Source organism: Candidatus Microthrix parvicella Bio17-1 (genome assembly GCF_000299415.1).
GTDB lineage: Bacteria > Actinomycetota > Acidimicrobiia > Acidimicrobiales > Microtrichaceae > Microthrix > Microthrix parvicella.
This window is the reverse complement of sequence record NZ_AMPG01000002.1, coordinates 514,442-572,112: the sequence shown is the minus strand read 5'-3', so window position 1 is coordinate 572,112 and position 57,671 is coordinate 514,442. Positions and strand designations below refer to the sequence as shown.

Below are 57,671 nucleotides of genomic sequence, written 5' to 3'. Positions count from 1 at the left end.
GTAGCCCACCTTGCCCGGCTGGTAGGCGTGGAACACCACCTTGGGGGTGCCGTCGGCTTCCCGGAATGCTTCGAGCCCGCCGGGCCCCACCACCCGATCGTTGGTCTTCAGGATGGGTTTGGCGTTGGCCCGTGCGCATGGTTGGGCAGGCCCGTTTGGGCAGCCGGCGATGCCGACGGCGTACTGGTCGCTACTCCATCCGGCACCGGAGTAGAACATCCACAGCCGCCCCTCCTGATCGCGGTACATCGATGGTCCCTCGATCACCCCGTGATCCCAGCCACCCGGGTCGCCGGTCAGCAACAGGGTGGGGAAACCGGCAAACCCGGTGCCCTGCGGGTTGAGCTGTTGGCTCCACAGCGCGCCGGAGCGACCCACCGGGGTGCCCTCGGACTTGTACAGCAGGTACGGCGTTCCGTCGAGGTCGACGAACGGGCTGGGGTCGATGCTGCCACCCTGGTCCTCCTGACAAACGAGCGGCCCGGTGGAGCTGTCGACGAAGGGCCCCTTGGGGGTCTTGGCCACCGCCACCGAGACGCACTGCATGTTCTGGCCCTTTTTGCGGGCCGAGTAGTAGAGGACGTAGTTGCCGTTCAGCTTGACCACCGCAGGAGCCCAGGTGGCACTGGGTTCCACCCAGTTCGGAAGCTTGGGAAGCGCGTTACCGACGAACCTCCAAGTCTTTTGGTCGGTGCTGGTGGCCAGTTGCACGTTGCCGCCACCCGCGTTGGTCGCATATGCGTAGGAGGTGGCGCCATCGATGAGCACGAACGGGTCGGGGAAGTCGTAGGGCATCGCGGATGGTCCGGCGGCCTCTGCCGCGGCACAGTCGTCCTGAACGGTGCCGAGGGTGGAGGCGCCGCCCGAAGCATCGCCAACCGAGATCTGGTTGACCGCCCGGTTGAGGCCGTCAATGCAGGTCTTCATCCGCCCGTTGTACAGGGCTTGGAGGCCGCGGCCGCTGTCGGCTGCCACCATCTGCTGCTGGAGGGCCTGGCGTTGCTCCTCCAGCGCTCCGAGGGCCGCCCGGGCTTCGGCCGAGTCGGCCTCGGCCAGTTTCGAGGTGGTGCGTGCGTCCTCGGTGGTTTGGCGCAGCTCGGCGTCTGCCGCCTGGAGCTCGGCGGTCTGTCGCTGCATCTCGGCCATCGTGTCCCTGGCGGTGGCAAGCTTGGCCTCGGCGTTGCGCTGGGCTTGAACCCGCTCGGTGTAGGCACGAATGGCCACCACCCCACCGATGATCAGCACCACGCTTGCGACCAGCGCCGGGATGCGCCGCCTGTGGGGCGTTGGGTTGTTCGGCTCGGAGATCGGATCGCCGTCGGAGGCGGGCAGATCGTCGGCCTCACGTGTGGGCTCCGTGGGCTGCGGAAGGGGACCGTCGACGTCCACCTCGTTGGTTGCGGGGCGCACCGGGGAGTCACTGGTGGAGGTGGTGGGTGGAGTCACGAAACGTCCGCCTGGGGCCGTCGGTGGTGGCATGTCGCCATCCGTGCGGCGAGCAGAGATGCGATTCTAGCGGTCATGGTCCGGGAGATGAAGCAGGGCCGACGTGGATCTCGGTACGTCCCGAAGGAGGGGTGCCTTCTACGCTGTCCCGGTGAGCAACTTTGTTGACGAGACCGGGGTGTTCGTAAAGGCAGGTGAGGGCGGCGCGGGTGCGGTGGCGTTCCGCCGCGAGGCACATACGCCCCGAGGGGGCCCGGACGGCGGGGACGGCGGGAAGGGCGGCGACGTCTGGTTTGTGGCCGACCGGAACGTGGCCTCGCTGTTGGCGTTTCGGGACCATCCGCACCGAAAGGCCACCAGTGGCAACCATGGCGGTGGTAAGGGCATGCACGGTGCAGCGGGCGAGGACCTGCTGGTGCCGGTGCCCGAAGGCACCCTGGTGCGCGAACGCGATGGCACGGTGCTGGCCGACCTGGTCGGCCATGGTGACCGGTGGCTGGCGGGCGAGGGGGGCAGGGGCGGCCACGGCAACGCCCGGTTCCTGTCCAACCGGCGCCGTGCCCCCGACTTTGCCGAGCAAGGTGAATACACCGAGGAACGCTTTCTGGTCCTCGAGCTGAAACTGATGGCCGACGTGGCGCTGGTCGGGTTTCCCAATGTGGGCAAATCCACGCTGATCGCGGCAATCTCGGCGGCCAAGCCCACAATCGCCAACTACCCGTTTACCACCCTGGTGCCCAACCTCGGGGTGGTTCGCACCGATGATGGGTTTGAGATGGTCGTGGCAGATATCCCTGGCCTGATCGAAGGTGCAGCAGAGGGTCGGGGCCTGGGCCACGCCTTTCTCCGTCATATCGAGCGGGCCAGGGTGCTGGTGATCATGGCCGACGTGGCCCCGCCCGGCGCACGCATGCATGAGGCCGATCGGCACGAGCAGGAGCGGGTGCTGCTGGGCGAGCTGCTCGACTATCGGCCTGAACTTCTCGATCGAACCAAAATCCGGGTTGCAGCACGCGCCGATTTGGCGCCGGAGGAGGCAGCCGAGGCCGAGGCCGAGGGCTGGCTGGCCGTCTCGGGGGTGACCGGGCAGGGGACCAGGCAGTTCGTCGGCGCCATGCGCCGCGCGGTGGAGGAGGCTCGCGAGTCCGGTGAGGACCCGAGCGCCTACGTGGTGCATCGCCCCGAGCCCGAGGGCATTCGGGTGGTACGTGAGATCGACGGTTCGCTCCGCGTGGTGGGTCGGGATGCCCAGCGGGCGGTGGCCTTGTCGGATCTCACCAACCCCGACGCGCTGGCCGAGGCGCAGCGACGGTTGAACAAGCTTGGGGTCAACAAGGCATTGGGCAAGGCCGGTGCCAAGGTTGGGGACATGGTGCACATTGGCGCCATGTCGTTTGAGTACGGCGAGGACGACCTCCGTTGAGCGCGCTGCGCCGTGGGTGCCTGCCGGGTCGATACCTGTCATGTTGGTAATCGCAAAGATCGGCACGTCGTCGGTGACCGATGACGCCGGGCGGCTGCGGTCCGATGCCATCGAGACGGTGGCGCGGGAGGTGGCAGCGGTGCATGCCGCCGGTCATCAGGTGGTGCTGGTCAGTTCTGGCGCTGTTGCCGCCGGCCTGCCGGCGTTGGGCCTCGGCGGCGACGAGCGTCCTCGCGACCCGCGCGTGCTCCAGGCCGTCGCCTCGGTGGGCCAGGTGCACCTGATGGAGCGCTACGGCGCCGTATTCGGGAAGCATCACAACACCGTGGTGGGCCAGCTCCTGGTGGTTCCGACCGACTTTGGTGCCAGGGACAAGTATTTGCATGCACGTGCCACCCTTGAGGCCATGCTCGAGCTGGGGGTGCTGCCCATCGTCAATGAGAACGATGCCCTGGCCGACGATGAGCTTCGCTTTGGCGACAACGACCGCATCGCTGCGTTGCTGGCCCAGGCACTGGCTGCAGACGTGCTGGTGTTGCTGACGGATCAGGCCGGTCTCTTGACCGCAGACCCCCGGCTGGACGCTTCCGCTTCGTTGATCGAGGACATTGCGCAGGTTGATCGTGAACTGGAGGCGCTTGCGGGCGACTCCGGGTCCAACCGCGGCACCGGCGGAATGACCTCCAAGCTTGCGGCGGCCAAGATGGCCACCTGGGCCGGCGTGCGCACCGTGATCGCCCAGGCCGACCGTTCAGGGGTACTCCTCGACGCGGTGACCGGCGAGCCGGGCGTGGGCACCACGGTGCGAGCGCGCCAAGGACGTCTGCCTGCTCGCAAGGTGTGGATCGCCTTCGCCGTCGGCGCCGCCGGTCGGATCTCGGTGGACGCTGGGGCGCGCGCTGCCTTGTTGACCGGCGGTTCGTCGCTGTTGCCGGCGGGCGTCGTGTCGGCGGACGGCGGGTTCGATGAGGGCGATGCGGTCGAGGTGGCCGACGCCGACGGCGCTGTCTTTGCGAAGGGAATCAGCCGGATTTCGGCGAGCGACCTACTGCTGGTGGCGGGGCGCCGGAGTTCGCAGGTGCCCGCCGATGTGTCACCGGTGGCGATCCATCGGGACGACCTGGTGGTGCTCCCCGAGGGCTGAGGGACGTCCGTCTGCGAGGTTTACCCGGCGGAAGGCTGGGCCTCGCCTGTGTCGGGAGCATCGGGCTGGGTGGCTGAGGGCTGGGCTGCGTCGGGCTGGGCTGCGGGTGCCGCTTCGACCGCGGATGCGTCGGCAGTACCGGTGTCGAGCCCCAACTGACTGCGAATCTTGGAAAGCCGAGCCTGGGCCTCCACGTTCCGGGTGGCCTGCTCCACCTCGAGCATTTTCGACTCGACCGACTGGCCCTGGAGCTCCGACACGCCCTGAGCCTTGGCGTATCGCCCCTCGATCTTCTCCCGAACCTGATCCAAGGTGGGCACGTCGTCGCCGACCGTGGCCGACAGGCTGGTCATGGCGTTGTTCATGGATTCCTGCATCTTGGCCTGGTCGAGCTGGCTGAGCAGCTGCTGCTTCTCGGCCAGCTTCTTTTGAAGCTTCGAGCTGTTCTGTGCCACGGCGGCCTTGGCCTGATCGGAGGCCTGGGTGGCCTGCAGGTGCATGCCTTTGAGCTGCTCGATCTCGGCCTCGATCGCAATCAGTCGGTTGGCGAACGCCTCTGCGGCCGAGGTCATCTCGGTCGCCTTGGCGGTATCGCCCGAGCGGGTGGCCTCATCGGCCATCAGCACCGCCTGGCGGGCGTTGGCTGTCAGCTTTTCGAGGTCGTCCATGCGGGTGTCAAGGCGCATCTCGGTCTGCTTCTGGTTGGCGACGACCGTCGCCGCCTGCTCCACCAGCATCTTGTGTTGCTGCTGAGACTCGGTGATCGCCTGCTCCAGCTGGACCTTGGGGTCAGCATTCGCATCGAAGCTCATGTTCAGCTTGGTGGTCAGATACTTCCAGAAGCGCTTGATCGATTTGAACACGACGACGAGCATAGAGCCTGGCTCAGGCGGTGCCATCCGGTTGGTCCGGCTTACCCGAGGCTCCAGGGGTTGAAGGGGTGGTCCGCGCCAGCAACCGCTCGACGGCACTCGGTACGAACGGCCCGATCTTGCGCCGAAGCACCGACACGTAGCGGTCCAGGCCCTCGATGCGCAGCAGGGCGACCGCCAGGACGAACGCGACCGCCCCAAACACCACGCGCAGGATCAGCTGAGCGGGCGCCCAGTCCAGCGCCGACAACGGTGGCAGCGTGGGGATCAGGGCGCCTGCCACGGTGGCCACAGCGGCCACGGTCGCCTTGCCCATCATGGTGAACAGACTGCGGTCGAGCAGGTCCCGCACCTGGAAGTTGAGCACCAGCACGCTGATGACCGCAGCGATGAGATACGCCCCGCTGAACGCAACCGCCAGCCCGGAGGCGGTGCGGGTGGTGAGCAGCACCGCCAGCACGATGTTGAGCCCGTTTTCGCCCACGTTGATCCAGAACGGGGTGCGGGTGTTCTGGCGGGCGTGAAACGCCCGAATGGCGTACAGGTAGGTGGAGAACGCCGGCAACCCGACGGCGAAGGCGATGAGGGTGCGGGCGGTCTCGTCGGTGCCCGACGCGCTGAAGGCGCCGCGTTGAAACACCACTTGGATCAGCAGTTGGGCCACGACGACGTAACCCGCTGCGGCGGCCAGTACCACCGTGAACAACACGTTGAGACCCTCGCGAAAGTTGGCGCGGTAGGAGGTCAAATCGCCATCGACGAACGAGGTGGCCAGACGGGGTAGGACGGCGGTCATCAGGCTCACTGCGATCAGCCCATGGGGCAATTGAAAGAACGCAAACGCATATTGGTAGGTGGCCACCGTGCCTTCGGGCCCCGAGTTGGCCAGGTTGGTCACCACGTAGAGCGAGACCTGGTTTGCCACCACGTAGCCCATGGTCCAACCGGACAGCCGGATCAGGCGCTTGACCACCGGGTGGGTGGGAGCGAGGTTCCAGCGCAGCCGCACCACGCCGTCGCGCATGGGCGGGATCAGCGGCAAGGCTTGCGCGACCACACCCAGGGTGGTGCCGATGCCCAGGACCAGCAGGAGGGCATTCAGTGAGCCGGACCCCTCACTCACCCGTTGCACCAACGGGCGGGCGGCCACGAACATGACCGTGACCACGAGGTTGTTGGCGATCGGGGTGTAGGCGGGGATCGACAGCTTGTGCTGGCTGTGCAGCACCGCCGTGGCCAGGCTGACGATGCCATAGAGGAAGATCTGAGGAAGGAACAGCCGCATCAGCGGCACGGTCAGTTCCAGCTGGGCGGCCCGGGCACCCGGCTCCAAGCCCAGGGTGTAGGCCTTGGCCACCCAGGGCGCCGCCAACACGCCTACGACCGAAAGCACCAGCAGCGCCAGCGACGACACGGTGATGATCGCGGATGCGCCGTCATCGAACTCGCCTCGGCGGGTGCGACGACGGGTGTTGACGAACAGCGGTACCAGGGTGGAGGACAACACGCCGCCCACCACCAGCTCGTAGATGATGTTGGGGGTGTTGTTGGCGATGCCGTAGGCGTCGGCGAGCCCAGTGCGGCCCAGGGCATACGCCATGGCGCCCCAGCGGAGCACGCCGGTGACGCGCGACAACACGGTGCCCAACGCCGGGTTGGCTGCCGCCCGCACCAGGTCCTTTTCGCCTGCGGCCACCATCTCCGGGTCGTCCTCGACGGGCACCCCCACCGGTTCATTGGCACGCGCCGCGTCCTGGTTGCCGCCGGAGTCATCGCTGAAGGCGGGGCCGTCGTCTTCGACGAGGATCACGTCGTTCATCGATGCGCCCTCGGACCCGATCTCGCCGGGCACTCCCACCGGGCCGATCATTTCCGGATGAGGCATGGGTATCGGCGGGGACACCACCGGCGAGGCACCCGTGTGGGTGACGCTGGCCACCCGTTGACGGTCGGCGCGCTCGCGTCCTGCAAAGCGAACCAGTCCCGAGGGAACCCAGTCGACCCCAGCCACCAGCGGGGGCGGCACGAGGTAGCGGCACCCGGTTGGTGAGTCCTTCGCGTGCACCCAGGTGCGCGTCCGTCGACCTGCCGCCTGACCGTCGGTGCGTGGCGATGCTGCTTGCCCCGGCACGGTGGTGGTCACGTGCCCTCCCCGGTTTGTCCGGTTTGGGGCGGTTGGGTTTGGGGCGGTTGGGTTTGGGGCGGTTGGGTTTGGGAGACCGGGGGTGGGAGGTCCGGGAGTGCCTTGGGGACCGTGGCGTCGGATGCCCGGACCTCCACCATCGCCTGGCGGAGGGCCTCCATCTCGTCCACGATGCCCGCCACGTCGGCGCGCAGCGAGCCTGCGGCAGTGGAGTCGGCCTGGCTGACCGACAACTCGATGGCCCTGGTGACCGCCTCGTCCAACCGGGCGTTGAGAAGTCGCAGGCGGCTCTCTGATTCGGTGAGCGTCGCTTCCATGCGGTCAGCGGTGGCCAACTGCATCAGCAGAGCCTCTTCGGTGGCCGCAAGGCTGGGGGAGTCTGCCGCAGCGCGTAGCCGACGTGTCTCGGCCAACTCGCCCTCGACTGCCGGTCGGTTGATCTGCGCGCGTCCCATGCCGACGGCGTTGCCCGACTTGGCAATTTCCCAGACCTCGGCCACGCCCTCATTGAGGTGGGCACGAATCTCGCCCAATCGATCTCGCAGGGGACCTTGGGGGGTACCGTGCAACGCTCGTTGGAAGTTCTGTTCCGCCTGCTGGGCGTCACGAACCAGGCGCTTCCACGGCTCGTTCAACGCAAACGCATCGATCCGGGTCGTCGAGCCCCGCTCGGGGCGGGGGACGGCCACGCCCACGCGAATCACCCAGGCCGCAATTGCGCCCACCACGGCGCCGATCGGCCCCAGCCCGGTGAGAACACCGACCGCCGCGCCGACACCGCCCGCCACGATGCCGGCCGGGCCGGTCATCGCCCGAGCCACCTGGGGCGTGTAGAAGCGGTCACGGAAACTCATGGCGTCGTGAGCGTTGCCTTCTCCCAGGCCGGCTGGGACGATCGGGGTCAGAAGTTGGACACGACTGCGGTGAACACCCGATCGATCGCATCCGGATCGCTCGAGTCGTACGCCGCCGCGTCGGATGCCTCGGCGATCGCCGAAAGTTGACCGGTCGAGGCCCCCTCACCGTAGGCGATGGTGAACATGCGGACGGGTGTCGCCGCTTCACCTTCGCTACCGGCACGCAGTTTGTTGGTCAGAGCCTTGAACTGAGCGTCGTCGTCAGCGGGATCACCGTCTTCGTTGATGCCGTCGGTCAAGAGGATCACAGCGTTGATGCGCGTCGGGTCATAACCGCTCTTGATCTCGTCGAACGCCTGCTCGGCGGCTCCAAAAAGTGGGGTGCCGTTGCGGGGCCTGAGCTCCCGGAGCGCGGTGCGGAGGCCTTCGGCGTTGGCGCCCAGTTCCTTGATCTCCACCAGGTCGTCGTACACCGGTTGGCCGGTGTTCTCGTCGGTGGTGAAGGTTCGCAGCCCCACCTCGTCGTCGGCCTTGAACTCGTCCAACGCCGTGCTGGCCGCCTGCTTGGCCAGGTCAAGCTTGGTGGGGCCGCCCGGGTCGCCGGCGGTGGCCGGCTCGCTCATCGAACCGGAGACGTCGAGCATCATCAGCACCCGGGCACCTTTTCGTTGGGTGTCCCAGGCGTTCAGGATTGCGTCGAGCACCTTCGGGTCGGGCACGGGCAAGGTGGTGGCCGGCTGATCGGGATCCACCCCGTTCTTGGCCACGATCGGGTTACCAACCGGCACCTCGGGGTTGCCCGGACGGAAGCCGAACGCCAGCACCTTCTTCTGGTTGGTCGGCTCCTGGAGGAACTTGATGAACTTGTCGGCGGCATCCTTCTGAGCCTGGGTCCCGCTCACGACGTACAGCGGGTTGTCGGAGTACAGCGTGCCCTCGGTTGGATAGATCGACACCAAAGGGATCCGAGGTTTGCGGGGCTTCTCCCCGGGGTCGAGTACGCCATCGGGATTACCCGAGTTGTAGTCGATCACCGACTTCTCCTCGACGGCGACGGCGGAGGCGTAGGTGAGCGCCGTGTCGCGCCGGTCGGCCCGAAACCAGTTGTTGAGAAACGTCATCGTGATGTCGCCGTAGTGCACCACCGACGACTCGATGCCCTTGTTGAAGTCAACGACCTTCTTGGCTTTCAGTTGTTCGACCGGCAGGTTGTCTTTCGCCCCGGCGGCCGCGTAATTCTGGGCCACAAGTGCCGACAGGCCGGAGGTGGAGTAGTTGGGGTTGGTCTTGCCCAGCTTGAACTGTCCCCACTCAGGGTGACCCCGCTTCGCCCATGCATCGGTCTCGGTGGACAGCGCCAGCAGGTCTTTCCAGCCCACCGGCTTCTCCGGGTAGCCGAGCGCATCAGCCATTGGTTGTGGCATGGCGATCACCAGGGGGGTCAGCATGAAGGTTGGTGGATCGTTCGGCACGGTGAACTTGTTGCCGCCATCGCTGGAACGCTGGTTTGTGATGGCGCCCCAACTGCTGGACGCCGGCGACCAGAGCACGGGCTCCGTGCCCATCTCGGCCGAGTTCCAGCCATCGGCCAGCGCCGTGGCCGCACGGCCGGAGGACACCGACTCGGGTTCCACCCGAACGCATCCCTGGCCGTCCCAGGCGCGATTGAAATCCTCGGCCAACTCCTTCATCAGGTCGATCTTCTCTGAACTGACCGCGGCCGGCACCTTGGTGCAGTTGTCATCCTCGGCGGCCTGTTCGCCACCGCCACCGCCCCCGCAGGCACCCGTCAGAAGGGCCACGGCCAAAAGCGCAACCCCGGCTCGGGTGGTGCCTTGGCGTCGCTGGGTGGGGAAGCGTCGGGTGGCGCGATCTTGGGTCATCAAAGTCTCCAGGTGATGGTCGGTGCTTGGCTCCGCCGGCTCATTGGGCGTTCCAACTTTCCAGCAGCGCGGCCAGAAGCCCCGGGTCGGTCGGGTCCGCGTCGCTGGGTGGCTCCCACCCGGCGGTGGTCAAACCGGTGCCGAGACGATCGGTGAAGTCGGTCACAGCCTCGGCCGACGGTGGCTGGGCGTCGTCGTTGGGTGAAGTCGTCCTTGCGGACACCTGCGCGGTGAGGTTGACAACGGGTTGTACCGGACGGACCTCGTAGCCGCGGGCTGTGGCCGGACCGGTGATCTCGGCCTCGGGCGCAATCAGCACCGAGGCCGCTCCCGGCGTTGTCGTGAACTTCTTGACCGCTGAGCTGGAGGAGACACCCAGCTCGCCGGAGTCGATCCGGCCGAGCAAGCCGCCAAAGGCCTGAGAGGTGACGTCGTCTCGGTCGGGCGGTGCATCGTCAGCGGGGATGGTGCCTGCGAGACCGGCGAGGGTGACCAGCCCGGCCGAGGACGGCGGCACCACGTGGCCGAGGCGAAACTCGCCCAGCGGCGCCGCCCCTCCGAGATCCGTCGCGTCCTTCCCGGTGGCATCCGCCAGGCAGTTCCAGGTCACCGTCTTGGGACATGCAACATCGAGCAGCTTGAGGTTGTCACCCTTGGCCGCCACGACCAGCGGGGTGGAGGCCACCTGCGCAGGCGTCCCAAAGGTCGGGACCTCGGTGTTTGGGTTGGCGACGGCCAGCATTGAAGACCAGTCCCCGGCGGTGACCCACAGGGCGGGCGGGTCATCCTTGGAGTTGAGGTCGCTCAGCCGGTCGAAGGCGTCACCGGGTTCGATCAGCTTCACTTCAGCCCCGTCGGCGGCAGCCGCACAGGCATCGGCCAGGAGCGGATCGCACCACAGGACCCCGAGCGAAGGTTCGGCACTCGGCCCATCGCCGCGCCCGTCGATGGCACCGCGCAGCACCACCGCACCGGCGACCAACCCAACTGCGGCCACCAGGGCCAGAATGCGTGCCATCACGAGAGACGTAGGCTACCGGAGGTAGGCCCAGCGCGGCCTGCGCCTCGCCGATGGAACGGCGGCGCAGTCAGGCGGTCGCCAAGCGCCGGTCTTCAAGCACCTGAGCCAGAACCACCGCCTGATTGTGCTCGGTGTCCTTTGCGCCGTAGACAAGCGTGACCCGGCCATCCTCGGTGCGCTCGACCAGGGCGGTTACCAGGTCTTCGTGATCGCAGAGTTCGGTTCGGTACCGCTCGGCGAACTCATCCCACCGCTCCGGGTCGTGCCCAAACCACTTGCGCAGCTCGTTGGTCGGTGCGATCTCCTTGCACCACTCGTCGATCTGCAGGTGGTCCTTGGACACGCCGCGAGGCCACAGTCGGTCGACCAGGACCCGATAGCCATCGTTGTGCGTCGGCTCCTCGTACGCCCTGCGGGTCCACACCCTGGCGCTCATGACCCGACCTCTTGAGTGTCTTCGTTCATATGCTCACCCCGTTGTTACGGATGGACTTTCAAGCGCTCACCCGGTCTCAGTATGTGGTGCCGCAGTTCCTCAAACCGAGGCAGGCCCACTTCGGCCACCGGGACGAGTGGGACTTCGAGACGTCGCAGCAGATGTAGGACGGCGCAGCGACCGCCGTGGCAGCTCTTGGCGGTGACCGCCGAGGCACAACACGACGAGTTCTGGCGGGCTGTCCTCTACGCGTAGATCGTCACTGGTGGCCCGGGGCTGTGTTATCGGTGGCCGGGGGCCGTGGCCGGGATGTCGGCGGCGGTGAGCAGGGCCAGGTCGTCGCGGGTGGGGCCGTCGAGGGCGACCACTCGGCTGGCCTGACACGCCATCGTCTCCTCCAGCAGGTTTCGAGCCAGGCGCCCGTTGCCGAAGCCCTCCTCGCGAGGCACCGCATCGAGCACCTCGGTGAGGCGGGCCCGAGCGTCGTCGGCCAGCTCGTAGCCGTTCTTGTCGGCCAGCAGGTCGAAGATCGCCAGCAGGTCCTGAGTGGAATAGTCGGGAAAGAAGACCGTGCGCGGGAATCGAGAGCGCAGTCCCGGATTGACGTCGAGGAACGCCGTCATCTCGTCGGGGTACCCGGCGACCACGACGACGACTCGATCGCGGCGGTCTTCCACCAGCTTCACCAGCGTGTCGACGGCCTCCCGCCCGAAGTCGCTCTCCGAGCCTCGGATCAGCGAGTAGGCCTCGTCGATGAACAACATGCCCTCGTCGGCCTCGTCGAAGCGCTTGGTGACCAGGGGGGCGGTCTGGCCGACGAACCCGGCCACCAGGGAGGTGCGGTCCACCTCGACCAGGTGCCCCCGTTCGACCACCCCGAGGGTGCGGTAGATCTGGGCCAGCAGCCGGGCGACCGTGGTCTTGCCGGTGCCGGGATTACCCGTGAACACCAGGTGGTTCGAACGGTCGGCGACCGGAAGGTCAACCTCGGCCCGCATCCGGCCCACCCGGATGAGGTCGGTGAGGCGCCGCACCTCGGCCTTCACCTCGGCCAACCCGATCAGGCCGTCCAGCTCGGCCATCAACTCCTCGAGGGGGCGAGGCGGCGGCAGCGGCTCGGGCTCGTGGACATCGGGCGCGGCCTCCGTGGCGGTTTGTGCGTCGGACGCGGGTGTGGCGGAAGCGTTGGTGGAGGGCGCGTCGACGTCGGGAGCGTCGGTGGCGATGCGGTTCGCCCGGGTGGCATGGTTGCCCGGACCGACCGTCCCGATTCGTCCCAGCAGGCGGTTGCGGAAGGCATCGAGCGCAGCCAACTCGCCCTCGGTGCAGATGATGTCCAGATCCACCACTGTGTGGGCGATGGCCATGGCGTCCCGGTAGTACCCGAGCGCCCGTTCGCCACCGTCGAGACGGTCGGCGCCGAGCAGGATCTCGAACAGGTCGCTGGGCCGGTCGAGCCAGCGCCGGGCGCCCCGCAGCAGGTCGGTCTCGCGCACCTTGGCGGGGGTGGCGCCCGCCAGTTGGGTGTCGAAGCGGCCGCCGAAGACGCCGATAAGCGGCCACAGCTCGTCGTCGGAATGGCGGCCGTCGCTGTCGATGAAGGCGCAGGCGATGCGGTAGGCCTCGACCGACACGTCGCCCGCCAGGTCTCCATCGGAAGCGATGTTGGCCACGTTGGACGCATCTGACGTGTTGCCCACCGAGTGGGTGACCTCGACCAGGGCGGTGGTGACGTTGCCGCAAAAGCGGTCCACCGCCAAGCCGAGCGGCCCGGTCGCCGAGTTGATCGAGGCACCCATCGTCTACCCGAACGCCGAGTCACATCCGACGGCAACCGCCATCGCCTGGCAGATGTGGCGCATTCGGAACTCCGAAAGGCGCCCGACCGGTTCGACCATCGCTCCCACGCTGACGCTTTCTACCGAGTCGAGGTTGACAGCGGTCGTTCTCCGCACCGGATCCTCGCCTGGCTCCAAGAGCACTTCGCTTTCGAGGTCACGAATTGTCGTGGTACACGGGGCAACGATGACTCGCTTCAGCCGACGGATCGCCTCGGCGCGGGAGAGCACAACAACCGGTCGGCGCGCGATCTCGGGCAGCTCACACCACCACAGTTCGCCCCGCTGGGGGAGTTCGCTCACGAAGCCTTGGCTGCGCGATGGAAAGAATCGAGGTCGCCCCATTCGTCAGGTTCACTCAGCGGTCGGCGGTCGTACACCTCGTAGCTTCGATCGACCTCATCGGTCCGATGCTTGGCCACGAAGGCAGCGAGGGCTTCGTCGAGAAGCTTCGAGTCACGAGCATCTGGAGACGCCGAACGAGCAGCTGCGAGCAGCTGTTCGTCGACCGTGGTGCTGACCCGAACTCGTGCCATGCCACGAGTATGCCACGTGCTCGTTGGTGATCACCGTCGGTGACCGGCGCCATGGCGAAGGTCGGCTTGCCCAATCATGCAAGAACACTGGCGTCCCGTGGTTGTGAACTCAGCCGAGTGCGGCCTTGAGTGGTTGGGCCGCGGACTCCAGCCTGGCCTGTGCCAAGGAGCCGGCCAGCTTGGCCTCGCGCTGGGCGGTGTTGACCATCCGCTCGGTGTCCTTGGCGGCCCGTCGGGCCCGCCAGCCGAGGCCGGGACGGCCCTCGGTGTCGACGGTGGCCAGCAACAGCCCGCCCAGGATCGACGCGTTCTTCTCGAACTGAATGCGAGACATCGTTCGGGCTTGGGTGTCCGGCTCCTCGTTCCAGAACGCATGCGCCGCCAACGTGGTTGGTACGAGCGTGCCCGCCAGCACCAGCGCCGAGAGGCGCGGGAACCTGCCGAGGGAAAACAACACTCCTGCGCCCACCATGATGGCGCCGTTGGCCTTCACCAGATCCGCATCGGCCATCGTCAACCCGGTGGCGTCCCTGATTGCACCCAGGAGCGGTGCCGCCGTGTCCACCTTCGACTCGGGATTGCGGGCGCTTGCCAGTCCCTCGTTGATCAACAGTCCGGCGATCAGGGGTCGGGCAACTCGTCGTAACAACATCATGTCTGAGATGTTCCCATGGCAGGACCGGATCAAACACCACCCGGCCGTTCGTCACAAGCGATTGGGAGCGCCCCGACGCCTGATCGGTAGTCTCTCTGCCAATGAGCACGGCCAGCGCACGCACCGACGGACTTCCCGAGACCGAGCCCCGCTTCGATGCGGTCGACGACGTGCGAGCCCGTCTCGGTGAGGTGGAGTACCTCTCCGACGAGGGGATCGCAGGAATCGTCTACCTCGCCGATCGGCTGGGTAAGCCGATTCTGGTCGAGGGCCCTGCGGGCACCGGCAAGACCCAACTCGCCAAGTCGGTGGCCGAGATCACCAACAGCCGACTGATTCGCCTGCAGTGTTACGAGGGCCTGGATGAAGCCAAGGCGCTGTACGAGTGGAATTACAAGAAGCAGTTGCTGCGGATCCAGGCGGCAGGCATTGAGGGCAACAGCGAGGGTGGCGCCGGCTGGGGTGAGCTTGAGGAGGACATCTTCTCCGAGGACTTCCTCCTGACTCGCCCGCTTCTCGAGGCGATCAGGGCCGAGGACCCGGTGGTTCTCCTGATCGATGAGGTCGACCGGGTGGAGGTGGAAACCGAGGCGCTGCTGTTGGAGCTGCTCAGCGATTACCAGGTGTCCATTCCCGAGCTGGGTACGATCACCGCCCGCCAGATCCCGCTGGTGTTCCTGACCTCGAACGCAACCAGGGAACTGTCCGAGGCGCTCAAGCGGCGTTGCCTGTACCTGTACATCGACTACCCGGACATGGAGCGGGAGCGCGAGATCGTGCTCACCAAGGTGCCGGGCATCACCGAGGCCCTGGCCGATCAGGTGGCCCGAATCGTGCGGTCGATCCGCCAGCTCGAACTCAAGAAGTCGCCGTCGGTTTCCGAGACGCTCGACTGGGCCCGCACCCTCATGCTGCTGGGCGTGGAGAAGGTGGATGCCCAGGTGGCCACCGACACGGCCAACATCCTCTTGAAGTACCAGTCGGACATCGCCAAGGCCACCCGGGAGTTTGTCAAGGATGGCGGCCAGTCCGCTGCGAAATCGATGCTGGGTTGATGGGTGCTCCCTGAGACCGCCGGCGGTGGCACCCTCGCAACCCTCGCAGTGACCGGCGAGCCCTTCCTGGAGCTGCTGGGGGGCTTCATTCTCGCGCTCAGGGAGGCCGGTCTGCCGGTGAGCCTGACCGAGAACCTGGACGCCATGGAGGCGGTTGGGCACATCCCGCTGGAGGACAGGGACGCATTCAAGTACGCGCTGGCCGCCACCCTGGTGAAAAACCACAGCCATTGGCGTGTGTTCGAGACCGTCTTTGAGGTGTATTTCAGCCACCGCGGGTCGGCCCACGTGCTGGACGAGGATGCTGCGGCCGCGCTGGCCGAGCTCGAGGACCAGATGGACCTGCCGCCCGGTGAGGGCGCAACCGGCGCGGGTGGTGCGGGCGGCGAGGCGATGACCTCGGAGGAACTGGCCGAGGCGTTGTACCAGTCGCTGTTGAAGGGCAACGATGCACAAATGCGGGCGGTGGCCCGCCAAGCGGTGCGTCGCTACGCCGGCATGGAGCCGGGCCGGCCGGTCGGCGGCACCTACTACCTCTATCGAACGCTGCGACAGCTCGACCTCGATGGAGTGCTGGCAAAGTTGCTGGAGGCGGCCAAGGACGCGGCCCCGGAGGACCAAAACTCCCTTGATGCGCGGCTCGAGGCCGACGAGTACGAACACCGCATCAACCAGCTCAAGTCTGAGATCGAGGCCGAGATCCGTCGTGGCCTGGTGGCGGACCGCGGTGTGGAGGCCATGTCGCGCACCCTGCGCAAGCCGCTTCCAGAAGACATCGATTTCATGCATGCCAGTCGCGACGAGCTGAAGGTGCTTCGTCAGGCGATCCAGCCGCTCACCCGCAAGTTGGCGGTGCGTCTGGCCCGCAAGCGTCGTCGCGGCCGCAGGGGTCCGTTGGATTTTCGTTCGACGGTTCGCCACTCCCTCAGCACAGGCGGGGTGCCCGCCGACCCACAGTTTCGACCCCCGAGGCCCCACAAGCCCGAGATCTTTGTCATCGCCGACATCTCCGGCTCGGTGGCTGCCTTCGCCCGGTTCACGCTGCACCTCGTGTATGCGCTTTCGGGCCAGTTCAGTCGGGTGCGAAGCTTCGTGTTCATCGATGGCATCGACGAGGTGACCCACATGTTTGAGGGCACCGACGACATCATGGAGGCGATCCACCGGGTGAACACGGAGGCCGACGTGGTGTGGGTGGACGGTCACAGCGACTACGGCCATGCATTCGAGGCCTTCTGGGAGAAGGCCGGGCGCGAGATCAGCCCGAAGAGCACTGTGATCATCCTGGGCGACGCTCGCAACAACTACCACGCCAGCCAGAGTTGGGTGGTGAAGGAGATAGCGCACCGGGCCCGCCACACCTACTGGCTGAACCCCGAACCAAAGAGCTACTGGGACACCGGCGATTCGATCGTGTCCGATTACGCGGTGTACACCGATGGTGCCTTCGAGTGCCGCAACCTTCGCCAGCTCGAGACCTTCGTCGACAACCTCGCGTGAGTAACGATGCGGCCGAGGGGCAGACCAACGCCATGGCCGCGGCGGAACGTCTGCGGGGAGTCGCGGTGACCGTGCTGGTGCCGACGCGCAACGAGGGCGACAACGTCGAGCGGTTGTTGGGCCGGTTGTCGACCCACTTCGGCGAGACCGGACGCAGCTACGAGGTGTTGTTCGTCGACGACTCCGACGATGAGACGCCGCAGGTGGTTCGTCGGGCGGCCGCGGCGGGCGAGCCGGTGCGCATGATCCACCGGCCTGTGGGGCGGCGCGACGGAGGCCTCGCCGGTGCGCTGACACTGGGCATGGCCCAAGCGAGAGGTCGTGCCGTGATCGTGATGGATGGAGATCTGCAGCATCCGCCCGAGGTCGCCGAGTCGATGGTGGCGCCGCTGTTGGACGGCCCTGCGCAGGTGACGGTGGGTAGCCGCTATGCGGCGGGAGGCTCTGCGGAAGGCCTTGAGTACCGCTGGCGGCACTGGGCATCGGTGGGCTCGCGGTGGCTGGTGCAGTTCATGTTTCGGGAGACTCGGCGTTCCTCGGACCCTGGGGGTGGGCTTTTTGCCATTCGCCCCGAGGTGCTGGCCAACGCCACCCTGGCGCCTGAGGGCTACAAAATGCTGGTGGAGATCCTGGTTCGGGGGAAATGGGAGGTGTTGGTGGACGTGCCCTATCGCTTCGAGACCCGCACCGATGGTCAGACCAAGAGCACCCTGGTGGAAGGTTGGAACATGGTGAAGCACCTGGTGCGCCTGTGGTGGAGCACCAGGGTTGGATGGGGCCCTGAGCCGGCGCAGCCACGCACCGACGGCCTGGAGATCCTCGACCCGGCTGCGCCATGACCGAATCCAAGCCAATGTCGGTGCTGTTGGTGGCATCGCAACTTCCCCCGGTGACCTCCGGCGTGTCACGGTCGGTTGATCGGCTTCGTCGCGGCTTGATCGAGCGAGGTCATCGAGTGGACGCGGTTTCGGCCCTGGCCGATCGAGGGTTGACCTACGGCGAGTACCGAATGCACTTTATTGCTCGACGCTTCGCCCGCTTTGCCCGCTTCACCGAGGGCTACGACGTGGTGGGCCTGCACGGGCCATCGCCGTTCTGCTCGGAGTTGTTTCTGGCGCGAACCGCGTTGGCGCGGCGCCGACCGGCGGTGGTGTACACCCATCATTTTCAAGTGATGGTGGAGGCCGCCGGACGTGGTCGCGGCGCGATGTATCGGGCCCAACTGGGCGTGAACACCGCACAGGAGCGCCTGGCCCGCGTGGCGGACGAGGTCGTGGTCACGTCGCCGTCCTATCGGGACCTGCTTGCGGCGGCGGGGGTACCGGGAGCTCACGTCATTCCGTGGGGGGTCGATGCCGTGGCACCGGCGGGCGCGGACACACCGGAGGATGTGACCGCGCGGTCAAACGGCCCGTTGCGAGTGCTGTTCGTGGGTCAGATGCGGCCCTACAAGGGAGTCCCGGTGCTGCTGGAGGCTCTCGACGGGCTCCCCGGGGTGGAGGCCACCCTGGTGGGTGGCGGACTGGATGAGCAGCAGTACCGCGAGTTGGCGCGACGCAGGGGCCTGACCAACGCCCGCTTTGTCGGGCGCGTCGACCACGACGAATTGTTGGCCGCCTACCGCAGCCACGACGTCATCGTGTTGCCATCGATCAACGAACTGGAGGCCTTTGGCATGGTGCTTCTCGAAGGCATGTCTGCCGGTCTGATCCCGGTGTGTTCCGACCTGCCGGGGTTGGGTGACGTGGTGGGGGACACCGGGCGGGTGGTGCCCCGACGTGACCCTGACGCGCTCCGTGGGGCGCTGGCATCGTTGGCCGCTCAACCGGCCGAACGGGCACGGTTGAGCAAATCGGCACGGGCACGGGCGGCCACGTTCACCTGGGAACGGTCAGTTGCGGACTACGAGGCCGTTCTCGCTGCCGCCGTTCTTTCCAACGCCGACCGGGGGCGTAGCATCTCGGCCAATCCAACGACGCGACGGCAGCGATGAGTATCGACGAACAGAACGAGTTGAACCCCCCACCCGTCGACGGTGCTGACGCCCCGGACGATGTGCCCGGCGACGCCCCGGACGATGTGCCCGGCGACGCGACCGATGACGCGACCGATGACGCGACAGATGACCGGACGCGAGGACAGCGGGTACGAGACCTGCTGGCGTCGGACCGTCTGCCCTTCGTCAATCGCCAGTTCCTGATCGTGGTGGGTGTGGCGATGGTGCTTGGAGCGGCGGCGGTGCTGATCAACACCTACGTCGTGCCTCCGGAGGTGATCGATGGCATGGAGATCCCGGTGCGCATGGACAGCTTCGACCGGGGTATTTTCAGCGACGAACTGGGCGTCATCGTCGACTCCAAGAGCTCGATCAATCCATTTTACGACTCGACGCGATGGTCGGTCTACGGCGGCATCTGGGGCATCAACGGCGGGCAGGGGGCGATCATCGATGTCGACAAGGACTCCCCGGCACTGGTGGCCATGGGATGGGCCTCGCCGATCTCGGCGGTGCAGGCCCGGCTGAGCAGACCGATGACGAACGCTGGGGTGGCCTTTAGAATCGCTTCGGTGGACGACTACTGGGCGGTCGTCGCAGACCCGGTGGACAGCAGGCAGTGGCTGCGCATTCTGCGGGTGGTCAACGGCAAGGTGGAGGAGGTGGGCCACACACAGAAGAACTCGTTGAACGTGTTTGGGGCCACGCTCGTGACGGTTCGTTTCGAGGATGACGGGTTCAGCATCTGGGTGGATGGCTCAATCTCCACGCGGGTTCGTGATGACACGTTCGCCGATGCAAACCAATCAGCAGGCCTGGTCGGAGTGGACCGCAAGGCGAGAGGTGCACAGTTTGATGACTTCGCGCTGTTTGCCGAGCCGACCGTTCGCCAGCTGCAACCGGAATCGGTCAACCCCGAGGCGCCGGCCGGCGCAGCGACAACCCCAACCGTGGCGACGCCACCGGCCGGCGGGGTGACAACAGCGCCGGTCCCCGCACCCACCGGCGGTACGCCGCCGACATCGGGCGGTACGCCGGCGACATCGGGCGGGGCGACCACGCAGGTCAGCATCCCCGGTCCGGCAGCCGATGGTGGCGGTGCTCCCGCATCCACCCCGCCAAACGGTGAAGGGGCCGGGGGTCAGGGGGGATGACCTCCACGCTGGACCGCGCCGCCGTCGCCCCTCAGTCGGGCGATGGTCGCCGGCAGGTGCCCAAGGTCAGCCGCACGTACTACCCGTGTCTGAACGGCCTGCGGTTTCTGTCTGCGTTCCTGGTGATGTGCACGCACACGTTGGGGGTGTTTCGTACCTCGCTGGGCGCGAGCGATCAACTGGTGCAACACATCGGACACATGTCCGTCGGCACGTTCTTCGCGCTGTCGGGATTTCTGCTGTTCCGTCCATTCGTGGAGGGGATTCTGGATGGCACGCCGTTTCCCAACCTGCGCGACTATGCCACCGGCCGCCTGCTGCGGCTGGTGCCGCTGTACTGGGTGGCGCTGTTCTTTTACATCACCGTCTTTCCAGACGTTGACCTGCCGACCAACGCTGTCGGTTGGGTGGCACTGTTCGGGTTTGGGCAGATTTACGTGTTTGGAGGCGAGTTCTGGGCCATCTTTGCTGCCTGGACGTTGGGGGTTGAGCTGGCCTTCTACCTGATTTTGCCTCTGTTGGCGATGGCCTATCGGCGTGTGAGCCGAGCGTTCGGAACGTCGGTTCAGGACCGCATGGTCGGTATTTACCTGGCCTTGGGCGCGCAAGTGGTGTTCTCGATCGCCATCAAGGTGTTGATCATGACGATCCGCGACACCACCCATCCATCGCTGGTGTGGATGCCATCGATGCTGGACTGGTTTGCCGTAGGAATGTTCTTTTCGGCGCTGGCCGCAGCACAGGTCCGGGGCCTTGCGCTTCCCGGTTGGATCCGGTGGATGTCCGATCGGCCCTGGTTTTGTTGGGGTTCGGCGGTCGGGGTGATTTGGGCCGCTGTTCAGCTGCGCTACTACTTCATCTACTTCCCGACCATGGGGCAATCCTTGGCCAGGCATGTGGCGCATGGCGCCGGTGCCGGGCTGTTGCTGCTCCCGCTGACCTTGGGTGATCAGTCCAAGGGTGCCATCCGCTGGGTGATGCGTTCCTGGGTGTTTGCGTCGCTTGGCGCAATCTCCTACGGCCTCTATCTGTGGCATCCGGGTTTCGTGAAGCTGTTTTTCCGAATGGGTCTCGAGGGCCAGGTGCCGAAGGGTCGCTGGTGGCAGCTGCTGTTCGTGTTTGTCGCTTCGGTGGTGGTGGCCACGATCACGTACTGGGGCGTTGAGCGTCCGGCGATGGATCTCAGCCCCAGCCGTCGTCGCCGTCGTAGCGAAGCTCGACGGTCGGCGGCCAAAAGCGCAGCCTCCAAGCGCGGCGCCGAGGCCGACGCGACCTAAGATTGCCGAGCCCGATCAGCCCGTCGGTTGTACACGCTCCCACCGTCAACGAGGAACCCCACATGGCCTCTGCATCTGCGCAGGACCCAGCGATCGAATCAACCCCCGGAGTCCAACGGCCCGATGCCTCGCCGCCTGGCCGCTTCGTTGAGGTGACCGACGCCGTCGCCGGAGTGAAGGGATGGATGACCCCGGGTCAGGCCCGACTGCTGTGGCGCTCATCCCGGGTGTTGGACCCGGGCCAGCGAATCGTGGAGATCGGTTCCTTTCAGGGCCGCTCCACGATCGTGCTGGCCTCCGGTGCCCCGAAGGGCGCCGAGGTGGTGGCCATTGATCCGCATGCGGGAAATGACCGCGGCCCAAACGAGATCGAGGGATTCGCCAACGAGGCCGAGTCCGACCACCAGATCTTCAACTCCAATCTGGCGGCGGCGGGCGTTGCGGAGCGCGTGCGTCACGTTCGGGAGTTCTCCGATGCGGCGCTCGACGAGGTGGAGGGCCCGATCGACCTGCTCTACATCGACGGCGCCCACCGGTTTGCTCCCGCACGCGACGACATCGTGGCCTGGGGGGCGCGGGTCGTGCCCGGCGGCACCATGTTGATCCACGACAGCTTCAACGCGCTTGGGGTCACCTTGGCCCAGGCGGCGGTGTTGTTTACCTCGGGTGAATTTCGCTACGTGGGCCGATCCGAGTCGATGGCCGAGTACCGGCGTGAACGCCTGGGACCGCTGCGACGAATCACCAACCTGGGACGGCAGGTTGGGCAGTTGCCGTACTTTGCCTGGTGCCAACTGGTGAAGGTGCTGATCACGCTGAAGTTGGGTGCGCTCACCCGGTTGATCGGCAACCCGTCCGGAGAGTGGCCATACTGATGGTCGCGGCGGAGGAGACCGAAGGATCATCCGGTTTGGCCGGCGGGCAAGATGAGCCCGATGAGCCCGATGAGCTGGGTGGTGAGCCGGACCTGCAGGCGCCGGACCGTTCCCGGCTCTTTCAGCTGATCGGTGGTGCTGTAGCGCTGATTGCCATCACCGCCGTGGTGGCGGTGTTGTTGACCCGGTCGATGTTGCAGGCTCCCGAACCGGAGGTGGCGGGACGCCTTCGCGGCATGAGCTTTGACTCGTTCAATCGGGCGGACGGCTCACCGTTGGAGACCACCGAAACCGGTCGGCCCTGGCAGATTGTTGGCGGCGAGTGGTCGGTGAGTGATGGGCGGGTTGAGGCCAAACCCTTGCCGGGTCCTGCGGGTGGAGGGGGCAGCGCGTTGGCGGTGCTCGACACCGGCGTGGGTGACCAGTTTGTTCAGGCGACGTTTTTTGATCCCAAGGCCGGCACCGGCCTCGTGACCCGCTTTCAGGGGCCCAACAACTTCATCGGAGTCACCTTCGCCCCGGTGACGGGAACCGTGCAGTTGGGGGTCACCGTGGACGGGACCCAGGCCCAACCCTCCCAAATCGGTTCGGCGCTGCCCGAAGGTGAGGTCACCCTTGGCGTGCGAACCGAGGGGAAGAACGTGATCGTCTACGTCAACGGGGCCGAGTCTGGGCGTCAGGTCGTTCCCGAACTGACGGATGGAACCCGGGTTGGATTGCTGGTGCGGGGTGGTGCCAAAGGCACGAGCACCTCGATCGACAACGTGGTTGCGGTCCCACTAAGCACCGAAAAGATCGGCGCGTTGGGTGGCCTTGGCGCTGCCACTTCGACGACCGTCAGCGACGGTGGGGCCAAGGAAAGTGACCAGCCGGACACCACATCGGGTGGCCCCGCCCCGTCGGAGCCGGCCGCTGACGGCCCGGCCGGCCCTGCGACGAGCCAGTCGGGAGCCCCCACGCCGGGCGCGGTGGAGCCTGCCGGCGGGCAATGACAGCCGCCGTACCCATCCTGTATGTGGGTGGGACGGGCCGCACCGGGTCCACGGTGCTCGACCGCATGTTGGGCAACGTGCCCGGGGTGTTCGCTGCCGGGGAGCTCACCTGGCTGTGGTTTGCGCTCCGTTCCGGTGGTCGGTGCGCCTGCGGAGCGCGCCACGTGGACTGCCGGGTGTGGGGCCCGGTGTTGCTGGCGACGTTTCCTGAGGACTTCGGCAACCCGGACGCGATGGCTGAGGTCGCCGACGAGATGTTTGCGCTTCGACGCCGATTCGACAGCCGGTACCTGCCGGTGATGGGCCTGCCGGGAGCGAAGCAGGCGCTGACCAGCCGGCTGGGTCCGTATCCGTCACGGCTGGCGTCGTTGTATCGCAACCTTCTTGAACACACCGGTGCGGAACTGATCGTCGACTCGTCGAAGGAACCCCACTATTCGTCGATCCTTGCCGCCCGGGCCGAGCTTGACGTCCGGTTCCTGCACCTGGTGAGGAATCCACAGGCCACTGCGTATTCCTGGGCAAGGCGCCGCACGGAACTGGGATTTGGCGTCGGGCACGAGATGGAGCGTCGAGGCCCGATCTCCGCCTCGATCTACTACGACGTGTCCAACTTGGCCGCTGACGCGCTGTGGGGTGGCGGAGACCGGTATCTGCGCGTGCGCTACGAGGACCTGGTGGCAAGCCCTGATGACACCCTGAGGCGTATCGGTCGGTTCGCCGGGCTGGTCATCGACCCTGAGGTGGCCCTCGGCCGGCAAGCGGCCGACCGAAAGCGAAGCGCACCCGGACACGCCGCCTGGGGCAACCCAAACCGCTTCGCCACCGGGCCGGTCACCTTGCGTAACGATGACGAATGGGAGCGCAACGCGCCGAGGTCGATGCGGACCTGGACCAGGTTGCTCGCCGGTCCCGTGGGCCGCCGTTACGGGTACTCCAGCCGGTCTGACACTCAACGGGGCTCGGGGTTGGCGGCCACATAGGAGACCGGAGCGGCGTTGCCGTCATCGTTGCGGATCGATACCAACACGACGGCGACGGCCGAGGCTACGGCATTGCCCAAACCCCACGCGGCGATGGCACCGTCCAGGTCTCGTTGCGGAACCAGCCACATGGCCAGGCCCAGCACGGACACCGCTGCAAAGGCGGTCATGACCACGATCGATAGCGAGTCGGCGTGCACCCTGGCCCTCGCCAGCGCTATCGAGGTGACCGACCAGGGGATCCCCCCGGCCACGAGCCACGGAAGGATCCGGCCCGCCTCGGTGTAGTCGGCCCCATAGATGGCCGGCAGCAGCAGGGCCAACGCGCCTGCCCCCACCGTGGCCACGAGCATGGAGCCGACCGCCAACACGGCGGCCTGTCGGGTGGCACCCGCAGCGGCGGTCGTGCGGCTTCCCTCGACCAGAAAAACCCGTCCGATGGTCACTGGCAGGATGAATGCCACCGCCGCGATGGACCACGCCAAAAAGAAGTTGGCGTACGTGACGGCCCGAACGTTGACGAAGACGATCACGGGCAGGATGAACTGTGGAGCCAGGATCGCCAGGTGAGACAGGTAGTTGACCCCGGCGTATCGAAGAGGGCCGTTCCATCCGGTCTCGGGTCGGTCCAAGGACAGGGGCGGGTTGCCTGCGCGGCGCAACAGGTACAGCGAGACCAAGCCGGAGAGTGCGATGGGTGCCGCCATCACGAAGAACAGCCAGACGCCCACCGAGCCGTCCGTGGTCTCGGCGGTGGCGGCGGCCGGAAGCAGCACCAACGGAAGACGGACCGCACCCGCAAGGGCCAGGCGCCAAAACACCCAACTCCACTTTCTGGCCCACATCATTCGTGCGTCTGCGAGGGCTGCGATCGCGTTGGCCGCCGCCACACCCACGAACCCGAGAATTGCGGGCGCTCCGGCGCCGGTCAGCGCCGACAGCGCCGAGTTGCCGCCACCCCGGCCCACCAGCCCGAGGTAGATGGCGGTGCCGGCCAAGGAACTGGCCATGGTGGCCAGGGTGGACCACCCCAGCAGCGGGTCGCCCCGGGTTTCGGGTCGGTAGCGGCTCAGCAACTCCTGCAGCCCCAACGCGGTGGCGTAGTTGATGAATTGAAGCGAGGTGAACAGGCCCGACGCCACCCCAACGTCGACCTGGCTGTACACCCGGGCGGCCAACACCCAGAAGCCCACACCCGTGACCGCCTGGGCCAAAAAACCCATCATCACCCAGGCCGAACCGGAAACGAGATGCCCTTGACCTGAGGTGTCGTCGGTGCGCCCCCTCAGACGTCGGATGCCGGTCCGTGCGGTGGCCAAGGCACCGGCATCCTCGGGACCGGTATTCTCGGGACCGGAATCGTCGCCGATTCGGCCGGCCGTTGCCGCGCCGTCGTTCTCGTCGTCGTCTGCACTTGCGTCTTCGCCGTCAATGCTCGTCCGTTCGCGCGGCCGAGCGGCGATCAGCCATGCCAGCAGCAACACGCCGGTGAGTCGGCCGATGTCACCCGCCAACGGGCGTTCGCGTACGAACCGCGCCGACGCAAACAGCCCACCAAACCGAGCCTCGAACAGCGTGGCCGCCCCGGTGAGCACCGCGGCGGCCACGACGTAGGCGCCGGCCAGGCTGGGCGACAGCGAGGCCACGACGGCACCGAGGAAGCCGAAGAGGGCCCCGAGTTGACCGCCGATCAGCCAACCTCCGCCGGTTGCCGCCAGCACCCGCAGTGCGGTCGCCACCGGTCGAAGCTCCTTCGCCGGTGTCACGCTTGGACCTGGGATTGACGTCGTGTGCGGCGACGGTCGCCTCGAAACGCAAGGATTGTTGCCAGCGTGACCGACAGCAGGCTGATGCCGAGCGCGATCGTGTACGTGCGCTGAGGGGTATAGACCGCAACCATCATGTCGGCCGGTTGATCGATGGGCCATCCGGCCATCGTGTCGAGGGCCACCGACCGCTTCGCGCTCTCGCCATCGAAGCTGGCCGACCAGCCCGCGCCTGCTGCCTCGCCGATGATCACCTGGGTGGGCCCCGTGACCTTCAGATCGGCGCTGAGGGAGGTGCGATTCAGATTGGTCAGTGTGGCGGTGCCGAGTGGATCCTTACCGCCGTCGGGGGAGTCGGCGGGCGGGGTTGGCTCCTTCAGGTCCTGAGGCACCAATGAGACTCGATTGATCAGCCCGTCGCCTCCCAAGGTGGTCTGCAGCTCGTGGTTTCCGGGCCGAAGCCCGACCTTGTCGCACACCTCCAGTTCGGTGGTTCCGGCAAGGAGTTGGGCCTTCGTGGCCGTCAGCCGAACTCCCACTTTGGTGTCATCCACCGTGAGCACGTTGATGCAGTCCTCGGGGCTGCGGCGCTGGGCCGTCTTGTCGAATCCGATGCGACCGTTGACGCCGAGCTCGGTGATGCTGATGGGGAGCGGCCCCGACGCGTCGGCGACCGGGGAGACGGCTCCGACGCGGATCACCACCCGGTCCACCGACGCCGGGGGAAGCTCGATCTCGGTCCGAGCCAGACAGCGGTCGGCGCGTTCGGACAGCTCGGGGGCACAGCGCTTTTCGGGTGTGACCTCCACGTTGGTGTACACCGCGTCATCGTTCAGGAAACCCGACACCGTCAGGGTGTCGATCTTGGACGACCTCAGGTCGTCCGCTCCAGGGGTGATCATCGAGAGGCTGGTCACCGAGGTCTCTGGGAGCCTGAGGGTCAGTGTCTCGCCGCTTACGGGCGATGCCTCCCAGGACTGGCCGAGGTCGTCACCGACGGCGTCGACGGCGCCGGAACCGCTTGCTCGCAGCCGGTCCTGGAACCGTGACGAGCCGTACGCGCCCACCTCATGGTTGTCGAGGTTGTCCAACACCACGTCCGGGGTGTCAACGCCGGCGCCGGCCCAAACACGGGCGCGGTAGTTGCGGGCGGCACCCACCGTTTCAAAGCGTCGACGCAGGCTGGGCTCCTCGACCAGCGGTGCGCCCATCATTGAGCGCTCCATGAGGTACCTGGCAGCGTCTCCGGCGCCGTCGAGGTCGGGAACCGTTGGCATCACCAGGCGTTCGGCCAGGTCCAGCCGCATCGAGTTGGAATCGAACAGCGCCACCTCGGTGAGACCGACCCCAACGGCACTCTGGGTGTTGACAGCGTCGATCCTGAAGTTCAACGAGCGAACCTCTCGTGGTGGCAGGTTGATGCTGGTGGTGCCGGTACCCAGGTTGTAGGCCACCGAGCGCCCCTGATCGTCGGTCACGGTCATGCGTGCGATCGAGGGGGTGTCGGCCGGGTTGCGAAGCTGGCTGATCGAGGCGCGATCCACCACGGTCGGGCGCCGCAGGTTGATGGTGAGGGATTCCCCCCGGGGGTCTCGAAGCCCGGAGAGTGCCCAGGCGGTCCGAGGGTTTTCATCGGTGGCGTTCGATGGGCGGTTCGACGGCGGAAAGGTCTGGTTGGGGGCGCCGTAGGCGGTGGCGGTGATCGAGGAGGCGTCGCCATAGTCGGCCACCGTTTGACGGCCGGGTCCATCAAAGAGCGGTCGCGCCGGGCGATCGTCGCCGTCCTCGCCCTCGGGCAGCACGGGGGAGAGAAAGTTCTGTTCCGCGGTTCCTCGCTGCACTCGGCGACGGTTGCTGTCGGTGATCACCAGGGACGAGCCTTGGTCCAACAGTCGCTCGGTTGTGGCCGATGACATGGTCGGCAAATATCGGACCGGGCCGTCAGCGTCCAGGTAGCCGGCGGTGGCCATGCCGGGCCAGGCAGGACCCGATCCGGCCACCAGCAATGGCGGACGTGGGTCCACCCGGGCCATTCCCGGCGAATCGGCCACTTCGAACACCTCGACCGGGCTCAGTCCCTGTTGTTCCTCCTCGGAGGGTTCGGCATCGGGGCTTCTGTCGGGGGCGGCGACGAAGACGCCGGGCGCCCCGAAGGTGGCGATGCGCTTCAGGTCGGGGTCTCCGCGCAGGCCGTTGAAGCTGATGGGGCGGGGTGCACCCATCACCTCCCAGTTGAGATCGTTGCGCAAGACCACCCACTTGATGCCCATTCGGGCAAGGATCGGCCCAATCACCCCTGGTTCGAAGGTGGGTCCGGTGACGTAGCGATCGAGGGCATCGAGCAGGTCGGCGGCCTGAGGGGTGCCCTGGGGAAGCGTTGAACGGGAGACGTGGGGTTGGGACAGCAACGCATCGAAGAGGTCATCCCCGATATAGCCCCAGCGGTACCGCGTGCGGTTGGCCCCGGGGAGGATCAGCACCCGACCGTCGTTCGGCAGGTCGTTCAGGTAGGCGGCGGCGGTCTTCCAATACTGGGGAACTCCGGCGGTGGTCTCGGCCTCTGGATACAGGTTGGCGCTCCAGAAGGGCACGGCGGCCACCAAAACGATTGCGGCGGCACCAGCGCTCAGGAGGTGGCGGGCGTTGAAGCGCGCGTTGTCGGAGCGCCGCGCGGCGCCGGGGCGTCCGGCGCGTCGCCTCAGCCACGATGAGCCGGCATCGGAAACGCCGATGCCCACCAACACGGCAATGGCCAACGCCCAACCTGCGCCGGCCTTGTAGCCGTTGCGCAGCGACCGGGTGGTGGCGACGTTGTCGAACAGCCACGACATCGCCTTGCCGACCGGGTAGTCACCGTCGACCGGGTACAGCCCAACCATGGCCACCATGGCGAGGACCAACAACCAACCGAAGGTGCGGGCGGGGCGCCACTTGGTCCGCACCAGCGTGATCAGCGCCACGAGTGGGAGGAGCAGGCTCAGCGCGGCTGCGAACTGGTTGATGACGAACGGTGACGGGTGGGGGCGGGTGGTGCCTCCGCCACCGAAGTACGTCAGCCAATAGCCCAGGCCCCGCAGCGATTCTGCCCAGCTGCTGTGTGCGCTCACCGTCTGGGGCAGTTCGGTGACGCTCAGGTTGGCCTGCACCACCGGACCGTTCACCGCCAACACGACGAGGGCGGCGGCGGCGCTGGCCAGACCGAGCACGGCGGCCCGCCACGCGTACCCCCAAAGCGACCGAAGTCGGGCATGGCGATCCGGTCGGCCGCGAGCCTCGACCAACACCAGGCCCGCCGCCACGACCACGGCGGGACCGAATGCGTAGAGCAGGCTGGCCGAGTTGATGGCGCCCATGGCGAAGATCACCAACGCGGTGCGGGCCGGCCATTTCCATGGTGCCGTGCGGCCCGGAGCGGCCACGGCACCCTGCACGCACCAGACCAGCCAAGGTGCGAGTGCGTAGTGGAAGAAGATGCCTGAGGGCACCAGGAACTCGGCGACGATGGGGTTGAAGCCGAACACCAACGCGGTGAGCACGACGGCCGTGCGGTCCTTTGGCCGACGCTGGGCCATCACCGCCGCCGCCCCGGTGGCCCCCAGCGAGATCATGGCAGCGTGCAGCACCCGTTCGGCCCACGCGGGCGAGAGGCCGATCAAGCGGAGCGCCCCGACGAACACGCCGACCACCGGGCTGAAGTACGGGTTGGGGCGGCCCAGATTGCGGACGCCGTCCCACAACGACAGCTGGCTGCGCAGGTAACGCCCCGTGCCCCAGTAGATCTCGAAGCGGGCATCGGCGACGTACCGGCCGGTTGAGCTGGCAGCGGCAGCCGCCAGGGCCAGCACGAACGTGCCGAGTGCCACCCACGCCAACAGCGGCATCGCGGCGGCCGCCCGGCGGAGCGGGCTGTCGGGTTTGTTGATCGCTCGGAGCATCACTCGTCGGCCGTGCGGCGCAACACCAGCACTGCATTCCAGCCGGCAACCTCGCGCAGCACCGGCACTCGCATCAACCATCGTTGCGAGGGCCAGTAGCGGGGGTAGCAGTCGTCGAGCTGCAGCTGATCGAGCTCGTCGACGATTCGCAGGATCGACCCTGCATGAGTGGGCCAGAGGCGTTCGAACGGAAGGTTCTTGCCGGTGGGCGGACCGAGCAGGCGATGCCGAACCCGCGCTCCGATCCGGGGGCCCAAAAGGTGGAACGGTGCGATGGCATGGCCTCCCCACGGTGACCACCACAGGGTCCAGCTCACCCAGGCCCAGCCGCCAGGTGCCAGCACACGCGCGATCTCGGCCAGGGCCGAACCGGGGTCGGGGGTATGTTCCAGCAGATTGGAGCACACCACCCCATCCATCGAGGCGTCCGCCAGCGGCAGCCAACGGGCGTCGGTCCAGACAGCGTCAAGGCCCCGGGCGCGGGCGCCTGCAATGTCGGCGCGGTCCAGATCGATCGCCACGCAACGCGCGCCGCGTTCGGTCAGGGCGGCGGTGAATTGCCCGGTGCCACAGGCCACGTCGGCGATACGTCGGCCCTCGACGGGCACCGGAAACCTGTCGAGTGCCCGCCGGGCAAGGTCGTCGTAGAACGGTTCCGGGTCGCCACGCTCGGCAAAAAAGCGTCGTAGCACGCTGAGCGTGCTGGCGGAGGGGGCTCGGTTCGTCACCTTCGCTGGGGGGGTCACCGGGGCGCCAACCTAGCCAACTGCCGAGATGTGAGTACGGTCCCGACCCGTGCGTGTGCAATCCATCGATCGTCTGGTGCCCTGGGCTGCGGGGACGGTGGGCGCCCTGGCGGTCATCGGGCCGGGGCTCAACGGCCGAGCGTGGATCAACCTCGACCAATCGGTGCTACCGCACCTTCCCTTGCCCACCGTGCTGTTGGGCGTCGGACCGGACATCCCTCGGCGGGGGCCGTTCACCGCCCTCGCCGCGTTGGCATCCCCCTGGGGTGGGTCGGCCTGGGTGATGAAATTCATGGTCATCGTGCTGCTGGCGGCGGCCACGGCGGGGATGGCCCGTCGGCTGACCTCGGTGGGTGCGGTCCCGGCGCTCGGTGCAGGGTTGCTCTATGCGTTTGGGCCGTACCTCATGGGACGGCTGGCGGTGGGGCACCTGGGGGTGTTGTGGGCGGCAGCGATCATCCCATGGGCGCTACCGGCTCTGATCTCGTCAGCCCGATCGCCGGCTCGCGCCTTTCTGTGGTCGCTGCTCCTGGCAGTGGGCGGCTATCTGGCCGGCACCATTGTGTTGGCGCTGATCCCGGTGCTGGTGCTGGCGGATCGGTCTCGTCTCCCGGTCTTGGAACGGATGCGCGGCATCGGAGCCGTGGTCGCTGCACAGTTCTTGTGGCTGGTTCCGGGGGTGACGGTTGCGCGGGCGGTCGGTTTCGACCAGCCGGGTGGAGCTGGGTTTCGTCTCGCGCTGTCGGGCTGGTCGGCTCCGGCCAGGTTGCTGATCGGGGAGGGGTACTTCCAGACGGAGGCCGGCGCAGTCCCGCTGCCAGGCGCATGGGGGGCCGTCCTCGGCGTGGTGGTGGGCTTGCTGGCGGGCCTGGGTCTGTTCGCCGCCCGGTGCTCCGGAAGCGCACAGGGAGGGGCCGAGAGCGACGGGGAGCAGGCCCCACGGGATGCACTGCGAGCGCTGGCCCTTGGCTGGAGTGGCCTGGCCGCCATGGCCATCGGGTTGTTGGTGCCCCTCTCGGGCTTGTTTGATGTCACGGCTCGGGTCTGGAGTGACATCTCCGACGTGCAACCTTTCAACCTGGCGCGCGAGCCTCATCGACTTTTCCTGGTGGCATGGCTCGTTTTGGTGCCGGGGGTGGCCTGGGGGGCGCAGTGGCTGGGACGTCGCCTGGTGGTGCTCGAGCCGCTGGCCCAAGTGGCGGCGTTGGCGTTGGCGTTGGCGTTGGCGGCCCCGCAGATCTGGGGCATGGATGGGCAACTCCGCGGTGTTGAACTCCCGGCGGCATGGACCAAGGTGCGTGCCGCGGTTCGAGCGCAACCCGGCACGGTGGCGACGGCGCCCCAGTGGAGCTACGCCTTTTACAAGGTGGGCGACGTGAGGCGGAGCTACAACCCGTGGCCGGACTACCTGGGGGTCGACACGGTGATCTCGAGCGATGCCGACAAGGGGCCGTCGAGGGAGTCCGATCCTCGTATGGACACGATCGGCCCTGCATTGGACGCCTACCGAACGAGGCGTGGAGCCGGACTGGTTCCTGCCCTTCGGACCGCCGGGGTGCGATGGCTGGTCGTGCCCGCAGTGGCTCAGGGTGACCTCTTCCCGGGGTTGGCCCAACAGGGTGGCCTGGAACCGGTGGTCGTGGACCCGTCCGTCTCGCTCTACAGGGTGACCGGGGGGAGTGACCCGTACCAGGCGAAACGGCTGTGGTGGGGCCTCTGGCTCCGAACCGGGGCGGCTCCAGGCGATGTGGTCGACCGTGCTGTGGTCGATGACTCAGGAAATGGCTGGCGGGCCGGGGTTTCCGGTACTCCGCCAGGGCCAGGTGGCCGTCTGGTGATCCCGCAGGAGCATGGTTGGGTATGGTTTCCGCCGTCGGTCTTTACTGCGATCAACCAGTTGGTCTTGTTGGTGGTCGCCCTACTCTCGTGGCGCAGTTTTCGCTCCGACCGCGAAATTCGTGCAGGTTGAGCTTGAGCCGTTGGTGGTTCATGCTCTACGGTGTAACCCGTTGGACGGTCTTGATGGGCCGCAAGCCTGAAACAGGGGAAATAATGCTCCACCATTCGAAGCGCCGTACCAATCACACGATGGCCCGCTGGGCCGCAGCAGCCGCACTGGCACTGGGCGGCGTGGCCTTTGCTTCGTCCGCCGGCGCCCAGGGCTACGACGGCGGCGGCACGGGAGGAACCGCCACCACCTTGGTCCCCGGCACCGGTGGACAGGGATCGGAGACGCTTGAGTGCTTGCCGTCGGTTGGTGGTCTCACTTTGGTTTCCGGGTCGCTGACTCCCGGTAGCGAGTTCGTCGTCGGCGGTGACGGGTTTAAGCCTGGTTCCGAAATCCAGATCTACGTCTGCTCCACCCCGATTGTGCTGGGCGGAGCGATCGCCGACGGCAGCGGCGGCTTTCAGGCAGGATCCACCGTTCCCACCGATCTCGGTGCTGGTGAGCACCTGGTCGTCGCCAGCGGCGTCGACCCCGACGGTGACCCGCTGACCAAAGACGTCAGCTTCAAGGTCACTTCGTCACCGAGCAGCAACAACAATGCTCCCAGCAGCAACAACAACGCTCCCAGCAGCAACAATCCGCCGAGTGGCAACGATCTTGCCCCGGTGTCACTGCCGACGCGGCCAACTCCGCCCTCCACGGCAGTTGTGGTGCCGGTGAGTGCCCCGGCCGCCACGGTCGCGGTTGCTTCGCCCTCCGCCAACACCCCAACGATCGCAGGCGCCCAGCAGGTGCCGGTCGCAGGGCAGCTTGGTAACACTGGTACATCCGCAGGAACCATCGCGATGGTGGCTGCAGCGGTGGTGCTGGTGGGTAGCGCCTTGGTGCTGGGTGCCCGCCGACGTCGTCAGGGCTGAGACCCATCGTGCTGCTCAGGGCGTTTCTCCTGACTGCCCAATGAGCAACCTCAACATGGAAGCCCCGACGGGGAAACCAAACCGAGGTTCGGATCTCCGGATGCGAGCATCAGGTGTGGTGGCACTGCTGGGGCTGGCGATGAGCCTGGTTGTCGCCTGCGGAAGTGATAGCGGCGTGCCCGTCATCACTCCTGGCCCGCCGGGTGCCGCTGCACGTGCTGATGTCGAAGCGGCTCCCACGACCCGAGGTGGCGGAAGCTCGGGCGCATCTGGTGGTGATTCCGTCGCCCCGACCAGCACGACGAAGGCCCCCCCGCTGCCAGAGGGCGTCACGGCAACCCCCAAGGTTGATCACCCCAACGTCCTGATGGTGATGACCGACGACCAGACGGTCGAGTCAATGCGAGTGCTTCAGCGCATCAACGCCCGCATCGGGGGCGAGGGTACGACGTTTACCAACAGCGTCACCAGCTACCCGCTGTGTTGCCCAAGCCGGGCCACCTACTACTCAGGCCAGTACGCCCACAACCACGGGGTGCTGTGGAACGCGTTGCCCACCGGAGGATTCACTCGGTTCACCGAGTGGGAGACGGCGTTTCCGGCTGGGCTCCAAGAAGCGGGCTACCACACGGCGCACGTTGGAAAGTATCTCAACGGCTACGGCGTGAAGAACCCCACCGAGATACCGGCGGGTTGGGACGACTTCCGTGCGCTGATCGACCCGTCCACGGGTCGATACTTTGGGTTTTCGATCAACGACAACGGCGTGATCGACACCTACGACGAAGATGACAAGACCAAATATCAGACCGATGTTCTGACCGATCTCGCATTGGAGGAGATCGACGCCGGTCAGAAGTCTGGTGACCCCTGGTTTGTCAACGTCAGTTATCTGGCGCCACACGCCAAGTTTGGGTACACCCTGAAGAAGTATCGGGCGGATCCCAGTATCGTCCGGGATGACATCGAGCAGGCCAACACCGCCTTTGACATCACGTCGCCGACGCCTGCACCTCGTCACGAGGGCAAGTTCAAGGGTGAGAAACTGCCGGAAAAGGCCAATTTCGGTGTGGCGGCGCCGGGGCAGGTGGTCCCCCAGTGGCGCCCGGAGATCGAACCGGCGCGCACTGCGGACATCACCCGCAACTACCAGGCTGAACTCGAGTCGTTGCTGTCCGTTGACGAGGGCGTCGGCAAGTTGTTGGACCGTCTCGACCAGCTGGGTGTGTCCGATAATACGCTCGTGGTGTTCACCTCGGACAACGGCTACTTCCACGGTGAGCATCGTGAATACCAGGGTAAGTACTACCCATGGGAGGAGAGCCTGGCGGTGCCGTTGCTCATGCGTGGCCCGGGGGTGGCCAAGGGCGCCAAGGTTGACTCGGTGGTGGCCAATATCGACTTGGGCCCCACGTTCCTTGACGTCGCCGGTGCCCAACAGCTTCGGGAGATGGACGGTCGAAGCCTGGCACCGCTGATGGCAAATCCCGCTGAAAAATGGGACCGCCCGATCCTCCTGGAGGGCTTTCAGCCTCCGGCGCCTTTCCGCCCCCAATATCAGGGTATCCGCACCAACAATTACAGCTATATCGAGTACACCGGGGGAGGGTTGCAGGGGGCCGAACTGTACGACCTGCGTTCCGACCCCGAGCAGCTCGTCAACCTGGTGTTGGATCCGGAAAAGCAGCCGCTGGTCACCGGCATGTCACGGTTGGTCACCGACTTACGCCAATGCGCCGGCGCGGTGTGCGACGATACGGAAGTGCCGGCCGAGGCCACGACGTAGACCCAGGTTGGGCAGGCACCCTCAACCACGTTGGCTGAAAGTCAGTGAACGACGTCGGTCAACCTGCCTATCATGTGACCTACGTCAACCTCAGGCCTCCGGTCGAGGTTCAACATTGTGGGAGAGGGCATGAACCAACCCAACGCGATGCGCCGTCGTGCGCTGAGATCGATCCAAATGGTCGCAGTGGTGTCGCTGGCCATGGGCACCCTTGTTGTGGGCGGCCAGGCGGGCGCGCAAGGTTACGACAGCGGTGGCAGTTCGGGCTCGACCAGTGGCTCGGGCACGTCGACCAGCGGCTCGGGCACGTCGACCAGTGGCTCGGGCACGTCGGGGGGCGCGGATGGATCGGGCACCAGTACCGGGGATTCCGATACCAGCGGCGAGACCACCGGGCCGACCAGTTCGCCCAACCCATCCTTGACCGAATGCCTCCCGGCCACCGGCGGGCTCACGCTCGTGTCAGGCGAACTCGCCCCAGGTGGCGACTTCGTCGTGGCCGGCGATGGGTTCGAGGCCAACGCAGTCATCACGCTGTACGTATGCTCCACGCCGATCGTTATCGGCAATTCCACTGCCGATAACAGCGGAGCCTTTCAGGGAGGCGGGACGCTCCCGACCGACCTGGCGGCCGGAGTGCACCAGGTGGTGGCCTACGGCAGAGGCGCCGATGGCAAGCCGCTTGCGAAAGACATCGGCTTTGAGGTCGGCGGCACCAACGCACCCGGTACCACGGTCGACGTCACCGGCTCTACGAGCGAGGTGCGCGACACAAGAAATTGCACCGAGATCAAAGCCCAGACAGGCAGGAGCAATATTCCTACGGGCGATCCTTTGTATCGAACGGACCTGGATCGTGAGAAGGGAGGCATTCCGGACGGAATTGCTTGCGAGGACCCGGATCGCACGCAGGCTTCAGGAGCCGCGCCCGTTTACTCCGACACCGGTGGGCCCACCGTTGGCGGTCAATCGCAGCCGGCCGTCAGCGGCGAGCTTGGGCGCACCGGCACCGCGGCGGGTACCGTCGCCGCCGTTGCCGCAGCGGTCGTGTTGCTGGGCAGTGCCCTGGTGCTCGGCGGCCGTCGTCGCCGTTCGTAAAACTGAGCCGCCCAGCGACCGTTAGTGCTGCTGTTCTCGCAGCAATTCGGCCACGCGAAATGCCAGGTCGACACTCTGACGTGCGTTGAGCCGGGGATCGCACATGGTCTCGTAGCGGAGGCCCAGTTGGTCATCGGAGAGTTCTTCCGATCCGCCGAGGCACTCGGTCACGTCGTCGCCGGTCAGCTCAACGTGAATGCCACCCGGCCAGGTTCCCAACCGGTGGTGAACCTCGAAGAACCCGCGGATTTCCTGCTCGATCGCGTCGAAATGTCGGGTCTTGCGACCTGAAGGCGCGGTGAAGGTGTTGCCGTGCATGGGGTCGGTGGCCCAGATCACCGGGTGGCCGGATTCGGCAACAGCCTCCACCAACGGGCCAAGCCTTTCGGTGACCAACCCCGCGCCCATGCGGGCGATCAACGTGAGACGACCTGGAACGCGATGTGGGTCCAACGCATCGCACAACGCAACCACCTCGGCCGGGGTGGCCGTGGGGCCCACCTTGGTGCCGATCGGGTTGGCGATTCCGGAGAAGTACTCCACGTGTGCGCCATCCAGGTCGCGGGTTCGTTCGCCGATCCAGACCGAATGAGCGGCGGTATCGAAGAACTCGCCGGTTTCTGTGTCCTGGCGGGTCAACGCCTCCTCGTAATCAAGGATCAGGCCCTCATGGCTGCTGTACAGCGTGGCTTCGTGCAACTGGGGCACCTCGTCGGTGTCCAGGCCGCAGGCCTGCATGAAACGCAGCGCCCGGTCGATGTCGTCGGCGAGTGTCTCGTAGCGCCGCCCGACACCGGTGGCGGCCACGAACGCTTCGTTCCACTGGTGCACCTTGGTCAGGTCGGCGTACCCGCCCTGGGTCATCGCACGCAGCAGGTTCAGCGTGGTGGCGGATCGCTGGTAGGCCTGGGAGATGCGTCGGGGGTCGGCGCGGCGGGCGTCGGTTTCAAACTCGGGCAGGTTGACGATGTGTCCCCGGAAGCTGGGGAGGCTGACCTCGTCCAGGGTCTCGTGACTGGATGAACGCGGCTTGGCGTACTGCCCGGCGATTCGACCAAGCTTGACCACCGGAACTCCCGCCGAGTGGGTAAGCACGATCGCCATCTGCAGGATGACCCTCAGGCGCCGTTCGATGCTCTCCGGAGTGGCCGAGTCGAAGCTCTCGGCGCAGTCTCCGGCCTGGAGGAGGAAGGCCCGACCCTGCGCAACCTCAGCCAGCGACGCGGACAGCTGACGGGTTTCGCCGGGTATCACCAGGGGTGGGGCCGATTCAAGCTCGTCGGTGACCGCGCGCAACTCGTCGAGTCCATCCCACTCAGGCTGTTGGACCGCCACTCGATCGCGCCAGCTCGCCGGGCTCCAACCGGCCGGCGCGACCGCCGGTGCTGCTTCGCTGGGCGCATGTGGGGGGGTCACGGTGCTCCTCTGGTTCGCTGCAAGGTACGTGCAGGAGTGGGGGCACCCGAGGCTACCGACCTCCCGGGTCAGCTCACGAACGCGGGCGACTCGTTGGCGGTGCTGCGCACCCGATGCAGTGCACGCTTGACCAGGCGTCGGGCCGCCTCGGCCGACAGCCCCAGTTCCTCCCCGATTTCCCGAAAGGAGCGCTTGGTACCGTCCGCGAGGCCGAACCGCCGAGATACGGCGATGAGGGCCCTGTCGTCGAGGGACTTCAACAGGTCACCGAGCAGCTCTCGCTCTACGTCGGCCATGAGATGCTCGGCCGGACCGGGTCGGGTGTCGGCCAGCAGGTCGATCAACTCCGTTGAGGTGTCGTCGCCGACGGTCTTATCGAGTGATCTCACGGAGGTCAGGTGATTCAGTTCGGCCAAATCGGCGTCAAGTGCCTCGCTGTCGCCTCCGTTGCGCCGGAGTGCGTTGCGGAGCGCCGCGGAGCGATCACCGGGAAGACGCACCAGGCTGCCCTTCTGGTCCAGGGCCCGGCCGATTGCCTGTCGTATCCAGAACGTGGCGTAGGTGGAGAACTTGAATCCCTTACGCCAGTCAAACTTGTCGACCGCGTGTTCAAGACCCAGGTTGCCCTCCTGGATCAGGTCCAGCAGTTCCAAGCTCGGCTGCATTGGATAACGGCGGGCGATGCTGACCACCAGCCGCAGGTTGGCCCGGATGAAGTGGTCTTTGGCGCGGGCTGCGTCGCGAATGGTCCGGTGTTCGTCGCCGACGGTCGTCCCGGCCGCCAACGCCGCAGTGGCCAGGCGTCCGGCGTCGATGCGTCGAGACAATTGACGCTCCTCCTCCGTGGTGAGTAGGGGTACGGTTCCGATTTCTGAGAGGTACAGGCCAACCGAGTCGTTCATGTGTTGTTTGCCTTTCAGGTAACGCTGCTGTTGCGGCTCCATCGGACAGACCTGAAAAAATTTGAGGATTCGCGGCGGAAGTCGTTTGGATGACTTCTACAATGATGAGAATGTCCCAACGACGAGTCGGCCTGTTGGGCGGAACCTTCGATCCCCCCCACATCGGTCACCTGGTCGTCGCCGTTGAGGCTCGTGCCACCCTGAACCTGGACGAGGTGTGGCTGCTGGTGGCCCACACGCCCTGGCAGAAGACCGGTCGCGGAGTGACCGATGCCGAACACCGGCTTGCGATGGCGCGCGCTGCGGTTGTGGGGCTGGACGGGTTGGTGGCGTCGGATTTTGAGTTTGACCCGCCTGGGCCGACCTACACGGTCGACACGCTGGAGCGTCTCGTCCGGCTGCGACCGGAGGTGATGCCCACGTTGATCCTGGGCGCGGATGCCGCTGCCGGTGTTGGCACATGGCATCGCAGCGCCGACGTGGCAGCGCTCGCCGAGATCGCTGTGGTCGACCGGCCGGGTTGCGGGTCGACCACCCCGGCCACCCTGGCCGTGCCACAATTGGATGTGAGTTCGACCGGAATTCGCGCCCGTGTCCAGACGGGTCGCCCCATTGATGTGCTCTGCCCACCAGGCGTTGTTTCACTGATCAGCGAGCTTGGCCTCTACGATGGTGACGATGGCAGTTGAGGCGGCCCCTGAGTCGGGGAGATCGACCCCGGGTGGCCCCGACGCCGCTTGGAGTGACGAGCTTCTTGAACGCGAACTGCCCGAAGCGCCAACGACGGCTTACGTCCCTGCACCCGACGAGGCGCCATCACTTGTTGGCGGCGATTCCGTCGGCGGAGCCGGCGACGATCAGTTCGCCGATGTGTTGGAGCGGCCACTCGATGACGGCGGGGAACAGGCAGCGCCGCACACGCGCACGTTTGACGCCCAGTCGGGGTTCAGCGACACCCATGCCAACGAGGCGCGGTCCCTGGAGGGGGACGAATCCTCTCGACCAGGCACAACGCGACGTAGTGGGTCCAGCCGTCGTTTCCTGGCTCTCAGCGTCACTTTTGCCGTGGCGCTGGTGGCGCTGTCGTATACGGGTTATCGCAGCTCCCTCCGCATGACCGGCGGGGCGTCGATCAGCCCGCAACAGCGATCGCCCAGCCAACCGGGCTACGAGGCCGCCGTCAGGCCTACGCCTGTGACCTTTCTTGCCATCACCACCGATGGCGGAGAGCTGCGATCGCTTTCGGTGGTCACCCAGGGTACGGGTGAGACCGGGGGCACCATCGTGACCATCCCCAGCAGCCTTTTCCTGAAGAGCGAAGACGGCAAGGTGCGCATCCCCAATTACATCGAAGCCGAGGATGGCATGGACGAGTTGCAGACCGAGTTGGAGGCATCGCTCGGTTTTGGCATGACCGACCAACTCGTGGTCACGGAGTCCGATGTGGACTCGCTGCTGGGGGGCAAGCCGCTCGCTGTTCGAAACCCGGAGCAGCTGCTGGTTGACTTTCAGGGGGTGTTGGTGCCGCAGTTCGAGTCGGGTGACGTTTCGCTCGACCCCGGGGGGCTCATGGCCTACCTGAACTACTTGGGGCCGGAAGAGTCGGAGTACAACCGGCTGAACCGGCAGCAGTTGGTGCTGGAACGCCTCTTGGCGCTCGGAGCGGACGGCTTCAAACCCACGGCACCTGACGACAACGTGACCGCACTGGCCGAGTTGTTCACGGCGCTGGGTTCGGGCGAAGCGTCGGTTATCCAGCTGCCGGTGAAGGAGGCCCGCATCGGCGGTCGTCCGGACGGAGGCACCGGCCAAGGGGCGTCGTTTACCGCACCTGACAACGAGGCGATCGACGCCACATTGGGGAGTATCGTCCCGTTCCCAATCTCCGGGTTCCCCGGACAGCGCCTGGGCGTGAAACTGCTCAACGGCACCAACCAGCCACAGCTGGCGCTGAAGCTGGCCTCGGACGTGGTGAACGCCGGCGCCGAGGTGAAGGTGGTGGGCAACGCGAAGGTACTTCCCCAGGCGACCAGCAGTGTTGCCATCTCATTGGACGCTTCCCCGGAGGAACGCGAGCAGGCCCAACGGTTGGCGGACGCGCTCAAGGCGAAGTTGACCGATCAGGAGAAGTTGGGCGAGGACGTGCGCGCGGTGGTCGTGTTGGGCCAGGATCAACTGTGACCTTGGAGACCGACGAGCTGACCAACCTGGATGTCGACACCGTGGCGCTGGCCCGAGCCGCTTCGTTTGCGGCCGATGCCAAGGACGGCGAGGCCATCGAGGTGCTGGATGTCTCCGGCGTACAGGTGATGTGCGACGTCTTCGTGTTGGTGAGCGGTCGAACCGAGCGTCAGGTGAAGGCGATCGCCGACGAGGTTGAGGCCGTGGTGCGGGAGCGAACCGGACGAACCCCGCAGTCGGTGGAGGGCCGTGACTCCTTGCGCTGGGTGTTGCTCGACTACGGCGACGTGATCGTGCACGCTTTCGTCGAGGAGGACCGCGGCTACTACCGGCTGGAACGCCTGTACGGCGACGTTCCGCGCCTCCAATGGCAGTGATGCTGTGGAGCTGATCGGAATCGAACCGACGACCTCTTCCATGCCATGGAAGCGCTCTACCAATTGAGCTACAGCCCCGTAGGGGAAGCTGACACGATAGCAGCAGGCGGGTGGGTTCACGCCACTTCGAACCGATCGCCGGTCGCTTGTAACCGGCTCCTGACCGAGAGGGTCCAAACGCCGTGCACAGCCTGATCTCCCGAATCGAACGCGCGGCCGAAAGCGATGCCACCCTCACGGTGGCCTCGCCGGAAGGCTACGACACCACCACCTGGGCACAGACCCATTCCGCCGCTCGATCGCTGGCTGCGGGGCTGCAGACTTACGGGGTGACGCCGGGGACCCACGTGGCGCTGCTGGGGCCCACCACCCGGCCGTTGATCACGGCGATCCAGGCCACCTGGCTCACCGGTGGTTGCCTGGTGATGTTGCCGTTACCGATGCGCCTGGGATCGATTGAGGCGTTCGTCGAACAGACCAGAAGCCGAATTCGCGCCGCTGACTGCTCGCTGGTGTTGATCGACGAGCAGTTCGCTGCTTTTGTTGAACGCGCCGAAGGCGATCCGCCCTTCGTGGTCCTGCAGGATCTGGTGGCCCGTTCCTCCGAGTTGGCGCCGGCCGATTGGAAGCGCCCCGACGACGATCCTGACGCGCTTGCAGTGCTGCAGTTCACTTCGGGATCCACCGCCGAGCCCAAGGGGGTCATGCTGCCCCATCGCACCATCTGCGCCAACCTTGACGCCTGCACCCAGGCCGGAGGCCTGATCGACGACGAGGTGTTCGTCTCGTGGCTGCCGCTGTATCACGACATGGGGTTGGTCGGCCTGTTGACCATTCCGATGACGACCGGTCGCAACCTCGTGCAGGCGGCGCCTCAAGATTTCCTGTCCCGACCTGCACGATGGATGCAGTGGATCTCCGACTACGGCGGCACGATGACGGCCGGACCCAACTTCGCGTACGCGCTGGCTGCCAGGGCGTTGCGGCGGGCCGAGGAACTCGACCTGTCGTCGCTCGAGGTGTTGCTGAATGGGGCCGAGCCCATCGACGCCGACGTATTCCGTCGGTTCCTCGCGGCGGGGGAGCCGTTCGGGCTCCGTCCCGGTGCGGCGTTTCCCGCCTTCGGGATGGCCGAAGTTGGCATTGGTGGCGCCTTTTCTCGCCGCTGGGACGGCTTTCGTACCGATGTGGTCGATGCCGATGCATTGGAGCACGAGCACGTCGCCAGGCCGCCGAGTGAGGATGGCGCACCGGAGGGTGAAAAGACCACCACGCGGGAACTGGCGCTGCTGGGCCGGGCGGTGCCCGGGCTGGAGATGCGCGTCGTCGATCGTTCCAGTGGGCAGGAACTGGGTGACCGCCAGGTGGGTGAGCTGCTGATTCGCGGCACCTCGGTGACGCCGGGCTATTACAAGAACCCCGAGGCGACCGCCGAACTGCTGGTGGACGGATGGCTGCACACCGGTGACCTTGCGTATCTGCTGGACGGCGAGCTCGTGGTGTGCGGACGTATCAAGGACGTGATCATCGTCGGTGGCCGCAACATCTACCCACAGGACATCGAGCGTTCGGCCGGTGACGTGGCCGGCGTGCGGCCCGGCAATGTGATCGCCTTTGGCGCCGACGGTCGGGCGGGCGCGCAATCGATCGTTGTGGTGGCCGAGTTGGGCGATGCCGAGGCAGCGACGGTGCGAGACCTCCTGACCGAGCGGATCACCAGCGACATCGGGGTGCCCCCCAAGGAGGTGGTCATGGTGGCCAAGGGAACGGTGCCCAAGACCTCCTCCGGCAAGCTACAGCGCTCACTGGCCAAGTCCCGGTGGCTGAACGGCGAACTGGAGACCGCCGGAACCAGTTAGATTGGAGGAGGTGACGGCCGGGGGGCAGGGTTCGATGGACTGGCGTCACAGCGCGTCGCCGTATTTGGCGCCTGCCGTGCTGCTGGTGGCTCAGTTGGTGCTGTTGCCCGTACCGTTGGGCACCTTCGTCGCCGGCGCGCTGGCCGGCCTCGTCGGCTCGTTGGCTGCGGTTGGCCTGGCGCTCGTGTGGCGCGCCAGCCGGGTCATCAACTTTGCCGCCGGTGACCTGGGTATCGTGCCGGCCACCCTGGCCGTGCTGCTCGCCGATCAATGGGGCTGGAACTATTGGGCGTGCGCGGCCGCCGGGCTGGCGGCGGCGGTGGTGCTGGGCGTGGCGGTGGAGGGCCTGATCATCCGCCGCTTCTTCGACGCGCCGCGGGTGCTTATCACCGTGGCCACCATTGGCCTCGCCCAGCTGCTCGGCTTCGGTGCCCTGATCCTGCCGCGCGCCTGGGGGGCCTCGCCGTCGGTGCGTTCCTTGCCCGAACCTTTTGGTATGTCCATTGAGATCGGTGGGACCGTGTTCGACGGTTCCGACCTGGTGGCGCTCTTCGTGGTGCCGTTGCTGCTGATCGGATTGGTGTTGGTTCTCAACCGAACGGCGCTTGGGGTCGCAATTCGTGCCTCGGCCGACCGCAGCTCCCGTGCGCTGACGCTTGGCATTCCGGTGAAGCGGCTCCAGAGCCTGATCTGGACGCTGGCAACTGTCGGAGCGTTCGTGGCCCTCTTCCTCACCGCGGGCACCGGAGGCCTGGGAGTTGGGTATGGCACCAGCCTCGGTCTGCTGCTCCGGGCCATCGCCGCCCTGGTGCTGGGCCGCATGACGCACGTGGGAGTCATCGTGTTCTCGTCGGTGGTGCTGGGCGTTCTCGAGCTTGCGGTGCGGTTCCAAACCGGCGATGGCGCACTGGTGGCGCCGTTGCTGGCCGCCATCATCATCGGTGCGCTGTTGTTGCGGCGCATGGGGGTCACCCGGGCGGACCGTGACGACACCTCGTCGTGGCGCCTGGCCTCCGACGTTCGGCCGGTGCCCGCAGAACTGGCCCGGCGCTGGGAGGTGACCGCCGCCAGGTTGGGGTTGGTCTCGCTCGGTGTGACGGCTCTTGCGGTGTGTCCGTTCGTCTTGTCCACGGGCGCCATGTTGAAGTTGGGAGCGGTGCTGATCATCGCAAGCGTCGGCGTGTCGCTGGTGATTCTGTCCGGTTGGGCGGGTCAGCTGAGCCTTGGGCAGATGGCCTTCGCCGGCATGGGCGGCGCGGTGTTTGCCTGGGCCAATCAGACTCACGCGGTCGATCCGGCGCTGGCCATCTGCATGGGTGCGGGTGCCGGGGCGGTTGCGGCGGTGGTGGTGGGTCTTCCGGCGCTGCGCATCCGCGGGGTGTACCTGGCGGTCACCACCCTGGCCTTGGCAGTGGCATGCTCCAACGGGGTCTTCGACAACGGCTACTTCGACTGGATCCCCACCGGTTCGTTCGCCGGTCATCGGCCGGCGCTCCTGGGTCGCATACCCATGGACACCCCGGCCGAGCTTTACCTCCTGGCCTTGGGCCTTCTGGTGGTGTCGCTGCTGGCGGCGACGGCCCTGCGTCGGTCCCGCTCGGGACGGGTCCTCATCGCCATCCGGGAAAATGAGGACGCCACCCGGGCTTACGGTGTGGCGGTGACTCAGGCCAAGCTGGCTGCGTTCGCCGTGTCCGGGGCGATCGCCGGCGCCGCCGGTGCGGTGTTCACGCTGCACCAGGGCGCCTTCAAACAGGCGTTGTTCCTCCCGGAGGAAAGCGTGGCCACGTTCATCGGGGTGGTTTTGGGCGGCTTGGCCAGCCTCCCCGGCGCCGTCATCGGTGCGTTCATCTTGCGTGGCAGCGGGTGGCTGCTGCCCGCACCGTGGAACCTGTTCGCCACCGCCGCCGGGGCGTTGTTCGTGCTGTTGGTGATGCCCGACGGGGTTGGCGGCGCCCTTGTTCGGTTCCGCGACCTGATGCTGTCCAACCTGGCACGGCGCCGCGGCATCATCGTGCCGTCGTTGTCCGACCTCGGCGATCCCGAGGTGTTGACGGACGCGTCGGCGGGTCCTGCTGACGAATCCGTCGACGAATCGGCCGAGGTGAGCCCATGAGCGTTGAGCAGCCCGTGGGCTGGGGCTCGCTGCTGCTGGAGTCCAGCCGCACGGTCGTTCAGCCGTCGCATTGGTGGCCGTCGATTCGACACCCCATCGAGGCGCTGCGTCGGGCCGTTGGCGACGGCCCGCTGATGGCCCTGGTTGTGTTGTTCGGCCTCAACGCCGTCGACGAGTTGGACCGCACCGGGTTTGGCATCCTCATCCCCAACATTCGCGACGACCTTGGCTTGTCCAACGCAGGCATCCTGTCGCTCGTCGCCATCAGCCTGCTGATCGCGTTCTTGTTGCAGTTGCCCATTGCGGTGGCTGCCGATCGATATCCGCGGGTGCCCATCGCCATCGCGGGGGCCATCGCCTGGGGAGTGTTCTCGCTGTTCACCGGGCTGGCCAACGGCGCGCTCATGTTGGTGATTGCCCGCTCCGGTGCCGGCATCGGCCGCGCCGTCGTCGACCCCACTCACAACTCCCTCCTGGCCGACTACTACGCCGTCGACCGACGCTCGTCGGTGTACTCGATCCATCGTGGTGCCAACGTGTTGGGCCAGTTCGCCGGGCCGCTTCTGGCGGGGGGCCTGGCTGCGGCCACCGGTTCCTGGCGGACCCCGTTTTTCGTGTTCGTCATCCCGACCGTCGTCTTCGCGGCGCTGGCGTTGCGCCTGCGTGAGCCGGTTCGGGGCGGCCAGGAGCGCAAGGCCGCCGGTGGCGACGAGGCGATGATTGCATTGGCCGAACCTCAGGCCAGCTTCGAGGAGGCATTCCGGCTGTGCAACGAGATCCCGTCGCTGCGGCGCCTCTGGTATTCGGTGCCGTTTCTGTCGGTGTCGCTGATCGGTTTCGTCAGCCTGGCAGGCATCCTGTACGAGCAGACGTACAACCTCGACGAGCTCCAGCGCGGGTATCTGGCCGCCGCGGTTGAACCGTTCCAGTTCGTCGGTTTGGCTGTCGGCGCCGCCATGGGAACCAAGCTGTTCATGCGCGACCCTTCGTTGGTGTTCAAGTTTCTTCGGGTGGTCGCCATCGTGTCGGGCGTGTTTGCACTCGCATTCGCGCTGGCCCCCACCGTCTGGCTCACCGTCGTAGCCAACATCGCACTCACCTCGTGCCTGGCCATCATCCTGCCCGGCCTGCTCGCCAGCCTCTCGGTGGCCATCCCGGCTCGGGCCCGAGCGGTGGGCTTTGCCATCGCCAGCTACTGGGCCATCCCCGGCTTGTTGGTGTTGCCGCTGATCGGTTGGCTCACCGACCGCTACAGCGCCCGGGTGGGCATGCTGGTCATGGTGCCTGTCCTCGTAGTGGGTGGGCTGATCGTGTCGACTGCGGCCTCCACGATCCAGGGTGACATCGCCGACGTTTGGACAGGATCCCTCGCACGGGCTGAGGACGCACGGGAGCGCGCCGAGGGGCGGGCCAAGCTGCTGGTCGTTCGCGACCTGCACGTCTCCTACGACAACCTGCGGGTACTCACCGGCCTGTCGATGGAGGTGGGGGAGGGGGAGGTGGTGGCACTGCTCGGCACCAACGGCGCAGGCAAGTCGACGCTGCTGGGGGCGATCGCCGGCACGGTGCACGCCGGCCGGGGGGCGGTGATCTTCGATGGGCGCGACATCACGCACGCCCCGCCCCAAGCGATCGCCCACCTGGGCCTGGGCGAGATGCCCGGGGGCAAGGGCACCTTCCCCAGCCTTACCGTTGCCGAGAATCTGCGTACCGCCGGGTGGATGCTGCGCTCGGATCCCCACAACCTGAAGCGTCGCATCGAGGAGGTGTGTGCGCCGTTCCCGGTTTTGGCCGACCGGATGGCCGAACCGGCGGCCAACCTCTCTGGCGGGCAGCAGCAACAACTGGCCCTGGCCATGGCACTGCTCGCCAGGCCTCGATTGCTGATGATTGACGAGTTGTCGCTCGGACTGGCTCCGGTCGTGGTTGAGGACCTGGTGAGCCTGGTGCGTCAGGTGGCAGCGTCGGGCACCACGGTCATTGTGGTGGAGCAGTCGGTCAACGTGGCGCTCACCCTGGCCGATCGGGCACTGTTCATGGAGAAGGGCAAACTCCGCTTCACCGGCCCCACCGCCGAACTGCTCGAGCGGCCCGACCTGTTGCGCTCGGTGTTTCTTGGAGAAGGGCCGACGCACTCCACAGGTGATCGGCCATCCTCGGCGCCGATGCCTGATTCGCCCGTGCTCCAGGCGAGCAACCTGGTGTGCGCGTTTGGCGGGGTACGGGCCGTCGACGGGGTGTCCCTCGAGGTTCGTCCACGAGAGATCGTGGGTCTGATCGGACCCAACGGCGCAGGCAAGACCACCGTGCTCGATGCCATCTCGGGGTTTGTACCCACGCAGTCGGGCACCATCGGTCTCGGCAACGTCGAGCTGACAAACCTGAGCGTGGCCCGTCGGGCCAAGGCAGGGCTCGGCCGGTCGTTTCAGGACGCCAGGCTGTTTCCGGGCCTCACCGTGACCGAGGCGCTGGCTCTGGCGCACGAACGCTGGGTGGAGGTGCGCTCCACCGCCGACGCGGTGCTGCGAACGCCACCCTTGGTGCTCTCCGAGTGGAAGGTGCGGCGCGACACCGACGAGCTGATCGAACGGTTTGGGCTGGGCGATTACCGCGACAAATTCGTCGGTGAGCTGTCCACCGGCTCGCGCCGTATCGTCGACCTGGCAGCGGTGGTGGCCCAGCGGCCCAGCGTGGTGATGCTTGACGAGCCATCCTCCGGCATCGCTCAGCGCGAAACCGAGGCGTTGGGCCCGCTGCTGCTGCGACTGCGCGACGAGTTGGAGTGCGCCATGGTGATCGTCGAGCACGACATGGGTCTGCTCTCGAGCGTCGCCGACCGGTTGGTGGCGCTCGAGACCGGTCGGGTGATCACCTCCGGTCCGCCTGATGAGGTGTTGTCCCACCCCGAGGTGGTGGCCAGCTACCTGGGCGGCAGCCCCGAGGTGGTGGCGCGTTCTGGCCGGCGTGTCGCCGACATCGAGCCCGAAGGAGCGTCATGAGTCGCGGAACGCAGGTACCCAGGACCATCGAAGAACATGGCCCCAGTCCAATTGCCCGGTGGGGTCCGATGGTTGCCATTCTCGCCTCGCTGGCGTTGGTGGCGGCGGTCGTCGTGTTCGTCGACCCCATCGATGGCACACAAGCGGCGCCAACCGTCACCTCGACGGGGGCCGGGGCCAAGGACACCACCGATATCGAGTTGCCGCCCGGCGTCATGACCTACGATCAAGCCAAGGCCAAGGGCACCCTCGATGAGTACGACTTCGGTGATCGCTGCGACCCCGACACGGGCACCCTGGCGCTGCCGTTGGCTCCTCAGCAGAACTGCTTCGCCAAGTTCACCGGCGACAACGGCGGTGAGACCACACCCGGTGTTACCGCGGATGAGATCAAAGTGGTCGCCTATCTCAACCAGCCGGGCGACCCGATCCTCGAGTTCATCTACGGCCAGATCGGTCTGAAGACCAAGCCGGGTGATGCCCAGCGGGCCTATGCCAACTTCAACGAGATCTTTGGCGAGTATTACGAGTTCTACGGCCGCAAGGTCAAGCTCATTCCCTATACCGCGACCGGCAACATCCAGGACTCCGTTTCTGCCACCGCCGATGCCGAAACAATCGCTCGCGACATCAAGCCGTTCGCCGTCATCAACGGACCGCAGTTGTCCAACGCCTTCGCCGACACGATTTCGGCCAACGGCGTGCTCTGTGTGGGCTGCACCTCCACTGGCGACGACTCGTTTTACGCCGACCGTGACCCCACCCAGTGGGGAGTTCAGAAGACGCTCACCCAGAACCTGGTCCTGGTGGCCGAGTACCTGGGAAAGCGGCTCTTCGACCGACCGGCCAAGTGGGCCGGTGGGCCACTCAAAAACAAGCCCCGCAAGATCGCCATGATCGCCGCCGAGGGTGCCGAGGCCGACGACGATCCGGTGAAGCAGTTCATACAGACCCTGGCCGACGACTACGACGCCAAACTGACCAAGATTCAGCGCTACGACGACCCGCTGGCGCTCGGTTCCACGGGGCGGGCGATGCTCAGCCAGTTCAAGTCGGCGGGCGTCACCACGATCGTGTTTGTGGGCGACCCGATTGCGCCTCAGACGCTCACCCGCATCTCCACCGAGCAGGACTACTTCCCCGAGTGGGTGACCAGCGGATCAACCCTGGTGGAGAACAACGTGTTCAGCCGCACCTACGACCAGAAACAGTGGGCGCATGCGTTCGGGCCGACCAGCCTGTTTCCGAGGGTCGCCGGTGGTCTGGGCAGCCCCATTGGATTACACAAGTGGTACTTCGGCATCGACCCGCCCGGCGGTGCTGCCACCCTGCTCGCCGTGCCGAACCTTCAGGTGCTGTTCGGTGCGTTGCAGGGGGCCGGCCCGGATCTGACGCCGGAGCGGTTCCGCGACGTTCTGTTCGCCTCGCCGGTGCTGCCATCGTCGCCGATTGCCCCGCAGGTGAGCTTTGGTAACCGTGGTTTCTTTCCCAACCCTGACTATGTGGCCCTTGATGACATGACCGAGATCTCCTGGGATCCGGCTGTGATGGCGCTCGACGAGGGCGGCGTTGAGGGCAAGGGTGGCTGGCGCTATTCCGACGGCGGCAAGCGTTACCTGCCGGGGGAGTGGCCCGACGACGAACCGCACGTGTTCGATCCCGAAACCGGCGTCACCGGGTTCGACGAGCTTCCTCCGACCGCTCAGGAGATCCCGGCGGACTGGGCGCCGATCGCCGGGCCCCGTAAGGGCAAGACCCTGGGCGGCCAGTGAGCAGACCGTCCCGAGTTCGCCCAGGAGGTCCGTTTTGGGTTGACCGGCCTTCAAGTGGTGGGGGATACTCTCTCGTGTAGCTCGAATGGGGCTGCGCAGCGCCGGTGGCGCCGAATGTTGGAGGCAGATGTGAAGCGATTCGACGGAACCGGGCGGATGCGGCGCAGCCTGATCGCCACCGGACTGGTGGGCGGCATGGCGGTGGCCGGTATGAGTTTCGGTCCACTCGCAGGCACGGCGGGCGCTGCTGCGATCACCGGCATCCCCACCAGCTCCGACTACAGTCCGGTAAACCCAGTGGGTTCGTTCACCTCGCGGTCGGGGACTGTGCCAATCGGCGTGTGCCGGGCGACTGTCGAGGCCCGAGGCGGCAACGGTGCAGCTTCGGCAGACCGCGACACTGGTCGAGGCGGCGACGGAGCGATCATCACGGCGACCTACCGGGTAACCCCCGGAGCGGCCGTCGAGGCTCGACGCCATCCCGGTGGTCCGGCCCAGACCGCTGGAAACGCCGGCGGTGCCGGCGGCGACGCCATCGAGGTGCGCATCGGTGGCAGCTCCAAGGTTTTTGCGGGTGGTGGTGGCGGGGGTGCCAATAACTCCGACGATTTCCCCCCTGGTGAGAACTATGGGCGTGGGGGCAATGCCGGTCTGCTTTCGGCAGCGGGAACAGCCAACGGTCAGGGCGGCACTTCCGGCAATGGCAACGTGCCATCCGGCTCGATCGGCGGCGCCGGCAACATCAGCGAGAGTGGTTCGGGAGGCAACGGCGGCACGGCGGCCGCAGCAGGCGCAGGTGGCGCAGGTAATGATGCCAACGGCTCGCCGGGCAGCGGATCGAACGGTGGACTCGGCGGTCCGGGGCAGGATGACTTCGGGATCATTGGTGATCCCGGCTCCGGAGGTTCCGGTGGAGCCGGTCTGTTCGGCGGTGGCGGTGGCGGACCTGGCGATGACGCACTCGCAAGCCAAACTGCCGTGGGCGGCGGCGGCGGTGCTGGCAGCTCGTCGGTGTCAGCCACCAACCTGGTTACCGGATCGATCCAAGAGGTCGCATCCACTGTCAACTACAACGTTTCCAGCAGCGCCAACCCAGGTTCGATCTCCTCGAACGAGGACAACAACGTCGGTTCCACCATCACGTGGCATCCCTGCGCATATGACCTTGGCATCACCAAGGTGGCCGACAGACTGACCACCTTGCCCGGAGGCGCCGCCTCATGGAAGATTCGGGTGACCAACTACGGCCCGGACAACATGTCGGCCAACACCGCTGCACCCGGGGTGGGAATCCCGGGCAACCGCGACACCACGGTGATCTCCGACGTGTTGCCCGCCGGAGCATCTTTTGGCACCCTGCCCGCCAACTGCCGCTCCGGACCCGGCCCCTCAGCGGTGACCTGCTTCGACATCCCAGGGGTGGTGACCGCTCAGAATCCGAGCGGCAGCTCCTCGAACTTCGTCGAGATCCCGGTCACATTGGCTGTTCCGTCGGGGGCGTTGGCCGGGACGTGTTACACCAACTCGGCATCGATCGACGCTCAGCGTCCTCCGCTTCCCGGCGGCGATGTCCGTCCCAATGATGCCACCGCCAACTCGGTGTGCGTCGTGGCTGACACTGGACTGACCAAGACCTCCTCGTCTGGGACCGTGCAGCGTGGTGGCTCGGTCGACTTCACCCTGACGCTCACGGCGTACAGCCCGCTGCCCAACGGTGCGATCCCCACCATCATCGACACCGGCCTCCAGTCGCTGCCCCCCGGGTACAGCGTGTCGGCAGCCACGATTGCTGGCACTGCAGCGAGTGCCGGTTGTGCCGAAGGGCCCTTGCAGGTGGTGCAGTGCACCGGCTCGATGGCCACCGGTCAGACGGTGACCATCAAGTACACGCTCAGCGTGCCCTGTACTGCGCTGTTCGGTACCACGTTCTTTAACGGCGCATCGGCACAGGACGGCATCCTGACCGGCGCCGAAAACGCTGACGAGGCCGGCGCGACCGTAGCCGTCGTCGACAATCCGTCCTGCCCGCCCGTCGGCGTAACAGGCCCGACGGGTGCCACTGGTCCTTCGGGTGCCACTGGTCCTTCGGGTGCCACTGGTCCTTCGGGTGCCACTGGTCCTTCGGGTGCCACTGGTCCTTCGGGCGATACCGGCCCGACTGGTCCGACCGGTGCCACTGGTCCTTCGGGTGCCACTGGTCCTTCGGGTGCCACTGGTCCTTCGGGTGCCACTGGTCCTTCGGGTGAGACCGGTCCGACTGGTCCGACCGGCGTGAGTGGTCCTTCGGGTGAGACCGGTCCGACTGGCCCGACCGGTGCGAGTGGTCCTTCGGGTGATACCGGTCCGACTGGTCCGACCGGTGCGAGTGGTCCTTCGGGTGATACCGGTCCGACTGGTCCGACCGGTGCGAGTGGTCCTTCGGGTGATACCGGCCCGACTGGTCCGACCGGTGCGAGTGGTCCTTCGGGTGATACCGGCCCGACTGGTCCGACCGGTGCGAGTGGTCCTTCGGGTGATACCGGCCCGACTGGTCCGACCGGTGCGAGTGGTCCTTCGGGTGATACCGGCCCGACTGGTCCGACCGGTGTGAGTGGTCCTTCGGGCGAGACCGGCCCCACCGGCCCGACCGGCGTGAGTGGTCCTTCGGGCGAGACCGGCCCCACCGGCCCGACTGGAGCGACTGGTCCTTCGGGTGAGACCGGCCCCACCGGTCCGACTGGAGCGAGTGGTCCTTCGGGTGAGACCGGCCCGACTGGTCCGACCGGAGCGAGTGGTCCTTCGGGCGAGACCGGCCCCACCGGCCCGACTGGAGCGACTGGTCCGTCCGGTGAGACCGGACCTACTGGTGAGACCGGCCCCACTGGCGACACAGGGCCTTCGGGTGAGACAGGGCCTTCGGGCGAAACCGGCCCAAGCGGTGAGACCGGCCCAAGCGGTGAGACCGGCCCAAGCGGTGAGACCGGCCCCACCGGTCCGACTGGCGATCTCGATCCCAGCGGTCCAACCGGCAGCACCGGCCCGGGCGCCCTGCCAGACATCGCTGATCAGACCGATGAGAACGGCAACGGCGTCCCCGATGCGGTTGAGGCCTACGTGCTTGCCAACGGAGCCGATTTCGTTCAGTGCACCAATTTCGGTCCGATCACCGTCGGCGGCAGCGGCCCGTTTGTTATCGATGACCAGTTCGCCAACGGGACGATCGCTCAGGTGTTCCTCTTCTCGACACCGGTCAAGGTTTACCAAGGCACCGTGTCGAGTGATCGTGTGGTGACAGTCACTGTTCCTTCCACCGTCGAGCCGGGGAAGCACGCAGCGGTCCAATACGGACTGAACGCAGCGGGCGAGACCGTCAGTGTCGGGTGCAATGCCGACGTGACGAGTGATTCCGATGCGGATGGCCCTGACAGCGGTCCCGACTCCAAGCCGGACACACCTGTGACCACGAGCCCAGGTGCAAACCCGGGGGGCGTGACTGTGCCAGGCGGGACCAAGCCAGGCGGAACCAAGGCAGGCGGGACTGCGCCGAATACGGTTGCGTCAGCCAGGACGGGCACTGCGACCGTGGCCGGGGTCAACCAAAGCCCCGCATCTGGCCCTCTCGCTCGCACCGGAGCCAACACCGGCGTCTTCTTCCTCGTGGCGTTGCTGTCGATTGGTCTGGGCGGAACGATTCTGGTGCTGGGTCGCCGTCGCTCCGTTCGCAACTGAGCGACGACATCAAATTGCCTTCGGCTGAGCGGCCCCCAATCTGGGGGCCGCGTTGGGCGCAGAGAAGCGTGGCGGCCGGGTGCATTGTCGCCATGTCGGTGCTGGGCTTCACGACGACTGCTGCCGGTGCAGCACCCTTGCAGGGCGGCATCCCCGCCTGCCTTGAGTTGCCCACCATGACGGCGTCAGAGGACTGTCCTTCCATCGAGGTGTTGCTCACCGGAGCCGCCGATGCGGAGAGCCTCACCTTCAAGGTTGAGAATCGTTCTGGTGAGGCATGGAACGGCAGCCCAATCGGGATGGAACTTGTGGCCGACGGTTTGACTGCGTCTGAGCCGGAGGGCAGTGTCGAAGGTGGTCCCGCTGATTCCCAGTGGATTACCCGTGGTGGCATCCTGGTGGTTCGTTGTACCTTCCCAGAACCGGTCCAGGCCCTGCCGCCGGACGCCGAAACCAGCTGCCGTCTGCCCCGCTTGGGATTGGGCGATGGCACCTACACCGCATGGATCACCGGCGCGATCGGCGGTCAGTTGGTGGGAGCCTCTTTGGGCTCGGTTTCCACGGCTGATGGGGTGGTTCCGGTGGCCCGGCCGGTCTCGGTGGAGTTCGATCTGACCGGTGACGAGATCGACATCAAGAAGGCCGAAGAACCGGCTCCACCGGTTGATGCCGGGGAGGCTGCCGAGCCGTCGGATGAGGCCTCGTCGTCGGGCGGAGCCGCCACGTGGATGCTGGCCGGAATCGTTGTTCTGGCGTTGCTTGTGGCGGCCGGGCTGGTGCTTTGGCGGCGACGTTCGGGCGGGTCCAACCCGGCGTGAGCGCCGCGCCCGGGCGGGATGCGGCCAGGAGGCGTCTAGGCGACCTCGGGCTGGTGGCGGTGTTGATTTCGCCGGCGTTGTGGGTGGTCACTCAAAGCTGGTTCTACTACGACGACTTCTACCATCTGCAGGTGGTGGATCGATCGCCGTTCGGTTGGGACGCGCTGACCCGTAACATCTTCGGTCACGTCATGCCCGGCTTGGTGGTGGCCTTTGAGGCGGTGTCCTTGGCGGGCACCGCGTCGTGGCTGGTCGCCGCTTTCCTGATGATCGGGGGCTTCGCTGCATGCTTGGCGCTCACTGTGGCCGTTGGGCGCCGCCTGGGGCTCGCACGGCCCATTCCCGAACTGGCGGCCGTCGCCGTGGCGGTCAATGGGTCGTGGCCGTCAACCCTGTCGTGGTTTTCGGCATCGATCAACGTTCTTGGCTCCACCCTGGGTTCACTGGGTGCCGTCTGGTTTCTTTTGGCGTCCATCCGTCGGCCGGGGTGGCCTGCGGCGGTTGGGGTGGGGGCCTCAGTGGCTTTGGCGCTCTCCGCGTTCGAGGCCTCGGTGCTGACCGTGCCGCTTCTGGTGGCCATCGTGGTTTTTGTGGCGCTCGCCCAGGGAGGTTCGGTGGGGTCGGCGCTGCGGCGTCAGTGGCGTGTGGGTGTGGCGCTCGGCGCAGTGTTGGGCGGAGCGGCGGTGGTGTGGATCGCCGCTGGGCTGTCGGGTTCCGACGGAGGAGTTGCCCTCCCCACGGCTGCGTGGGTGGGCGTGCGCGGCGTGCTCGACGGCGCCGTTCCGGCTCAGGTGGGGATTCGGCCCCCGGAGGCGGGATGGTCGGGCGCCGGCTGGTTGCTGGTGGCCGCGTCGGTGCTCGTGCTCGCCGGTGCCACCTGGTGGTGGGCCCGCAGGGTTGGGCGACACTGGTGGGTGTTGGCAGGTCCGGTGCTTGCTGTCGGGCTCCTTCGGGGCACTGCGCTGGGAGCTTCGCGATTCGACGAGTTGGGCTGGCAGATCAGCACGGTGAACCGCCAGGTGGCGATCGGTGCCTGGATGGTGCCGGTCATTGCGATGGTGGGGCTGGCCTGGGGACGGTCTGGGAGCGGTGCGACACCAGTCGAGGGGACACCGAACTTGCGGGACCTGGCCACTGCTCGCGGCCGGCTCGTCGCACTCAGCGCCATCGCAATCGGCCTGATGCTGGCATCGATCCCGGCAGCGTGGGCCGAGGGCCCGGCGTTTCGTTCGCGGGAGTATCGGGATCGTTTCGTGTCCAGCCTGAACCGCCAGGCCACATCCAACCGGGGGGACGTGACCGTGGCCGACACGACCGTTCCTCACGTTGTGATTGGGCCCCAGTTCGGTTCGGGCACCCACCTCTCGGTGACGCTTGGGCTCGCTGGGGTGACGGCGTCGTGGAACCAGCCCGGTGTCGACCTGCTGCTTGCCGACGACACCGGACGCCTTGGCCCGGCGACGTGGGGTCGTTACACCAGCGGCGACCTTTCCAACATCTTCGTTTCAACGGGATCCGGGACCGTGGAGGCCTCGCCGGGTGGGGGGACGTGCGTACGGGCGGGCCCCGACGGGACACTGGCGTGGATCCCGCTCAACCGCCGGCTGACACCCGCCGAGTGGACCTTGCGCCTGGATCTGGTCGATGCGGTTGACCCGGCACCGAGGTTGGCCGTTGCCGGAGTGGAGGCCCCGCGCTACATCGCCGATGAGGTGATCGACCGCTGGCCGGACGGTGAAGTACTGATCACCGGCGAGCCCTTTACCGCCGATCGCGTCGGCCTGGCGTTGGCGCCCGGGTCCAGCGTGTGCCTGCGCTCGCTGCACCTCGAACTCGCCGAGGCCACCGACGGATGAACGTCCGCCACGCCATCCGCACCTGGATACACGGCTGGGGCCGGGGCAACCTGCTGCTGATCGCCGCCACGGTCACGGCCAACGGCTGGGCCACTCGGGCGCTGTTGCAGCGGGTGAGCTACCCCAACGACGCGGGCTTTCACGAGGCGATGGTCGATTGGGCGTCGAGCCGCATTGGCGCCGGGCACCTGCCCCTCGACGGTTGGTTCAACCGTCTCAGCTCGGGCCTCGCCCAGTTTCATCACTATCAGAGCCTGCCCCATTCGTTGACCGGGTTGCTCGGCTGGGCGGTCGGCGCGGAGTCGGCGTTTGTGTGGACCAACTGGGCGCTCTGGACCACGTGGCCGATCGCGGTGGCGGTCGCGGCCCGTGCTTTTGGGCTGCGGCCCCGCGCCGCGGCGTTGGCGGCGGTGTGCTCGCCGCTGCTGGTGTCGGCCACCGGCTACGGCTTCGAGCTGTTCAGCTATTCGTGGCTGGGCAACGGCCTGTGGTCGCAGCTGTGGGGCATGTGGGTGGCGCCACTCGCGCTGGCGTGGTCGGCCCGGGCCGTCGCCGAGGGGCGACGCTTTGGCCGTGCGGGAGCGGCGGTGGCCCTCACCGTGGCGTGCCATCTCCCCACGGCCTGGTTTGTGCTGTTGTGCCTGGGGCTGTGGCCGTTGGTGCGGCCGTCGCAGTGGCGGGAGCGACTGCCTCGCACCGCACTGCTGGCGGTTGGTTCGTTGGCGATGTCGGCCTGGGTGCTCGTGCCCCTGCTGACCGACCAGTGGGCCACCAACGACTCTGCCTTCGATGCCGGCGGCGACTTTCCGGACTCCTTTGGTTGGCGAAAAGTGGGCGGGTGGCTGCTGCACGGCGACCTGACCGATCGGGGTCGCCTGCCGGTGATCGCGTTGCTCGGTTCGGCCGGCCTGGTGCTGGCCCTGCTGCGTTGGCGACGCCCACCGATTCGATGGGCCCGGGAGTTGCCCGCCATGTTGCTGCTGGGCTCCGTGTTGTTCGTTGGCCGAAATCCATTTGCTCCGATCATCGACCTGCTGCCCGGTGCCAATCAGGTGTTCCTGCACCGCTACCACGTGGCCATCCAGTTGGTGCTGGTGCTGTTGGCGGGAGCGGCCCTCGACCGGCTTGGAACGGCCATCTTCGACACCGCCCGCCGCCACACCGCGGTGGCCCCGAGGTTCGGGCCGGAAACCCGCCATTGGGCGGTCGTGCGCAGCGTCGGGGCCGCGGCACTGGCGCTGGTGATCCTCACGCCTGCAATGCGTGAGCGGGTGCGGTTCGCCGGAGAGGACGCTTCGTGGATTGCCCAACAGGCTGAGGCGGACCGATCTCGGGGGTCTGCACTTGAGGACCTGCTCGGGTACGTGACGAAGCGGGGGCCCGGC

43 protein-coding genes and 1 tRNA gene (2 of these 44 running past the window's edge) are annotated in these 57,671 nt (G+C 66.7%); 27 read left to right on the top strand and 17 right to left on the bottom strand.

The window, feature by feature from the left end:
• Positions 1-1,446, bottom strand: partial view of a glycoside hydrolase family 43 protein gene (locus MPARV_RS22715; protein WP_051011968.1) — the 5' portion only. Its footprint begins 69 nt before the window's first position; only the first 1,446 of its 1,515 coding nucleotides appear in the window; the start codon lies at positions 1,444-1,446; its stop codon lies beyond the left edge, outside the window.
• 151 nt (positions 1,447-1,597) lie between these two features.
• On the opposite strand from MPARV_RS22715, the gene obgE reads away from it, so the two are divergent.
• Together obgE and proB are read left to right on the top strand one after the other, a co-directional pair.
• Positions 1,598-2,869, top strand: coding sequence for a GTPase ObgE (gene obgE, locus MPARV_RS0110780; protein WP_020378248.1), 1,272 nt, complete (start codon positions 1,598-1,600; stop codon positions 2,867-2,869).
• A gap of 40 nt (positions 2,870-2,909) precedes the next feature.
• Complete coding sequence (gene proB / locus MPARV_RS0110775; RefSeq protein ID WP_020378247.1) at positions 2,910-4,013, top strand: glutamate 5-kinase; 1,104 nt, start codon at positions 2,910-2,912, stop codon at positions 4,011-4,013.
• A 20-nt stretch (positions 4,014-4,033) separates the two neighbouring features.
• On the opposite strand, the gene MPARV_RS0110770 is transcribed toward proB, so the two are convergent.
• The 6 genes from MPARV_RS0110770 to MPARV_RS0110745 form a co-directional block, all read right to left on the bottom strand.
• On the bottom strand, positions 4,034-4,876 hold the full coding sequence (locus MPARV_RS0110770) for a PspA/IM30 family protein (protein ID WP_100221311.1): 843 nt from the start codon (positions 4,874-4,876) through the stop codon (positions 4,034-4,036).
• Between the two features lie 22 nt (positions 4,877-4,898).
• Complete coding sequence (gene murJ / locus MPARV_RS0110765) at positions 4,899-7,028, bottom strand: murein biosynthesis integral membrane protein MurJ (RefSeq protein WP_020378245.1); 2,130 nt, start codon at positions 7,026-7,028, stop codon at positions 4,899-4,901.
• Entirely contained in the window at positions 7,025-7,882 is an 858-nt protein-coding gene (locus MPARV_RS0110760) for a hypothetical protein (protein WP_020378244.1), read from the bottom strand. The genes murJ and MPARV_RS0110760 overlap by 4 nt, the downstream gene beginning before the upstream one ends.
• 47 nt (positions 7,883-7,929) lie before the next feature.
• Positions 7,930-9,768 (bottom strand): substrate-binding and VWA domain-containing protein, encoded by a 1,839-nt coding sequence (locus tag MPARV_RS0110755; protein WP_020378243.1) that lies wholly within the window; start codon positions 9,766-9,768, stop codon positions 7,930-7,932.
• 40 nt (positions 9,769-9,808) lie between these two features.
• Positions 9,809-10,786: a hypothetical protein gene (locus tag MPARV_RS0110750; RefSeq protein ID WP_020378242.1), complete on the bottom strand. Its 978-nt coding sequence runs from the start codon at positions 10,784-10,786 to the stop codon at positions 9,809-9,811.
• Between the two features lie 70 nt (positions 10,787-10,856).
• The gene (locus tag MPARV_RS0110745; RefSeq protein WP_020378241.1) at positions 10,857-11,225 is read right to left on the bottom strand and encodes a DUF488 domain-containing protein; all 369 of its coding nucleotides are present in this window, start codon (positions 11,223-11,225) and stop codon (positions 10,857-10,859) included.
• A 41-nt stretch (positions 11,226-11,266) separates the two neighbouring features.
• Here MPARV_RS0110745 and MPARV_RS25805 point away from each other — a divergent pair, with 41 nt between their 5' ends.
• Positions 11,267-11,392 carry a hypothetical protein gene (locus tag MPARV_RS25805; protein ID WP_274517210.1) on the top strand — a complete coding sequence of 42 codons (126 nt, stop codon included), beginning with the start codon at positions 11,267-11,269 and terminating at the stop codon, positions 11,390-11,392.
• Positions 11,393-11,506: 114 nt separating this feature from the next.
• Here the strand turns inward: MPARV_RS25805 and MPARV_RS0110735 are convergent, their stop codons facing one another.
• The 4 genes from MPARV_RS0110735 to MPARV_RS0110720 all read right to left on the bottom strand — a co-directional run bounded on the left by MPARV_RS0110735 (position 11,507) and on the right by MPARV_RS0110720 (position 14,254).
• Positions 11,507-13,024 (bottom strand): AAA family ATPase, encoded by a 1,518-nt coding sequence (locus MPARV_RS0110735; protein WP_020378239.1) that lies wholly within the window; start codon positions 13,022-13,024, stop codon positions 11,507-11,509.
• Between the two features lie 3 nt (positions 13,025-13,027).
• Positions 13,028-13,366, bottom strand: coding sequence for a type II toxin-antitoxin system PemK/MazF family toxin (locus MPARV_RS0110730; RefSeq protein WP_012222942.1), 339 nt, complete (start codon positions 13,364-13,366; stop codon positions 13,028-13,030).
• Positions 13,363-13,599 (bottom strand): antitoxin MazE, encoded by a 237-nt coding sequence (locus MPARV_RS0110725; protein WP_012222944.1) that lies wholly within the window; start codon positions 13,597-13,599, stop codon positions 13,363-13,365. The genes MPARV_RS0110730 and MPARV_RS0110725 overlap by 4 nt, the downstream gene beginning before the upstream one ends.
• A gap of 109 nt (positions 13,600-13,708) precedes the next feature.
• Positions 13,709-14,254 (bottom strand): DoxX family protein, encoded by a 546-nt coding sequence (locus tag MPARV_RS0110720; protein WP_012222946.1) that lies wholly within the window; start codon positions 14,252-14,254, stop codon positions 13,709-13,711.
• Positions 14,255-14,355: 101 nt separating this feature from the next.
• Between MPARV_RS0110720 and MPARV_RS0110715 the strand changes: the two genes are divergently transcribed.
• From MPARV_RS0110715 to MPARV_RS0110675, 9 genes are all read left to right on the top strand, one after another.
• On the top strand, positions 14,356-15,309 hold the full coding sequence (locus MPARV_RS0110715; RefSeq protein ID WP_020378238.1) for an AAA family ATPase: 954 nt from the start codon (positions 14,356-14,358) through the stop codon (positions 15,307-15,309).
• 3 nt (positions 15,310-15,312) lie between these two features.
• Entirely contained in the window at positions 15,313-16,809 is a 1,497-nt protein-coding gene (locus MPARV_RS0110710) for a vWA domain-containing protein (RefSeq protein ID WP_020378237.1), read from the top strand.
• On the top strand, positions 16,806-17,648 hold the full coding sequence (locus MPARV_RS0110705) for a glycosyltransferase (RefSeq protein WP_012222949.1): 843 nt from the start codon (positions 16,806-16,808) through the stop codon (positions 17,646-17,648). Before MPARV_RS0110710 ends, MPARV_RS0110705 begins: the two co-directional genes overlap by 4 nt.
• A complete protein-coding gene (locus MPARV_RS22710) occupies positions 17,645-18,802 on the top strand; it encodes a glycosyltransferase family 4 protein (RefSeq protein ID WP_020378236.1) in 1,158 nt (385 codons plus the stop codon). The genes MPARV_RS0110705 and MPARV_RS22710 overlap by 4 nt, the downstream gene beginning before the upstream one ends.
• Positions 18,799-19,959: a hypothetical protein gene (locus tag MPARV_RS0110695; RefSeq protein ID WP_020378235.1), complete on the top strand. Its 1,161-nt coding sequence runs from the start codon at positions 18,799-18,801 to the stop codon at positions 19,957-19,959. The genes MPARV_RS22710 and MPARV_RS0110695 overlap by 4 nt, the downstream gene beginning before the upstream one ends.
• Positions 19,956-21,236: an acyltransferase family protein gene (locus MPARV_RS0110690; RefSeq protein WP_012222954.1), complete on the top strand. Its 1,281-nt coding sequence runs from the start codon at positions 19,956-19,958 to the stop codon at positions 21,234-21,236. The genes MPARV_RS0110695 and MPARV_RS0110690 overlap by 4 nt, the downstream gene beginning before the upstream one ends.
• Before the next feature lie 62 nt (positions 21,237-21,298).
• Positions 21,299-22,111, top strand: a complete 813-nt coding sequence (locus MPARV_RS0110685; protein WP_020378234.1) for a class I SAM-dependent methyltransferase — start codon at positions 21,299-21,301, stop codon at positions 22,109-22,111.
• A 35-nt stretch (positions 22,112-22,146) separates the two neighbouring features.
• Positions 22,147-23,103 carry a hypothetical protein gene (locus MPARV_RS0110680; RefSeq protein WP_157789559.1) on the top strand — a complete coding sequence of 319 codons (957 nt, stop codon included), beginning with the start codon at positions 22,147-22,149 and terminating at the stop codon, positions 23,101-23,103.
• A complete protein-coding gene (locus tag MPARV_RS0110675; protein ID WP_020378232.1) occupies positions 23,100-24,086 on the top strand; it encodes a sulfotransferase family protein in 987 nt (328 codons plus the stop codon). Before MPARV_RS0110680 ends, MPARV_RS0110675 begins: the two co-directional genes overlap by 4 nt.
• On the opposite strand, the gene MPARV_RS21235 is transcribed toward MPARV_RS0110675, so the two are convergent.
• Genes MPARV_RS21235 through MPARV_RS0110660 form a run of 3 tightly spaced genes read right to left on the bottom strand, consistent with a single transcriptional unit; the run spans position 24,056 to position 30,533 of the window.
• Positions 24,056-25,825, bottom strand: a complete 1,770-nt coding sequence (locus MPARV_RS21235; RefSeq protein WP_157789558.1) for a lipopolysaccharide biosynthesis protein — start codon at positions 25,823-25,825, stop codon at positions 24,056-24,058. The two genes, MPARV_RS0110675 and MPARV_RS21235, sit on opposite strands and share 31 nt — an antisense overlap.
• A 23-nt stretch (positions 25,826-25,848) precedes the next feature.
• Positions 25,849-29,787, bottom strand: a complete 3,939-nt coding sequence (locus tag MPARV_RS0110665) for an alpha-(1->3)-arabinofuranosyltransferase domain-containing protein (RefSeq protein ID WP_012222973.1) — start codon at positions 29,785-29,787, stop codon at positions 25,849-25,851.
• Positions 29,787-30,533, bottom strand: a complete 747-nt coding sequence (locus tag MPARV_RS0110660) for a class I SAM-dependent methyltransferase (protein ID WP_020378230.1) — start codon at positions 30,531-30,533, stop codon at positions 29,787-29,789. Before MPARV_RS0110660 ends, MPARV_RS0110665 begins: the two co-directional genes overlap by 1 nt.
• Positions 30,534-30,582: 49 nt before the next feature.
• Here MPARV_RS0110660 and MPARV_RS21230 point away from each other — a divergent pair, with 49 nt between their 5' ends.
• The 4 genes from MPARV_RS21230 to MPARV_RS0110640 all read left to right on the top strand — a co-directional run bounded on the left by MPARV_RS21230 (position 30,583) and on the right by MPARV_RS0110640 (position 36,282).
• Positions 30,583-32,502 (top strand): hypothetical protein, encoded by a 1,920-nt coding sequence (locus tag MPARV_RS21230; protein WP_157789557.1) that lies wholly within the window; start codon positions 30,583-30,585, stop codon positions 32,500-32,502.
• 83 nt (positions 32,503-32,585) lie between these two features.
• Positions 32,586-33,398: an LPXTG cell wall anchor domain-containing protein gene (locus MPARV_RS0110650; RefSeq protein WP_020378228.1), complete on the top strand. Its 813-nt coding sequence runs from the start codon at positions 32,586-32,588 to the stop codon at positions 33,396-33,398.
• 100 nt (positions 33,399-33,498) lie between these two features.
• Positions 33,499-35,184, top strand: a complete 1,686-nt coding sequence (locus tag MPARV_RS0110645; RefSeq protein ID WP_034392241.1) for a sulfatase family protein — start codon at positions 33,499-33,501, stop codon at positions 35,182-35,184.
• A gap of 129 nt (positions 35,185-35,313) precedes the next feature.
• Positions 35,314-36,282, top strand: coding sequence for an excalibur calcium-binding domain-containing protein (locus MPARV_RS0110640; protein WP_012222984.1), 969 nt, complete (start codon positions 35,314-35,316; stop codon positions 36,280-36,282).
• Between the two features lie 21 nt (positions 36,283-36,303).
• On the opposite strand, the gene MPARV_RS0110635 is transcribed toward MPARV_RS0110640, so the two are convergent.
• Both MPARV_RS0110635 and MPARV_RS0110630 read right to left on the bottom strand, forming a co-directional pair.
• Entirely contained in the window at positions 36,304-37,698 is a 1,395-nt protein-coding gene (locus tag MPARV_RS0110635) for a class II 3-deoxy-7-phosphoheptulonate synthase (protein ID WP_051011967.1), read from the bottom strand.
• Between the two features lie 68 nt (positions 37,699-37,766).
• Complete coding sequence (locus MPARV_RS0110630; RefSeq protein WP_012222987.1) at positions 37,767-38,642, bottom strand: sigma-70 family RNA polymerase sigma factor; 876 nt, start codon at positions 38,640-38,642, stop codon at positions 37,767-37,769.
• A 68-nt stretch (positions 38,643-38,710) separates the two neighbouring features.
• Between MPARV_RS0110630 and nadD the strand changes: the two genes are divergently transcribed.
• The 3 genes from nadD to rsfS are packed head-to-tail and all read left to right on the top strand — an operon-like array spanning position 38,711 to position 41,158.
• A complete protein-coding gene (gene nadD / locus MPARV_RS0110625) occupies positions 38,711-39,289 on the top strand; it encodes a nicotinate-nucleotide adenylyltransferase (RefSeq protein WP_020378225.1) in 579 nt (192 codons plus the stop codon).
• Positions 39,279-40,781 carry a LytR C-terminal domain-containing protein gene (locus tag MPARV_RS0110620; RefSeq protein ID WP_157789556.1) on the top strand — a complete coding sequence of 501 codons (1,503 nt, stop codon included), beginning with the start codon at positions 39,279-39,281 and terminating at the stop codon, positions 40,779-40,781. The genes nadD and MPARV_RS0110620 overlap by 11 nt, the downstream gene beginning before the upstream one ends.
• Entirely contained in the window at positions 40,778-41,158 is a 381-nt protein-coding gene (gene rsfS, locus MPARV_RS0110615; protein WP_020378223.1) for a ribosome silencing factor, read from the top strand. Before MPARV_RS0110620 ends, rsfS begins: the two co-directional genes overlap by 4 nt.
• A gap of 5 nt (positions 41,159-41,163) precedes the next feature.
• Here rsfS and MPARV_RS0110610 read toward each other — a convergent pair.
• Positions 41,164-41,236, bottom strand: a tRNA-Ala gene (locus MPARV_RS0110610).
• Between the two features lie 104 nt (positions 41,237-41,340).
• Between MPARV_RS0110610 and MPARV_RS0110605 the strand changes: the two genes are divergently transcribed.
• The 8 genes from MPARV_RS0110605 to MPARV_RS0110570 form a co-directional block, all read left to right on the top strand.
• Complete coding sequence (locus tag MPARV_RS0110605) at positions 41,341-43,017, top strand: AMP-binding protein (RefSeq protein ID WP_020378222.1); 1,677 nt, start codon at positions 41,341-41,343, stop codon at positions 43,015-43,017.
• A gap of 10 nt (positions 43,018-43,027) precedes the next feature.
• Positions 43,028-45,133: a branched-chain amino acid ABC transporter permease gene (locus MPARV_RS0110600; RefSeq protein WP_157789555.1), complete on the top strand. Its 2,106-nt coding sequence runs from the start codon at positions 43,028-43,030 to the stop codon at positions 45,131-45,133.
• Entirely contained in the window at positions 45,130-48,132 is a 3,003-nt protein-coding gene (locus tag MPARV_RS0110595; RefSeq protein ID WP_012222994.1) for an MFS transporter, read from the top strand. Before MPARV_RS0110600 ends, MPARV_RS0110595 begins: the two co-directional genes overlap by 4 nt.
• A gap of 68 nt (positions 48,133-48,200) precedes the next feature.
• Entirely contained in the window at positions 48,201-49,904 is a 1,704-nt protein-coding gene (locus tag MPARV_RS0110590) for a type 1 periplasmic-binding domain-containing protein (protein WP_020378220.1), read from the top strand.
• Positions 49,905-50,033: 129 nt separating this feature from the next.
• Positions 50,034-53,612 carry a hypothetical protein gene (locus tag MPARV_RS25565; RefSeq protein ID WP_238538855.1) on the top strand — a complete coding sequence of 1,193 codons (3,579 nt, stop codon included), beginning with the start codon at positions 50,034-50,036 and terminating at the stop codon, positions 53,610-53,612.
• Positions 53,613-53,704: 92 nt separating this feature from the next.
• Positions 53,705-54,430, top strand: a complete 726-nt coding sequence (locus MPARV_RS0110580; protein ID WP_012223003.1) for a hypothetical protein — start codon at positions 53,705-53,707, stop codon at positions 54,428-54,430.
• On the top strand, positions 54,427-56,286 hold the full coding sequence (locus MPARV_RS0110575) for a hypothetical protein (protein WP_157789554.1): 1,860 nt from the start codon (positions 54,427-54,429) through the stop codon (positions 56,284-56,286). Before MPARV_RS0110580 ends, MPARV_RS0110575 begins: the two co-directional genes overlap by 4 nt.
• Positions 56,283-57,671, top strand: the 5' portion of a protein-coding gene (locus tag MPARV_RS0110570) for a glycosyltransferase family protein (RefSeq protein ID WP_020378216.1). Its footprint extends 1,308 nt past the window's final position; the window shows 1,389 of its 2,697 coding nt (coding positions 1-1,389); the start codon lies at positions 56,283-56,285; its stop codon lies off the right edge, out of view. The genes MPARV_RS0110575 and MPARV_RS0110570 overlap by 4 nt, the downstream gene beginning before the upstream one ends.

What these genes read in the sequence shown, in the direction of transcription:
- MPARV_RS0110620 (WP_157789556.1), top strand. Translation starts at nt 39,279, where the DNA reads ATGGCAGTTGAGGCGGCCCCTGAGTCGGGGAGATCGACCCCGGGTGGC.
- MPARV_RS0110750 (WP_020378242.1), bottom strand. Translation starts at nt 10,786, where the DNA reads ATGGCACGCATTCTGGCCCTGGTGGCCGCAGTTGGGTTGGTCGCCGGT.
- MPARV_RS0110720 (WP_012222946.1), bottom strand. Translation starts at nt 14,254, where the DNA reads ATGATGTTGTTACGACGAGTTGCCCGACCCCTGATCGCCGGACTGTTG.
- MPARV_RS22710 (WP_020378236.1), top strand. Translation starts at nt 17,645, where the DNA reads ATGACCGAATCCAAGCCAATGTCGGTGCTGTTGGTGGCATCGCAACTT.
- MPARV_RS0110650 (WP_020378228.1), top strand. Translation starts at nt 32,586, where the DNA reads ATGCTCCACCATTCGAAGCGCCGTACCAATCACACGATGGCCCGCTGG.
- MPARV_RS0110755 (WP_020378243.1), bottom strand. Translation starts at nt 9,768, where the DNA reads ATGACCCAAGATCGCGCCACCCGACGCTTCCCCACCCAGCGACGCCAA.
- proB (WP_020378247.1), top strand. Translation starts at nt 2,910, where the DNA reads ATGTTGGTAATCGCAAAGATCGGCACGTCGTCGGTGACCGATGACGCC.
- MPARV_RS0110735 (WP_020378239.1), bottom strand. Translation starts at nt 13,024, where the DNA reads ATGGGTGCCTCGATCAACTCGGCGACCGGGCCGCTCGGCTTGGCGGTG.
- nadD (WP_020378225.1), top strand. Translation starts at nt 38,711, where the DNA reads ATGTCCCAACGACGAGTCGGCCTGTTGGGCGGAACCTTCGATCCCCCC.
- MPARV_RS0110695 (WP_020378235.1), top strand. Translation starts at nt 18,799, where the DNA reads ATGAGTATCGACGAACAGAACGAGTTGAACCCCCCACCCGTCGACGGT.
- MPARV_RS0110760 (WP_020378244.1), bottom strand. Translation starts at nt 7,882, where the DNA reads ATGAGTTTCCGTGACCGCTTCTACACGCCCCAGGTGGCTCGGGCGATG.
- MPARV_RS0110715 (WP_020378238.1), top strand. Translation starts at nt 14,356, where the DNA reads ATGAGCACGGCCAGCGCACGCACCGACGGACTTCCCGAGACCGAGCCC.
- MPARV_RS0110580 (WP_012223003.1), top strand. Translation starts at nt 53,705, where the DNA reads ATGTCGGTGCTGGGCTTCACGACGACTGCTGCCGGTGCAGCACCCTTG.
- MPARV_RS0110690 (WP_012222954.1), top strand. Translation starts at nt 19,956, where the DNA reads ATGACCTCCACGCTGGACCGCGCCGCCGTCGCCCCTCAGTCGGGCGAT.
- MPARV_RS0110640 (WP_012222984.1), top strand. Translation starts at nt 35,314, where the DNA reads ATGAACCAACCCAACGCGATGCGCCGTCGTGCGCTGAGATCGATCCAA.
- MPARV_RS0110590 (WP_020378220.1), top strand. Translation starts at nt 48,201, where the DNA reads ATGGTTGCCATTCTCGCCTCGCTGGCGTTGGTGGCGGCGGTCGTCGTG.
- MPARV_RS0110685 (WP_020378234.1), top strand. Translation starts at nt 21,299, where the DNA reads ATGGCCTCTGCATCTGCGCAGGACCCAGCGATCGAATCAACCCCCGGA.
- MPARV_RS0110745 (WP_020378241.1), bottom strand. Translation starts at nt 11,225, where the DNA reads ATGAGCGCCAGGGTGTGGACCCGCAGGGCGTACGAGGAGCCGACGCAC.
- MPARV_RS0110595 (WP_012222994.1), top strand. Translation starts at nt 45,130, where the DNA reads ATGAGCGTTGAGCAGCCCGTGGGCTGGGGCTCGCTGCTGCTGGAGTCC.
- MPARV_RS0110725 (WP_012222944.1), bottom strand. Translation starts at nt 13,599, where the DNA reads ATGGCACGAGTTCGGGTCAGCACCACGGTCGACGAACAGCTGCTCGCA.
- MPARV_RS0110675 (WP_020378232.1), top strand. Translation starts at nt 23,100, where the DNA reads ATGACAGCCGCCGTACCCATCCTGTATGTGGGTGGGACGGGCCGCACC.
- MPARV_RS0110665 (WP_012222973.1), bottom strand. Translation starts at nt 29,787, where the DNA reads ATGCTCCGAGCGATCAACAAACCCGACAGCCCGCTCCGCCGGGCGGCC.
- MPARV_RS0110645 (WP_034392241.1), top strand. Translation starts at nt 33,499, where the DNA reads ATGCGAGCATCAGGTGTGGTGGCACTGCTGGGGCTGGCGATGAGCCTG.
- MPARV_RS0110630 (WP_012222987.1), bottom strand. Translation starts at nt 38,642, where the DNA reads ATGGAGCCGCAACAGCAGCGTTACCTGAAAGGCAAACAACACATGAAC.